Here is a 57514-nt window from a genome sequence, read left to right on the forward strand (position 1 = left end):
TGGGAGATGGGGGGATGGGGATATGGGGAGGTGGGGAGGAGGGAGGAGGGAGATGGGGAGATGGGGAGATGGGGAGTAGGGAGTAGGGAGATGGGGAGATGGGGAGATGGGGAGTAGGGAGATGGGGAGTAGGGGAGAAAGCGGTCAGCCAAAAGCTGTCAGCCGTCAGCCAAAGCTTATCTCTTTTATTGAAAAGCTGATAGCTGATAGCTGATAACTGATAGCTGATAACTGATAGCTGATAGCTGATAACTGATAACTGATAGCTGATAGCTGATAGCTGATAGCTTAAAAAAAAGCAAAAAAAAATGGGGAATAAAAAGTTAGTAAAAACCTTCCCCTCAAGGAAAAGCTAAAGACTAGAAGATGAAAAAACTAGGATATCCAAGAAAATATGATTACATCTAACGGTAGCATAAAGTAATTCAAAACGTCAATAGTTTGTTTGTGAACTTTTATGTTTAGGATTGTACTTTTATCTAGGAATGTTAAGAAATTTAAACAGAAATCGAGTTAAATCCAGTATAGGCTTCTGTGTAGGAATTGTGATAATTTTTGATACCATATTCCCGACTCCCGACTCGCTACTCCCGACTCCCTACTCCCTAATCCCGATTCCCGACTCCCGACTCCCGACTCCCGACTCCCGACTCCCGACTCCCTAAAACTCCAGAATCATAGATTAAGCTAGTAGCAAAGTTAGCTAAAAAACTAGAATCTATGTTTAAAAAGCTATTAGCTCAGGTGGGCATTGGAGCAGCAAAGGTAGATACACGTTTGTACTTTGATTCCCTAGCGCCTGGGGAAATGGTAGAAGGGGAAGTTTATATTACTGGGGGAGATGTTTCCCAGAAAATTGATGATATTTATATTTATGTGGTTACGGAATACCTGCGGGAAGAAGAAGATACCTCGGTAACAGAAGAGTGCATATTAATGCAATATCGCCTCTCGGAACGCTTCAACTTGCAGGCAAAAGAGGAGATAGTTATTCCATTTTCGTTTCCCCTGCCAGAGGAAACACCACTGACATTAACCAGCCAACCAGTGTATTTACGTACCGGCTTAGATATACCCATTGCCGTTGACCCCAAAGACACCGATTACATTGAAGTACATCCACACCCGTTAATGCAAGCGGTATTTGAGGCATTAGAAAACCTTGGCTTTCAACTTCATGAAGTGGATTGTCAGTACAATACTCACTTCGGGGGTAGATATCCATTCGTCCAAGAGTTCGAGTTTCGACCGATGGGTAAGTATCAGGGTAGCTTGGATGAATTGGAAATCATTTTTTCTCTCTACTCAGAAGACTTAGAGGTTTTCCTAGAAATAGACAAACGAGCCCGTGGATTTGGTGGTTTCCTAGAAGAAGCTTTTGATCTAGATGAACGTTATGTCCAATTTCAGGTAACACTGGATGACCTCAATCTTCCTACGGGTGAATTGGAGGCAATGATTGAGGAGATTATTGAGAGCCAAATTAATTAGAATTAATCTTTCAAAATCTGATCAATCATCCGGTTAGCTTGGGATTCATAACCACTACCAAACAGATTAAAGTGATTGAGGATGTGGTAAAGGTTATAGAGGTTTTTCCGCCGTTTGTAACCTTGCTCTAAAGGCCACACCTCGTTATAGCCTCGATAAAATGCTGCGGGGAAACCACCAAACAATTCCGTCATCGCAATATCAACTTCGCGATCGCCTACATAAGTAGCTGGGTCAAAAATTACTGGTTCTCCCGCCATGGTAATAGCCGCATTACCACCCCATAAATCACCGTGTACTAAGGAAGGTTGAGGCTGATGATCCAGTAATTTAGGAACTACTGCCAGTAATTGGTCTTGTTTCGGGAAATGACCACTGCGACGCCGTGCTAGCTGAAACTGATAACCGAGGCGATAGTCAACAAAAAACTCTACCCAATCCGACATCCATTGATTTACTTGTGGTGTCGAACCAATAGTATTATTTTGATTCCAACCAAACTTACCCATCTCCGCTGAACCTTGGGGAGTAGCAGCCTGATGCATGGCTGCTAACTGATGTCCCATTTTTACCCAAGACTCGGTACTGTTACCGCCACCAAGGTCTAGCCACTCCAAGACAATATAAGAACAATCGACGGCAGTGCCATAGCAAATTGGTTTGGGGATTCGGATTGTCTGGGTTGCCACCATCTGCTTGAGACCGAGAGCTTCGGCCTCAAACATATAGACAGCAGACGCAGAATTGAGTTTAACAAAATACTTATTAGTCTTACCTACCAGAGCATAACCCTGATTAATACAGCCACCACCAACAGATTGGCGCTGGTTAATCTCAAAGGTTTCACCGGTGAGAAGGCTTATCTGCTCAGCAATTTCTTTCCACATTTTAGAGGGAGTAGGGAGTAGGGAGTAGGGAGTAGGGAGTAGGGAGTAGGGAGTAGGGAGTAGGGAGTAGGGAGTAGGAGGAATAAAATTGACTATACCTTATAAGTAGGATAGTAGGATAAATGCTATAGATAATTTTGAATTCAGCAACAATTCAGCAAAAAAGGAATGTGTTGACCGTTGACGGTTGAGTGTAAAACCAACTCAGCACCAACTGACTACTCTTGAACTGGCTTGATGCTATAGCAATCCGTGTAGGAATTGTGGTAATTTTTGATGCCATATTCCCGATTCCCGACTCCCGATTCCCGACTCCCGATTCCCGATTCCCGATTCCCGATTCCCGATTCCCGACTCCCGACTCCCGACTCCCTGTTCCCTATTCCCTGTTCCCTTTTCCCTTTGCGATCACAATACCATACCCATGGGGAGACAGATACTGCTGTGCAGCCTTTTGGATATCAACAGCACTAACTGATTTAATATGACTAGGGTAATTGAGTGCTGGTTCTAAATCCCCGACTTGGGAGTAATAGTAACCATATAAATTGCTGCGAGCGCTTGGTTTTTCATTACTAAAGATAAACTGATTGGCGACTTTGGTCCGAATCCGAGCAATCTCTGAGTCTGATACCAATTCTGTCTGACAGCGATGGATATGGTTTGCGATCGCATTTTCCACCTCTGCCAAATTCTCAGCTGGCAGTTTAGCAGAAATATAAAACACCCCTTGCAGCCGCTGAGTGATATTACTAACCCCAATTTGAGTAACCAGTTGCCGTTCTTCTCGCAAATCCCTAAATAGCCTGGACATACGACCTCGTCCTAAAATTCCTGCCAGCACATCCAAAGCATAGGTTTCCTTCAACTCAGGTATACCAGGCACCCGCCACACCATCACCAGCCGCGCTTGTTGTAAAGACTCATCCACATACTCCCGACGGACAATCTTCTCGAAAGCTGGTTCAGGGGGAAGGTTTGTTCTATGTTCTATTGCCCTTGGCTGTGCTTGACTAAATCCATTGCTGACAATTTCAATTAATTCCGTTACTGGCAAATTCCCCACCACTGCGGCAGTCATAGACCCTGGTTGATACCACCTACCGTGAAAGTCACGCATCTGCTGAGGCTGGAGTTGTTCAATCACCGAGGCAGGTCCAAGCACAGGACGTCGATAGGGTAACTGGTCAAAGGTAGTTTCCATTGCCCATCTATGGGTGCGGCGGCGGGGATTATCCTGGGAACGGCGAATTTCTTCCAAAACTACCATTCGCTCTTTTTCAAAGCTATGGTCAGGAATACTGGGATTGAGTACCACCTCTAGCTGTAATGGTGCCAGCTCGGCAAAATCTTTAGGAGCTGTAGTGATGTAATAGTGAGTGTAATCCTGACTTGTAGCCGCATTGGTTACAGCACCCCGTTGCTCAATCAGCCGCTCAAACTCACCACTTTGCAATTTTGGTGTGCCCTTAAACACCATATGTTCCAGAAAATGAGCCATACCATTAATCTGATCCGATTCCACTGCGGAACCGACATTAATCCAAACATTCAGATTGACAGCTTCAACAGGCATCTGCTCCGCCACAATGGTTAACCCATTCGGTAGCCTTTCAACAGTCGGAGCATTGAGGGAGGGAGTATTGAGCAAACTGGAAGTCATTAAATTAATCACTAATTGACCACTATTTATTAATGGTAATCTTTCGGTTTGATATCGCGTTTTTGATATAGCAAAGGGAATCGGGAATCGGGAATCGGGAATCGGGAATCGGGAATCGGGAATCGGGAATCGGGAATCGGGAATCGGGAATCGGGATTAGCCACGATAACACCATACTCCCCATCACCCCATCTCCCCATCACCCCATCTCCCCATCTCCCGATTCCCCACTCCCAAAGACCATGACTCAAGGTAGAATTATGATAAGAAACATTAAGAAATGCAAATAAAGCAGCATGGTAAGCACTCAGGGCGGTAAAGGTAAGGTAGAATACCCCAAGGAAGAATTCCCGCAGAAAAAAGTAGCCCAGAAAGTTGTAGTTATCGGCGCAGGAATTGGTGGACTAACCGCTGGAGCACTCCTCGCTCGCCGAGGCTACCGTGTTCTAATACTAGACCAAGCCCTAGTACCAGGAGGATGCGCCTCTACCTTCAAACGCCGGGGCTTTACCTTCGATGTTGGTGCGACCCAGGTAGCTGGCTTAGAACCTGGTGGCATTCACAAACGCATCTTTGATGAACTGGAAGTAGACCTGCCAGCCTCTACCCCCTGTGACCCTGCTTGTGCGGTATTTCTTCCTGGTGAAACCGAACCAATTAACATCTGGCGGAACCCGGAGCAATGGAAAAGAGAACGACAACGCCAGTTTCCCGGTAGTGAACCCTTCTGGCAACTGATGGCAACCTTATTCAATGCCAGTTGGAAGTTCCAATCCCGTGACCCAGTGCTACCACCTCGGAATGTATGGGACTTGTGGCAACTAACCTCAGCAGTGCGTCCGGATACCTTAATTACCCTACCCTTTACCTTCATGACCGTAGCGGATGGGTTACGAGGATATGGCTTATATGACAATAAGCGTCTGAAAACCTTTCTGGATATGCAGCTCAAGCTTTATTCTCAAGTGGATGTTGATCAGACAGCACTGTTGTATGCTGCAACAGCCTTAGGAGTTTCTCAGGAACCCCAAGGGTTATTTCATCTCCAAGGTAGTATGCAAGTGTTAAGCGATCGCTTAGTAGAAGCCCTGGAAAAATGGGGGGGTAAGCTACTCATGCGCCACACCGTTGAAACCATTGAAACATCAGGTGGTAAAGCTACTGGTGTGAGGATTCGCAATCAGAAAACTGGGGAAGTTTGGACAGAACCAGCGGATGAAGTAGTTGCCAATGTTACGGTACAAAACCTAGTCAAATTATTAGGTAATAATCTACAGACATTCCCTGGAACCTCGATGGCAGGCTATAAATATCGAGTCGATAAGTTACCTTCACCATCCGGTGCGTTTGTCATCTATCTTGGGGTAGATAAACGTGCAATTCCTGATGGTTGTCCTCCCCATCTTCAGTTTCTCTATGACTACGATGGACCAATTGGCGAGAATAATTCCTTGTTTATTTCGCTTAGTAAGCCAGGAGATGGACGAGCACCAGAGGGAAAAGCAACGATTACTGCCTCATCCTTTACCGATGCTGCCATGTGGTGGCGGGGAGCCAAGCAAGACTATGACCGCTTAAAGGAAGAGTATACAGAAAATGCGATCGCACGTCTTAGTCAATACTTTGATTTAACACCAGAGACCATCATTCACCAAGAAGCAGCAACCCCTCGCACCTTTGCCCGTTTTACTGCCAGAGAACAAGGCATTGTCGGAGGGATAGGGCAACGGATACCTACCTTTGGGCCCTTTGGCTTTGCTACTCGCACACCTTGCAAAAGTTTGTGGTTAGTAGGAGATTCAACTCATCCAGGAGAAGGAACAGCTGGGGTAAGTTATTCTGCCCTTACCGCTGTAAGGCAGATTGAGACATCATTTTGCTTATAGGGGTGCAAGCCAAGGGTCCCTAGCTTGGGTTATGGGGTAAAAGTCTAAAATGTCAAGATCCATGGGATCTGTTTTTTGCCAAACCAGCTGTGGAAGGCTACTAAAACCAACCCCAAAGAGTTAGGATTAATGACCCGACAGCCTCATGATCAATTTGCCAAACAGTATCTAACGGAGTTGTTAACACCTCACGGTCAGGTAGAAGTCAGCCGAGAACTAACCACTGAAGTTCGTCAAGTGGATATTTGGTTTCTACCAACAGCTTCTGAATCCACAGCACCAAAGGAAATCGGATTGCTCGGTAAGATGGCATCAACCGCCTGTTTATTGGAACCGTTCCGCAATGCTACAGGAATCATGGCAGTGCGCAATTGCCTGTTGAAGTTGTTTGCTCTCTACAGTGACCTACAGCGGAAAGCACGACGAGAGAAAAACCCGATCAGTGAAACTGATTTACCCTGTTTATGGATTTTGTCCCCGTCCTGTTCAGCCCAGCTGTTGAAGGGCTTTGGTGCAAAACTTAGTGATTCCGGTGATTGGGTTGCAGGAGTTTACTTTTTGCCTGAGTGGTTCAACACAGCTCTGGTAGCCATTAACCAGCTACCTGTTACCGAAGAAACCCTGTGGTTAAGAATTTTGGGACGGGATAAGACTCAAAGCCAAGCCATTAATGAGTTGCTGGCACTACCGGTCGGACACCCCTTACGGGGTAACATCTTAGAGATTCTGGCCAACTGGCGCATCAAAATAGAGGAAAGCGAAGATTTAACTGAAGACGAGAGGGAGTTAATTATGAATTTATCACCAGCTTATTTGCGTTGGCGGGAAGAAACCTTAGAGCAAGGAAGGGAACAAGGCAAGGAACAAGGCAATTTAGAGGGACAGCGCCTGATGGTGGAAAATCTACTGGCAGGGCGGTTTGGCACTGTTGATAAAGAATTATCCCGAACCATTGAGCCTTTAATGCAGTTGCCGATCACAGAGCGTACTCAGGTGCTGCTTAACTTGTCTCGTCAGGAACTGTTGGAGAGGTTTGGAGACAGTCGATTGGATTGATGCTCTGACCTTTCAATGGTATTGCGGTGGTATTCCCCTTATATTCCGGTATCACTAGGTCAAGACTGACGCAAAACTCGTCAGCAAACCTGCTTATCTCATAGGGGCGCACACCGTGCGCTCCTACTTGCGATTTTGATTTACGACTGCAGCTACCAGAACACTAGCTCAAAGCTAACGGCTGTTATAGCATTTCCAAATCAGATGTAAACGTGTATGGTCTTTTTTTCTTGTTCAATAACACTCTGTATCTCTTGCCCCTCTTGCCTTTTGCCTCTTGTATGCATGGCTTTTTCAGCAATTCGTGTGTTTACAACCCAAATAAAAACACCCTGAGCTGTTGGCGTAGCGTGCGCGTAGCCCATAGGCTGTTAGCTTCACTGACCTTATCCTGACCTGATATGGCAGCAAAAGTTTTTCTGAAAAACTGTCCGGAATTTACTTGGAAGGGAGAGAACATTAAATTGAAGGCAAGGAAAAATTAAAGTAATGACAACAAAGAGTTAATTAGAGTTAATTATGCATTGATCATCAGCTGATTTCGGTGGCTCTGAACCAATGTTACAACAGGTTGCTCCAAATGTGTGGGGGATTGTCTATCGGATTAAAATGCGATCGCTCTTTAACTCCACCTCCAACCTAGGAAATTTACTTTTATCCCATAAGCGATGCAGCGCGGTCTTGAGGGTTCCCCCCACTCGCTATTGCCGTGGTTTCCCCCACTCGCTATTGAATCAAGACAAAGAGTTTTACTATTTACATCATCAAGGGTATAATTGATAGATTTTGATATCTTTTTTTATTAATTCAATAAAGAATTAAAGTTTTATTAAAATCTCCGACAATTAGTTTAACTATCCCATGAATTAGGCTACAGTTAAATTAAATCAAAAACCTAAAATTTTAACTAGTATTAGTCCCTATCAATTCTGATTTATTCATAACAGTATAAATGCTGTAATTCAATCTGATAAATACCAATATTCACAAACTATTCACACAATATTTAGACATTTAAATTGTGAATATAGGCTGATATTGAGATGCAGAAATGGGGAGATAGTAGGCCGGATTTTGCACAAGTGAATCGAGCTTAAATTTAAATGCCTATTTGCTTATAGCAACTATAAATAGGTGGCAAACTCTCACGCGGTCATTCTGACCGCAATACCAAGGAATTTGGGGTTATGAATTTTCACAACTCGTTTATAAACGGGCTTATCGACCAAAAAGAGAGCAAGCAATACTAGAGAAACTAGCTCACTACTAACTCCTCAAACTAATCAAGTTATGTATCTAATATACCATGACTTGACTAATTTCAGCAAGGGTCATGGCTAATCAACTATAGGAATCTGGGGAATTACTCTCAATCCATTAATTACAATATCAGATAATTCCCTCACTAGTTTTATATAACAGCAATAATTACTTGGAGAATAAAAAATCATGAGTTTGGATTGTACTATCTCAAAGTCTTCAATTGTAGTAGCAACTCAAGAGCAACTATCTTCTGATCTCGGAGGAGAGGCAATCATCCTCGACATGAAGTCCGGAGTGTATTATGGCTTGAATACAGTAGGTGCTAGCATCTGGAATCTGATCCAGGAACCGAAAACTTTAGACGAAATTCGGAATGCACTGCTAGCAGAATATGAGGTTGAGCCAGAAAAATGCGATCGCGATCTGTTGGCATTACTCCAAGAATTCGCAGCAGTTGGGCTAATTGAGGTAAAAGATGAAGCAGTTGCGTAAGTTCTTGCGCCTTACTACTAGAGAACGTCAACTTGTGATTAACACGTTCATCTTACTAGGATTAATCAGACTAGGGCTATGGTTACTACCATTTCACAGATTGCGGCGACTGCTAGCAAAAATCAGTCAGCCATCACCTCAAGCTCAAGGCGTAAACCAAACTAACCTAAGCAAAATTGTCGGAGCTGTTAATCTCAGCAGTCGCTACATGCCAGGTGGTGTGAAGTGTTTAGCTAGAGCATTAACCACACAAGTACTGATGAGTCGCTGTGGTTACTCCCCTCAACTCAGAATTGGAGTTGCCAAAGGGGAGGGAGGAAAATTAGAAGCTCATGCATGGGTGGAAAACCAAGGACAAGTTGTGATCGGCTATCTCAAAGACCTTTCACGGTTTACTCCACTACCATCGTTTAAAGGAGGCAAACTATGAGTGGCATTGTGGGGATTTACTACCTCGACCAAGAACCAATAGACCGGGAAAATATTGGGCAAATGTTAGATATCCTTGCCCACCGGGGACCAGACGGAGCAGATATCTGGTGCCAGGGGTCTGTTGGTCTCGGTCATCGGATGCTTTGGACTACCCCTGAATCGCTGCTGGAAAAGTTACCTCTAGTTAATCACTCCAGAAATCTAGTTATTACTGCTGATGCTCGGATTGATAATCGAGAGGAACTGATTGTTGCTCTAGAGTTGAACGACCGTCCAGCAGAAAAAATTACCGATAGCCAACTGATCTTAGCCGCTTATGAAAAATGGGGAGAGCAGTGTCCAGAGAAACTATTAGGTGACTTTGCCTTCGCTATCTGGGATAAGCACAAGCAGATCCTCTTCTGTGCTAGAGACCATGTTGGGGTTAAGCCTTTCTATTACTATCACAAATCCGGTCAAGGGTTTATTTTTGCCTCCGAAATCAAAGCACTCTTCTGTTTACCCTTCGTACCAAAGCGTCTTAACGAAGTCAGGATGGCTGACTATGTCGCCCTGATGATGGAAGACAAAGTTATCACCACCTATGACAACATTCTGCGGCTTCCTCCTGCTCACACCATGGTCGTTAGTCAGTCAGGGATAGAGCTAAACTGTTACTGGTCTCTAGACCCCAATCGTGAGCTAATCTTAGACTCTGACGAAGCCTATGCTGAAGCATTTCGTGACATCTTTACCGAAGCAGTTCGTTGTCGTCTCCGTAGTGCTTTTCCCATTGGTTCTCACTTGAGCGGTGGATTAGATTCTTCCTCAATCACTTGTGTAGCGCGGAAACTACTAGCTGAAGCAGGAGATACTCAACTCCACAGCTTCTCCAACATTTTTGACAAAGTCACTGAATGTGATGAACGTCCCTTCATCAATGCCGTTTTAGAACAGGGTGGGCTGATTCCCCACTATGTCCATGCTGATCAGTTTGGTCCGCTGTCAGACGTTGACGAGATTTGGCAGTATGAAGACGAAGCCTTACTTGGTCCAAGTCATCATTATCCTTGGCGACTGAATCAAGCTGCTAAGCAAGCAGGGATGCGAATTGTTTTAGATGGTCTCGATGGCGATAATGTCGTGTTTCATGGTGTGTCTAGATTGACAGAACTAGCCCATCAAGGACAATGGGAAGCTTTTGTCCAGGAAGCTGAGGCATTTTCCGAAAATTTTGGTAACTCACCCCAAGCCCTGATTAAACACTACAGTATCCTACACCTAAAAACCCTCGCCAAGCAGTTACGGTGGATTGCCTTTGCTAAAGCTGTACATCAGATTCACAAGCGTTTTGGCATCTCCCGTAAGCACCTGTTGCTCAATCATGGACTCAAGGCGTTAGTTCCGGAAGCAATCAAGCAACTTTGGCGAAAGTGGCGCAGACAAGACAAGTCAGCTACTCCTGTTGCACCTTTAGTTAACCGCAACTTTGCTGAACGCATTGGTATTGATCAGCGTATCCAAGCACTCGATAAGTCAGATCAACCATCACTCACAGTCAGAGAAGACCACTGGCGTAATCTAAGCCAAGGTATATTTCCCCTCATTCTAGAGCAGCTCGACCGCTACAATGCTGCATTTTCCCTCGAAGCTCGTCATCCCTTTATGGATAAGCGGCTACTTGAATTCTGTCTAGCACTGCCTTCCGAGCAGAAACTCTACCAGGGATGGAGTCGGATGGTGTTGCGCCGTGGGATGGCAGATATTTTACCAAAAGCTGTCCAGTGGCGAGGAGGCAAAGCCCATATGGGTCCAAACTTTATTCATGGTCTGCTGACCCTAAATCGTCAGGTGTTCGACGATGTGATCTTGAATAAGCTTGAACTCATTGAAGGGTACGTTGACACAGACTTTCTGAGACAAGTTCATCGACGCATGACCTCAGGAGGCAGGGTGCGAGAAAAAGACTGCATGACAGTCTGGCAGGGAATCATCTTGGCCTTGTGGCTTGACCGCACCCAAGTGACACCCTAAGTCTAACTTGGCAGGGAATCTACTTGGGATTGTGGTTTGGGCACAACCAAGAAACACCGTAAGTCCAATTCAGGCTGTAACTACCTTAAATTACTATCAGCAAAAGGAAAGTAAAACCATGCTAAAAACTTACACTACACCAGAAATAATTGTTCACGGTTCTATTGAGGAGCTCACCGAAATCAGTGGACCTGATCGCATTGCAGATGTCCTGATTTTTAATGGTGATTTGAATAATCCCGCAGCTATATCAGATGACTCAATCAGCCTAGACTGCGATAACAATGGTAATTGTTCTCCGTTCAAACAATAGTAACACAACTACTACTGGTGATAGTGAGTAATTAGCGATGCAGCGCGGTCTTGGGGGTTTCCCCCATGAGCGACTGCATCAAGACAGTGAGTAATTAATAGTTTAACTCAGGGTGTGACTACCTTAAACCACAATAACTACAACAAAAGTAACACCATGCTAAAAACCTACACTACACCAGAAATGATTGTTCACGGTTCTATTGAGGAGCTCACCGAAATCAGTGGACCTGATCGGATGGCAGATGTCCTGATTTTCAATGGTGATTTGAATAATCCCGCAGCTGAATCCGATGACTCAAGCAGCCTAGACTGCGATAACAATGGTAATTGTTCTCCGTTCCAACTACCGTAACAGGATTACTACTGATGAGTAATCAATAGTTTAACTCAGGGTGTGACTACCTTAAACCACAATAAGTACAAGGAAAGTAACACCATGCTAAAAAGCTACACTACTCCAGAGATGATTGTTCACGGTTCTATTGAGGAGCTCACCGAAATCAATGGACCTGATCGGATTTCAGATGTGCTGATTTTCAATGGTGATTTGGCTAATCCCGCAGCTGAATCAAACGACTCACAGAGCCTAGACTGCAATAATGGTAATTGTGTTGAGTTTAAACAACCGTAACACAATTACTACTATTGATGCTGACTAATCAATAGTTCAAATCAGGGTGTAACTACCTTAAGCTACCGTCAGCAAAAGCAAAGTAACACCATGGAAAAGAGCTACGCTACACCAGAGATGATTGTTCACGGCACTATTGAGCAGCTCACCCAAATAACTGGAGTTAGTACTACGTTAGATGTGCTGATTTTCAATGGTGATTTGGCTAATCCCGCAGCTGAATCAGATGGCTCAAGCAGCCTAGACTGCGATAACAATAATAATTGTGATCCGTTCAAACTACAGTAATACGATTAGCACTGGTGATGGTAAGTACTGAATATGAGTAGCGCCATTACCAAGGGCGACAAAGGTATTATCTACTACTAAATTATCTACTACTAAATTATCTACTACTAAATTATCTACTACTAGCAAGATCATCCCCCAACTCGTTAGTGCTGCAACACTGACTCAGCAGAAGGGTCTTGGCTAGAGTTAGGGGACGCCTTTTTTGCTATCAAGTTCTCCCATCAAGTTTAACCTGCTCCTAAGTATCAATCATGTACATCTATACGGCCTACAACCTTTGTATTCATTCAGAGATTCCCTTACCTGAGCTATTGGAATCTCATGGACCCCCTGATGTGATCATACGTTTAGGGAAATTGAGTCATCTTCCTCCAGAAACAGCCAATTGGAGCAACCGTGTCCTTGGGGAATTGCATGGCAAAGCAAAGGTTTTGATTGAAGATGGGCGAGAGATTACTATCGAACCTGTGACAGGAGTAGACCAGTCCAAGCTCAGCCCTAACATCCTTGGAGCTTGTATGTCTGTGGTGCTGCGACAGCGGGGATTGCTAGTACTCCATGCTAGCAGCATTGTGGTCAACAATCAAGCGATCGCATTCATGGGTGGGTCAGGCTGGGGTAAATCCACCTTAGCAGGAGCGTTTCATCGGAAGGGTTATCAAGTAATAACTGATGATGTTATGCCTGTCAACCTTGATGACGGCTATCCTTTAATTATTCCTAGCTTCCCTCAGATTAAACTTTGGCCATCAGCAGCGGATTCTCTAGGACACAATTCTAACAGCTTACCTCCTCTTTACCCAAACGCACCAAAGCTTTCCTACACATTCAGTGATGGGTTTCAACGCACTGCTGTACCCCTGAAGCGACTCTATGTATTGGCCAAGGGAGACCAACATCAGATTACCAAGCTAACGCCTCAACAAGCGTTCCCTGAACTAGTCCGTCATAGCCGTGATGTAGATGTGCTAATTGCTCGAGACTGTGTCAGTACTCATCTGCGTCAATGCGCCAATCTAATCAAGACTGTATCTATCTGTCGCTTCACCAGAAAGCCTAATCTAATGGAACTTCCTGATCTAGTGGCCTTGGTGGAGAAAGATATCGAAGAAATCACTACTTCTGATAGTAGTAAAAAAGATCGCATCAATAGTATACTTCTAACCTCTAAACCTTAACACAAAAAATGGGAGCAGGCAAAACTTTAAGAAAAAAAATCCAGCAAACATTACGCCTTTTGCCTGCACTGCGTCTAGTCTGGCAAAGCAGTCCCTTTTGGACAGTAGCTCGCGTAGGAATTTTGCTGGTTCAGGGGATATTACCTCTACTATCAATTTATCTTACAAAACTAATTATTGATACAGTAACTGACGGATTACTTAATACTGATAAACAAGCCGTATTTCGTGATGTTTTACTTTTCCTAATCTTAGCCGGTACAGTTACTATTGTCACTACTCTTTTGAACTCCTTAGCTGAAGTAGTCAATACTGCTCATTCTCAGCGGGTGACTGACTACATGCAAGGGATTATTCATGATAAATCCCTAGAAGCTGACTTAGAGTACTACGAAAATGCCCTATACTACGATACATTACAAAGAGCTCAACAAGAAGCGCCCTACCGACCGCCCCGAGTCCTAAATCGTCTCACACAGATAGCTCAAAATAGTATTTCCTTGTTGGCGATGGTGAGTTTATTACTCTCCCTCCATTGGGGAATTGCTGGGATTTTATTTATTGCTGCTATGCCCGCGATGGTAGTACGGGTAAAATACTCTCGGGTTATCTATCGTTGGCAGCGTAAAAAAACACCCATGGAACGGCAATCCATGTATTTGGGTTACATGCTAACCTCAGACCAGTTTGCTAAAGAAATTCGGTTGTTTGATTTAGGGGTTTTCTTTACTGACTGGTATCGTCGCATCCGAGAGCAACTATATAAGGAAAAAGTAGCCATTGCCACTGGACGCTCCTTTGCTAACTTTGGTGCTCAAGCCGTTGCCGGAATGTTAATTTTTTCTGTCTATGGCTTTATTGTCTATCAAACTGTCCATGGGGATTTGGGCTTAGGCGATTTAGTGCTGTATCACCAAGCGTTGCAGCGGGGACAAAATAATATTCGAGGGTTATTAACTAGTATATCTGGTCTTTATGAAGATAATTTATTCTTAGCTAACCTCTACGAATTTCTGGATCTAAAACCTAACGTTGTTGAACCAACTTATCCCAAACCAATTCCCCACTCCATGAGCCGTGGTATTGTTTTCGATCATGTTAGTTTCCAATACGGTACTACAACTCGTCAGGCACTTAAAAACATCAACCTCACGGTGCGACCAGGGGAAACTATAGCGCTAGTGGGAGAAAACGGTTCCGGTAAAACAACCTTAATTAAACTTTTGTGTCGTTTGTACGATCCAACCGCTGGCAGCATCACCATTGATGGGATTGATATCCGCAATTTTAAAATAGCTGACTTACGCCGCCAAATCAGTGTGATTTTCCAAGACTACGCTAAATATAATTTCACCGCTAAGGAAAATATCTGGTTAGCGGACATTGATTTACCACGAGATCACGAAACTATTATTGATGCTGCTCGTCGTTCTGGTGCTGATGATGTTATCACTAGTTTGCCCCAAGGGTATAATACCATGCTGGGCAAATTGTTTGACCAAGGGGAAGAACTTAGTATTGGTCAATGGCAGAAAATAGCCTTAGCACGAGCTTTTCTACGAGACTCTCAGGTTATTGTATTAGATGAGCCTACCTCTGCTATGGATCCTAAGGCAGAATACGAGGTGTTTATGAAATTCCGCGAACTGATCGAAGATCAAGCTGCTATTCTGATCACCCATCGCTTATCTACTGTAAAAATGGCTGACCGGATCTATGTGATGGACCAAGGTTCAATTGTAGAAAGCGGTACCCATGCGGAACTGATGCAGTTAGATGGTACTTATGCCCATTTGTTTGAAACTCAGGCTAAAAATTATCGCTAACTTGAAGGTAAGCATTCAGCTATCAGCTATCAGCTATCAGCTATCAGCTATCAGCTATCAGCTATCAGCTATCAGCTTTTGAATAAGCGATGCAGCAAGGGAACAGGGGAGGCAGTGCGGTCTTGGGGGTTCCCCCCATGAGCAACTGCCGTGGTTTCCACGGAGCTTTCAAGGTGCGGACGCAAGTGACCCACGCAGACCCATGCGCCATGAGCGACTGCATCAAGACAACAGGTAAGCATTGGTTTAATCTCTGTTACTTAAGCTGACGGCTGACCGCTGGCCGCTGACCGCTGACTGCTGAATGCTTTCCTTCTGACTTCCCTGCTCCCTACAACGATCTACCTCACCCAATTGAGAACTGCTATAGCATTTCCATTTGAGATGTGAACATAAAATTAAACTCTTTAGGTAACAGGAAACTCGGGATCTGCTAACAGGGGTAAGGAATACCGAGTTTTTTTGATTATAAAAAATTACCGATCTAGGTTTACAACTTATTTGTAAATAGTCTAATAATGGCTATTTTTTTTAGCTGATCTTTAGAGATATTCTTTGGGTAAATAATTTAAGTTTTGTTAATTTTTTAGGCAATTGTGGAAAAAATCGATTAATTAGGATAAAGTTTAATTGAATTGAAGCGCTAAAATTATCAATCTTAATCCGCTTAAGATTAATCCGCTTAAGACAGTCTAAATGCTACCGGGGTGAGAATCTGCAATTAGATTCATGAGCTATGGACTGTGAACCAAAATTTAGGATGGTATCTGGAATCAGTACTAGCTGTTAAGTCAATGATGGTAACCCTCACAAGTCCTCCTAATTAAAGGGGATTTCGGGAAATGAATAAAAGCTAAACTACTTGGTTTTACGTTTGTCTTGCCTAAGTCATGAATCTGATAAGTTCAGCAATTTATTAATTTTTGTTAACGATAATTTGCTAAACAAAGGCTGCTTTATTGTCACATTAAAAAGCTAATTACTAAACCATAATAGCTAAAATTTAGCTACATATAGTTAGAGCGAAAGCCTTGCGCCCCTAGAATTAGACTTGAGCAACGGATGCAAAGGTAATTTCTGAACTGAAATGGCTGATCAAGGGGAGTCAAGAAACTACTGTATCCGTTTCTTGTGATTGCATCTACGCGCAATAGTTATTTGAGAAATTAATTATGAGTTTGGATGGCACAATATCTAAAACAATATCTAACTGTTTAGTTGGCGATATCTCTGAAATTGACAGCCAATCACTGGATTGCAAACCTTTGGGTAGCAAAAAGCAAAAGCTGTTTTCCTATGTTGCTTATGGTTTGGGAATTCACTCGGCGCTACCAATCCCAGAGTTTATCCCAGCAGAAGTAGAGTGTGATGTTACGATTCACATTCAGAGTAATGATTACAGTACGGGATGCGTTCGCGTAGCGGAGGCCGTAGGCCACGCTTTCGCCGTAGGCGACGCTGCGCGAACGGGAACGGCTCAGGCCGTAGGCCACGCTACGCGAACGCCGAATCGCAAAATCACTGACTACATTCCAAAGGAAGTTATCCAGCAGCCGATGGCTTTGCAGTTGAGTCCAGAGGAGGCGGTGATTTATCTCAAAGACACAGGGCTGTTTCTGGTACAGAGGGGAAACAGGATTACGATCATTCCCGCAGCAGAAGCCTCCCTTAGCCGCATTCAAACGGCTCTAGTGGGAACTGTGATGGCGATTCTGCTCTATCAGCGGGGATTGTTGGTGCTACATGCCAGTGTAGTCAATATTAATGGTGGTGCGGTTGTTTTCTTGGGTAATTCCGGTGAAGGTAAGTCTTCAATTGCTGCTGCACTCCATACTCAGGGATACAGAATCATCACTGATGATGTTGCACCTGTGACGTTGAATCAGGGGACAGCGAAAGTTGCTCCTAGCTTTCCTCAAATTAAACTAAGTCGAGAAGTAGCTGGGGTTTTGGGATATGACCAGGATAAGCTGGCTCTGCTGGTACCGAAGTTAAATAAACCTGGCTATCGGTTAAATCAGGATTTGACCGAAGCGCTACTACCAATCCGGTGCATCTATGTACTGGTTTCAGGTTCACAGTTGAGTATTAAGTCTCTGAAACTTCAGGAGGCGGTGATGGAACTATCCCGTCATTCCCGTCTCAACAGCTTATTTGACTCTGAGAAAGCATCCCATCTTCTTCAGTGTGCTCAGCTTGCCAATCAGTGTAGTGTTTATCGTCTCCAGCGACCTCGTAACTTGGCTTTGTTGCCAGAGTTAGCGAGGTTGGTGGCAGAACATCAATTTATACAGGGCCAAAGGTAAAAGGTAACAGGTAACAGGTAATATAATAAATTACCCAAAGCCCGATTATCCATTACTCAAAACAACTTCGAGCTCCTAATCAACTGTTATCAAAAACTGTAATAAACCCCTTCAAACTAGTTGAAGGGGTTTACTTTAATCTGTCCGAGGTGATATCTATTCCTTTACCGCTAAACTAGCTTGTTTAAAACTATGGTAGTCTGGTTTTCGTGTCTGAGTGGAAGGTATCTATATCCTACTGGCCAATGCTGGCGTAGATGTAGTTGCTCTCTGTTCTAGACTAAATCTAATCACTGTAGGACTAATGAAAATCGCTACCTGGAACGTCAACTCAATTCGGAGTCGCCAAGCTCAAGTAATAGATTGGTTGCAACGGACCCAAGTAGATGTGCTTTGCCTGCAAGAAACTAAAGTAGTGGATGCCCAGTTTCCGCGATCGCTTTTTGAAGAATTGGGGTATTACCTTTATATTTCTGGGCAAAAATCCTATAATGGTGTAGCCATTTTTAGCCGGAAACCAGCCACAGACGTAAGTACGGGCTTTGCTGCGGTGTTGGATACTGCTCAGGTCGGGGACTTAGATGAACAAAAGCGAGTGATTAGCGCTATAGTAGACGGCGTCCGCATTGTTAACCTCTATGTTCCCAATGGGGCTTCCGTGAACAGTGAGAAGTACGACTACAAGCTGCGTTGGTTGAAGATACTGCGGGACTATTTACACAGTATTCTAGAACAACAGTCCCATGAACTTTGTGTATGTGGGGACTTTAATATTGCCCCAGAAGACCGGGATATCCATGATCCTAAAGGCAAAGAAAACCACATCATGGCGTCCCCAGTAGAACGTCAAGCCCTACAATCGGTCTTAGACCTAGGGTTAGCGGATGCCTTTCGCAAATTTACCAAAGAAGGGGGTAATTTTAGTTGGTGGGACTATCGCACCCGTGCCTTTCGTGGTAATCGGGGTTGGCGCATTGACCATATCTACCTAACCCCCAATCTTTACAATCAAGGGATTAGTTGTACCATTGACATAGAACCGAGAAAACTGGATAAACCTAGCGACCATGCTCCTGTAATCGTCAACTTATAGTCAAGTTTTAGTCAAGTTTTAAAGGCAAAAGCTATGCAAATGGAAAATGGAAAATGGAAATTAACAATTAAACTTAATAATTAAAATTAACAATTAAAATCAACAATTAAAAATTATAATTGACAATTATAGCAGTCGAAGTAAAGGGTAATAAATGTTTCTGTTCCCTATTCCCTATTCCCTATTCCCAGATCCGCTGTTCCCAAAAACCCAGAACTTTGTACTCACCACAATTAATGACCTTTAAGCACACCATCAATAGCCTGCAATAATTCCTTAACCGTGTAAGGCTTAGACAAAAAGGTCTTAACTCCAGCTTCAGCCGCCGCATCGACTTTATCGCTAATAGGCAACCCACTGATACCAATAATTTTGATCTGCGAGTTAATGTCTCGCAATTGAAGGGTAGTTGTTGGTCCATCCATAACCGGCATCATCATATCCATCAGCACCAAGCTAATATCATCCTGATGTTGCCTATAGAGTGCGATCGCTTCCTTACCATCCCTGCTACTCATCACCCTATAGCCATAGTTTTCTAAGGACGTCTTGGTAATCTCACCAATAGCGGCTTCGTCATCCACCACTAAAATCAACTCACCGTTTCCTCTGGGTAGTTCTAGTTCTTCCTCGGCAGGAATTGGGGAGTGTTCTACTGCTGGCAAATATACTTTAAAGTTAGTACCTACGCCCACTTCACTATACACATTCACAAAACCGCCGTGACTTTTAACAATACCTCTGACCGTAGACAAACCCAGTCCTGTACCTTGACCGATTTCTTTAGTAGTGAAAAATGGTTCGAAAATTCTTGGCTGTATTTTCAAGGGAATACCAATACCAGTATCAGCAACGGTCACCACAATGTAGGGACCTACATCCGCATCAATATGCATCCTGACATAGTTTTGATCTAAAAAAATATTTTGAGCAGACAATGTCAAAGTTCCACCATCAACCATAGCATCACGAGCATTGATGCAGAGGTTCATCAAAACTTGGTGCAGTTGTGTGGCATCCCCAGATACTGACCAAAGATTAGGGTCTATATCCGTAGACAGTTCAATGGATCTGGGAAATGTTTCTAGGATAATGTGGCGAATTTCCCGAATTAAATGCCTGACTTGTAAAACCGTTCGTTTACCTGTAACACCCCGAGCAAACGATAAAACTTGCTTGACTAAACCAGCCCCCCGCCTAGTATTATTCTCTACAGTTTTTAGGAGTTGTAAATGCCGCTGATCTGAGATTTTCAGCTGCAACAATTGAGCAGACATTAGAATAGGAGCTAATAAGTTGTTCAAATCATGGGCAATGCCCCCAGCTAAGGTACCAATGCTCTCCATGCGCTGAGCGTGGAGAAACTGGGTTTCGAGTTGTTTCTTCTCAGTGATATTAGTATTGACAATCAAGATTGATTTGGGCTGTCCCTGAGAATTTTCCACCAAAGTCCAGCGACTTTCAACAATAATTTCTTTGCCATCTTTGGTGACTTGATTCAACTCACCATACCACTCCCCTGTTTTGGCAACACTTTGGTCTGCCTCGGCTAGCTCAGCTGGTGCTTGTTCGTACAACAGTAAATGCTCTTTTTTTCCAATCACTTCTGCTGCGTGCCAACCGTATAGAGACTCTGCCCCTTTATTCCAAAATGAGATAGTATTGTCTAGATCCCGAACCAGAATGGCATCCGTTGCCACATCCAACAACGCTGCTTGTTCCCGAATTTTTTGTTGGGCTTGCTGGCGCTCAAGGGCATAGCGGATGGAACGTTCTAGTAAAGGTGCTCTGAGTTGACTCTTATCTAGGTAATCTGCTGCCCCAGCTTTCATGGCTTCCATGTCAACCTCATGGTCTCCCTGAGCAGTTAGGAGGATAATCGGTGCTGTACACCCCCTGGCAATGGCTTCACGCAGGAGTTCAAGTCCATTATGCTCACCAAGACGGTAGTCTAGTAGATAAACATCATGGTGGTTCTGACCAATCATTTCTAAGCCTTTACCATAGGTTGCCACCCACGTCAAGCTAAATCTAGCCTTCTGGTTTTCCAACAGTAAATCACGAGTTAGAATATAGTCATCTTCGTCATCATCAACGAGTAATACGTTAACCAAAGGGTTGTACATTGGTCTGGTACCATAGGAATAGAAGGAAATTAGTGGAGAATCGAGAGTTCTAAGTTCTGACTTGGGTAAGCAATTTGCCAGGTTTGTGATCAACGAACATTGATGAGGGTCGGTTTTGGAAATAGTCCTGAGTGGATCAGTCTTTAGTGGTACACTAGAAACATCATAAGAAACATCAGAACTTTCAGCTTTCGGTTGTGAGCATTTACTCATGGCAGTCTATTCCCTTCGGGGGGCAATTCGGCGATGTCCAACCAGTACTTTTTTAACGTTTGCATCACCTCAATTAGGGAACTATAGGTGACAGGCTTAACGATGAAAGAATTTGCTCCTAAGTTGTAACTGTGATAAATATCTTCTTCAGCCTTTGAGGTAGTCAGCACCACAACTGGTATAGTTCGTAGATTAGGATCAGCCCTAATTTCTATGAGGGCCTCACGACCATCTTTTTTCGGCATGTTCAAATCCAGTAGGATTAAACTTGGACGAGGGGACATGCTCGCCTGCGTGTGTTTACCACGGTGATATAGATAATCCATCAATTCTTCGCCATCACTGACAAAGTATAGTTCATTGGTCAACTGACTCTCTAAGAGAGCCTCCCTTGCCAACAGACAATCATCCGGATCATCATCTGCCATTAAAATTACCACGGGATTTCGGCTTTCATTCACTAAGCATTATCTCCTCGACCAACAATTATAAAGGAATTACAAAGGAATTATGAAGGAATTATGAAGGTTCAAGGGATAAAAAATTTGAGGTATAGCAGAAGTCAGAAGTCACAAGTCAGAAGTCAGAAGTCAGAAGTCAGAAGTCAGAAGTCAGAAGTCAGAAGTCACAAGTCAGAAGTCAGAAGTCACAAGTCAGAAGTCAGAAGTCACAAGTCAGAAGTCACAAGTCAGAAGTCAGAAGTCACAAGTCAGAAGTCAGAAGTCACAAGTCAGAAGTCAAACTCTTGCGCTTACTTAGGTTTGAGACTTTTGTCATGTCCGCCCCTGCCCTGGCGACTGCTATATTTTATTGATTAGTCACTCAACTACTAGTATGTTTTCATTATTTAAAGTTTAACCTTGGCCAATAGGCCACGCTACGCGAACAACCTTGGCCAATAGGCCACGCTACGCGAACAACCTTCAACCTTCAACCTTGGCCAATAGGCCACGCTACGCGAACAACCTTCAACCTTGGCCAATAGGCCACGCTACGCGAACAACCTTCAACTTTCAATTTTCAACTTTGTTTAATCGGCACCCTAACAATAAACTTAGCTCCCTGTCCTGGTGTGCTCTCTGCCATGATGCTACCATTATGGCGTTCCACAATTTTACGGCAGATAGCTAGACCGATGCCGGTTCCTTCATAATCGCTGCGACCATGGAGCCGTTGAAAGGTTTGGAAAATGCGATCGCCATACCTGGGGTCAAACCCAATACCATTGTCTTCGACTATGATCTGACAACGCTCATTAACGGTTGCGCCTCCATAACTTAAGGGAACACTTTCTTGAAGCAGTTGACTATAAATTTTAACGACGTTACCTCTTGGTGCTGGTCGGAATTTAAGTCCGTTACTGATCAGGTTTTGCAAAAGTTGACGCATTTGCACTGGATCAGCTTCAATAGTATGTAGTTCACCGACTTCCACTACGCCACCAGATTGCTGGATACGTAGTTCTAAATCAGAGAGTACCTCTTGCACCACTTGAGCCAGATCAGTGGCAACCCAAGGTCTTGCCTTAGTGGTCACCCGGGAAAGGCTAAGCAAGTCATTGATTAACACCTGCATCCGTCCTGCGGCATTCTGCATCCGTTTGAGGTAGTCCTGCCCCTGCTCCGTTAACTGTTCATGATACTTGGTCTGAAGGCGATCGCCAAATGCCTGAATCTTGCGCAGGGGTTCTTGCAGGTCATGGGATGCTACATAGGCAAACTGTTGCAGTTCCGCATTAGAACGGGCAAGTTCCTGACGCTGACGGGTTTCTGTTCCTAAAAGCTGGGCTTGGGCTAAGGCAATAGCAATTTGGTTCGCCAGTTGTTGCAACAATTCACTTTCAAAGTTAGTCCATTGTCGTGGATTGGCACACTGATGGGCAATCAACAAACCCCAAAGTTTGTCTTGTTGCTGAATTGGCACCACTAAGTTAGCTTTTACCCCAAACTGTTGCAGCATTTCTACATGGCAAGCTCGGATATCAGAGTTTTCTAAGTCACAGATGTTGCTAACCCTTCCCTGACGATACTGGTCTAGGTACTCTTCATGAAAGCAAGGATCTTCGATGCTTTGTCCGAGCATGATTGGCCAACCAGGTACTACTGCTTCTTGAACCACTTTCCCCCAGCCATCAAAACTCAGTTGGAAGAGTACAACTCGGTCAGCCTTGAGAAATTTTTGCACTTCTGTAACAGCCGTTTGCAAAATCTGCTCCAGTTGTAGAGACTGGCGGATTTTCAGGGTAATTTCTGAAAACAATTGCGATCGCTGATTTTGGCGCTTGAGTTCTTGCTCTGCTAACTTACGGTCAGTAATGTCATCCACCACATAGGAAAATCGGGGGTGAGCAGTGGTTGTCTCAGGAATTGGGCATACAGTGGCGCATAACCACCGGGTATCGGTTTCAGTGGTGTGATCATACTCGAAGGAAATGGGCTGATTGCTTTGTTGGCTTTCTCGGTAATGGCTAATCCAGCGACGGATATGAGTTTTGGGTGCCCCCAGCGCACTGGCTAACCGATTCTGCATGGCCTCGGGTGTAGTCCCGAAAAAATCCGCCGTACTCTTATTATCAGAAATATGCAGGATGTCATCATCCAAAAGTTCCACGACCCCCATCAATAGTGCGGAACTGTTGAAGAAACTACGCAGGGTCGATTCACTCTCCAGCAGTGCAGCTTCTGCCTGTTGGCGCTCTATTTCCGCTTGATGAGCTGCAATTAATCGACCAAGACTTTGAGCCATTAGTTCTACAATTTCCTGTTCGTGAGGCGGGAAATCCCTTGCTCTTACCTGGGTTGAGGAAAAATTCAGGGAGCCGTAGACTTCACCATAGACAAATATAGGAGTCCCGATATAGGACTCAAGTTTTAGAGTTTGGTAGACTGGATGAGCGTGCATCAGTGCTATCTCACCTACATGAGTATAGGCAATGGTCTTTTTTTCGCGAACAACTACAGCACAATAGGTATCTTTTAATTCAAACTCTGAGCCAGCCACTAAGCCTTCTAGATCAGACCTGACCGACAGGATAGTGTAGGAATTAAGGTGTATTTGACTAATAATTCCAGTGGGCATCCCTAAAATTTTACATCCCGTCTCCAGATAGTCAGCATACAGCAACTCAAAGTTTTGGTAATTGGTGGTATTCAGCCGATGTAGGTGTTTGAGGTTGTTACTGAAGGTTTCCAGGGCCTGAGACTTTTCCAAAAGTTGCTCGTCTGCGTGCTTGTGTTCAGTGATGTCCCGCCCTACTGCCTGGAGCTCAATCAATTCACCCTGTTCGTTAAAGATGGCACGATCGCTCCACTGCTGCCAGCGAATCTCTCCTGTGGGCATAATCACCCGGTGTTCAACCGTTTCTACCGGATTCTGGGGGCTTAGGGAAGTAATACACCGTTCTAGCCTTTTGAGATCCTCATCGGGAATCAATGGCAAAAACCGTTGCCCAATCAACTCTTGCTCTGATTTGCTGAAATAGCGACAGTAGGCACCATTGACAAAGGTAAGAGTTCCATCAGGACGGAAACGACAAATGAGTTCCGTTTGATCTTCGACAATAGCGCGATAGCGAGCCTCGCTTTGATACAATTTCTGCTGATTTTGCTGCCGCTCGGTAATATCATGGTTTAGACCAATGGTTGCTACTATATTGTCTTGCTGATCATAAAGAGGTACTACCACCGTTTCACACACCCCACACCTGCCATCTTTGCGAATAAAGTGAATCTCCCCAGACCAACGTCGGGACCTGGTCATCTCCTGGATAATCTGCTCGGTTAGAACAGCCGCCTCTTCCGGTCGGTGCAGAATCCCTGCAGTTTTACCCAATACCTCAGCTTTGGTGTAGCCGAATATTCGCGCTGAAGCGGGATTCCAATCAATTATCTTACCGGCTAAGTCCGTGATTATGATCCCATCGAAGATAGTCTCAAAAATCAGAGCCTGTCTACGCAGAACCTCTTCCGCCTGTTTGCGCTCAGTGATATCGATGCAAGAACCAATGTAACCGGCAAAGTCCCCATTGGGGGTAAATCGGGGAGTGCCTATATCTAATATCCAACGATACTGCCCATCCCTACGTCGCAAGCGGTACTCCATGCGAAAATTTTCTCTGGCGTCGAAGGCGGATACATAGGTATTGAAGCTGTACTCATGGTCATCAGGATGCACCCCTTCAGCCCAGCCATTGCCCAATTCAAGTTCGAGGGTCTTACCGGTGAAGTTCAGCCAAAGCTGATTGAAAAACTTATAAAGTTTATCAGTGCCTGACATCCAGATCATGACTGGGGCATGATCCGCCATCATCCGGAAGCGAGCTTCACTCTCTTCAAGGCTGGCTTGCTTTTGTTTGGCTTCGGTAATGTCCCGTGCGATCGCATAAATTAAACCATCGTTAACTAAAGGATTTGCAGCCCAGGCTAACCATTTATAAGACCCATCTTGACAGCGATAGCGATTTTCGAAGTAGACAGTAGGGATGCCACTCCCCAATTGTTCCATTTCCGTCCTAGTTGGTTCTCGGTCATCGGGATGGACAAAATTGAGAAACGTGGTGCTGGTTAGTTCCGCTTCGGTGTAACCCAAGGTGCTAGAAAAGGACGGACTCAAGCGCTTAAAATAGCCATCGAAACCCGCTATACACAGCAAATCCAGGGAGAGGTCAAAAAAGCGATCGCGTTCTTGCTGGATCCGTTTCCATTCAGTAATGTCACGAGTAAAACATCGGGTATGGACGAATTTGCCATTTTTCCAGAGGACATTGGAGTTAATCAAGACATGGCGAATCGAGCCATCTTTGCACAAGAGGCTAGCTTCATAGTTTTTTAAGGTTTCTTTAGCAGTTAGTCTGGCCAGGATATCTTCAATTACCTCTTGCTCCGGGTAAAATTCAGCAATGTGGTGACCGATATACTCCTGGGCGTTGTAACCCAGCAGATCTAACTCTGCCTGATTAGCCCACAGGATGATGCCATTGCTATCCACCCAATGGAGACCAACGGAGCCATTTTCTAAAAAATCCAGGAGTTCTTGGTCAACCTGGGTTAATTCATTCTCAAGACCTTGGTTTTCTAGCTGAGGTTGCTGTAAATCCGCTAACTGTTGTTTTAGCTCCAGAAGGCTTATCAGTTGACGACTTAAGGCTTGTAATCCTGCTAACTGTTGAGGCTGAAGTTCCTTTGGAACCTGAGCCATGACCGCAAGTGTTCCCAGAGCATATCCGTCAGAGGTAATTAGGGGAACTCCAGCATAAAACCGAATATGAGGCTCAGCAGTAACTAAGGGATGAGTGGCAAACCGTTGATCAGCCAGGGTATCCTGAACTACCAATACCTCAGCTGACTCAATCCGATGGCTGGATAAAAAGGTATTTTGACTTATTGACTTTTCATAATCGCCCAGATTAGACTGACACCATTGACTGTTACTGTCAATCAGGGTAATCAGAGCCATGGGCGTTTGGCAAATTTGTGCGGCTAATGCTGTGAGATCATCAAAGGCCTGTTGAAGCTCAGGGTCAATAGTTCTTTTATAATATTTTTGGGCTGCTAGCTTTGCTGGTTCATCAGCCCCACCTCCTCGTGCCATCAATCAAATAATCTCCAAACGGGTTATCATCAGCCCTAGTTATGATCAGCTCTAGGTTTGCTGTTGCTCAACACGGGTTTTACTGATCACTGATCAGCTAGGATGAGCTTGACTTTAAGTAGCTTGACTTTAAGGATAGGTAGCATCAATTGATTGACGGCAGATGTTTCATCGCCTAGTGAGCACTAGCCCTCGACAAGGTGATTATTGCCCTTGTCAAAGAAAAAACTTCTGATTTAATATTATTTGAATAGTATTTAGGTATATTAACTGAAATTAGAGCTGCTGCTCCTAATTTTTAAAGTATTTTAAAAAAATCGAAACATGGCGCTAGGGTTGCCTATTGATTAAATCCAACCAGTAAAGATAAATAAACTATAGCGTTTCTTATCGCTATGAGGTACACAGGATTTTTTACCTCTTGCCTCTTGCCTCTGCTCTATTCCCTGCTCCCTGCTCCCTGCTCCCTGCTCCCTGCTCCCTGCTCCCTGCTCCCTGCTCCCTGCTCCCTAACACCCAGAATTTTGTACCTCATGACTATGATAAGTGCTATATATAAATATATAAATAAAGGCTTAGGCTGTTACTAATCTTAACACTCTTTGGAATTCTCAGCGAATGACTCCCCCGCCCAAGATCTCTGAAAAGCAAACCGTAGATAGTTTTTCAATCACCATCGCTCCGTTATTCCTATCAGACATCTACGCCCTTGCTGATGATCCGGCTAATGGAGCTGTGGTGATGATGAGTGGCACAGTCCGTAATCAGACTGATGGTAAACCAGTGGTAGCATTAGAGTATCAGGCTTATGAACCCATGGCATTACGGGTATTTTCCTCAATTGCTGCCCAGATTCGTGCCTCATGGTCTGATGTCAATCGGGTGGTAATCCATCATCGCATCGGTCGCTTAACTATTGGGGAAATTAGCGTGTTAGTCGCTGTTGCCTGTCCTCATCGTTCAGAAGCCTTTGCAGCTTGTAAGTATGCTATTGACACGTTGAAGCATAATGCTCCGATTTGGAAAAAAGAGCATTGGGATGATGGTTCTAGCAGTTGGGTCAGTATTGGGGCGTGTGAAGAATGAAGAATGAAGAATTAAGAATTAAGAATGAAGAATGAAGAATTAAGAATTTAGAATGAAGAATTAAGAATGCAGAATTAAGAATTAAGAATTTAGAATGAAGAATTAAGAATTAAGAATGCAGAATTAAGAATTTAGAATGAAGAATTAAGAATGAAGAATTAATAATTTTACATGTTTAATTCAAAAATGCTGTTCGCCTTTGGCCTTCGGTGTAGGCTAGGTTAGCCGGTTAATGGGTTGTTCGCGTAGCGTGGCCTTTTGGCCAAGGTTGTCTGTCAGGATGCAGAATGGTGAATTCCCAATTCTAAATTCCCAATTCTACATTCTACATTCTACATTCAATTCTAAATTCTACATTCTACATTCTACATTCTACATTCTACATTCTACATTCTACATTCTATCTACTTATCGTTTTAGTGATTGAGCGATCGCTTTTTCTAGTTCCACCTTACTCAAGTTGGTGAGGATGAACACCTCTTGAAAGCTTTTACCAGACCTGGCAATCACCTTGAATCCCCCACGAATTGGCACTGATACTTTTAACTGTAATTTAGGACAGTGACTTCTTGCCCGCCCAAGCACAGCAGGGGTAATGGTTTGAATACCTGGGTAATCTGTGAGTCGTTGCAGAACTGGAATGAGACCCTGAATGTGGGTAGAGTGATTCCAAACCAGTCTGCCGTCTTTGGGTTGGCTCATAATACTATGTAGCCTCCAAGGGAGCCATGGTTAAGCCAGCACGAGAAAGCTGTTGGTGGTAGAGTTCCGCTTGTTCCTGGGGACCGACCCAAACAATGGATTGACCTTCGTTGTGAACCTGATGGGTTAGTTCCCAGGCGTGATCATTTGTCATCCCAGGGATATACTTGACCAGACAGTCGTGAACATGCTGAAATGTGTTAAAATCATCGTCTAACACAATTACCTTATAGTTGGGATAAGGCTTTCGGGTAACTTGACCAGAGCGTTCAGGAGCTTTGACTGGTGCAGCAAATGTAGCTTTATAAGCTGCTGATCTTACCATAGTCGCACATAGGTTACCAGAATAATTTACAAAAAATTAAGTTTAAAGTCAAACCATTCCTTCCAGTTTACAAAAATTGAAACGCCCTGCATAGTGACCGTGAGAAATAAGGAAAATCAAAAATTGGACTAAGCCTTTAATCCCTAAGGGTTTCAACGACCTTCGCTATTCGCAATTTTTTCTTTGCCTGTAAAGCCCAATTTGCCATAATGAAGCGAACTCAGGCTGCTGTTTGTGTCAGGGGGAAGTTGCTGAGGGGCTGTGTGCAATGGTTTGCCGACCCACTAATTAGCCCGCTCCCCATACATCAATGACAGGGGTTTCCACTTCTGACTTACCAACGAAATGATTCAATGAATGCTTTACCTCTAACCCGCCCTTCCAAAACAGATCGCATTTTGGCTGTGGATGATTCCCCTGACAACTTGTTTCTACTGCAGACGCTTTTAGAAGAAGAGGGGTACGAGATTACTTTGGCAGAGAATGGTCGGGTTGCCCTAGAGAAAATAGAGATATCTCCGCCGGAATTGGTGCTATTGGATGTGATGATGCCAGAAATGGATGGCTTTGAAGTAACCAAGCGCATCCGAAGCAATCCCAAGTTACCGTTTATACCAATTTTGTTGATCACCGCTTATGATCATCCGAGTGTGGTCCAAGGACTGGATATGGGGGCGGATGATTTTATTCGTAAACCAGTAGAAGTGGATGAATTGCTGGCTCGGGTGCGATCGCTTTTGCGCCTCAAGCATAGTGTGGATGAACGGGATGAAATTGCTCGGCAACGAGAAGATTTTGTCTCTCGGCTTACCCATGACTTGCGCACCCCCTTAGTAGCAGCAGATCGCATCCTAAACCTTATGCAGCAGGGGGCTTTGGGAGAAATTTCACCCCCAGTGCTCGAAGCCATAGTCACCATGACTCGCAGTAACCACAATTTGCTGACTATGGTGAATACGTTACTAGAAGTCTATCGCTATGAAGCCGGTCGGAAGTATTTGTCTTTCTCTGCCATCCCTGTGGAACAGGTTATTGAGGAAGTCATCCAAGAACTGTCTGCCCTAGCTCGTGATAAAAAACTGTCTTTGGACTATCAGACACCGAAGGAAGTTAACTCGATAGTGATGGGCGATCGCTTAGAACTGCACCGACTGTTCATGAATTTGCTGGGAAATGCGATTAAATTCACTGACAACGGTTCTGTGACCGTTCGTCTGAGGAATAGTCCCAAGACTAGTGAAAGTAATCAGTCGTTGGTGGTGATTGAGGTGGAAGATACTGGTTTTGGTATATCCCCAGAAGACCAAAAAGAGTTGTTTGAACGGTTTCGCCAGGGTAGCCACAAACGCTCAGGTAGTGGTTTAGGACTATATCTTTCCAAACGAATTCTCGAAGCTCATCAAGGAACAATCAACGTTAAGTCTGAGTTGGGTAAGGGGACTTTGTTTACTGTAACATTGCCGAATCATGTTGATGCTTAACTAGACCTGCCAGAAGTCTATGGTGATTTTGAGCTATTTTTGAGAAAAGTGGGCACTGATCAGGCAAAAGGTTATGTCTAACGAGATGGGATTGAGCGATCGCTATTTTGAGTTAATCGATGACATTGTCAAAACTACCCTGAAGGGGAAGATCCGTTCTAAATCCCAGGTCTATCAGATGTTGGTCAAGGGGGTTACGGTTGGCACTGGGGAAATTTTTGAACGTTGCCTTGATCAGCGCTTCGATATGACTCAGGCAGAAGTAGACAATCCTAAGAGTGAATTGAAGCAAGCGAAGGCAATTCGGAAACTCAGGGCCCTCAATACGATTCGTGGTGAATGGGAACAGTGGCAGGAAGAAAACCGAGTTTCTGAAACTATCACTAGCGCTATTCAATTCATTACTACTGCTGAACCGGCTGAGCGCTTTACGGCTTTATTGCGAGTGATTGACCCCAATCAACAACCACCCCTGACGTTACAACAACTGGGGAGCCTGGCTAAACCCCTAAAGCAACAGGCACAACAAGCTTCTGAATCTGATACTGCTAAAGACCTTGGACAACTGGCGGCTGGGATTACGGCGGGTTTGGCATCTTGGCAACGCTTGGAAGATTATCTGGTCAGTTGGATTTATGACCAAAGTCGAGGCTCACTGGGATTTGAGGGTACTCCGGAACAGCGTGGCCCTTGGGGGCTGTGGGGGAAAAAGGTTAATAGCCCGTTACCCCAGTCTTTATTTGAAAGTCTAGCGCTGAATCAATCCTTCCATGAATGGGCAGATACTCAGCCGAGTTTGGAACTAGAAGCTTGGGTGGAATTGGCTGTGATTCTCCAGTGCTTGCAGCGAGGACTGGTGAATTGGTTCGATAAAATGGTATATGACTCCAAGATGGGAGCAAAGTTATCGATTTCTACCTTTATCGTATTTGCTGTGATTTGGTCTAGGTTAGCTAATGTTTTGAACCAGACAGCAATTAGTAGCAACGGAAATGCCATCGCAAATGGCTGTTTTCAGGTTTGTCTGCAAATTCTGCGCACCTTTGCCCAACGGGACTACTTCCCTCTCTACGGTGGTGTGTTTGCTAACTTTAGCGGCAACTATCTCCAAGATGCCCTGAATTACCTAGATGAACCCCTGCGGCAAGTAGACCGAACCGAGGAGAAAGCCAGGATTCTAACCTTGTTGGGTTATTCCCTTTGGTCTCAAGGAGCCTATGACCGAGCCAATAACTTCCATCAGCAAGCCTTAGAGATTGCCCGTGAGGCTGGGGATAGATTGTGTGAAATTGCTAATTTCAATCACCTCAGTCGGATTTGTGTCGCGCAAGAGAATTATGCTGATGCGATTAACTATAGTCAACGAGCATTAATACTCGCTCGTCAAGCTGGAGACCGGTTAGGGGAAGCTAATGCTTTAGTGAATTTCGGCTACAGTGAAGTGTTTCAAGCTCAGGATAGCCAACAAGCAGAACTAGAAGTGTATGAAAGTGCTATTAACTATTTAGAACAAGGTCGATTATTGTTAGAACGATTGGGAGATTCTCCAGCAGGGAGTTATGGGGTTGGGCAAAGTAAAGCCTTGTGTTTCAGTAGTTTGGGAATTGCCCATGTCGTGGTTGAGCAGTATCAAAAAGCGATCGCATTTTTAGAACAAGGCTGGCAAGCCGCCCAATTTTCTGGGGATTTGTACTTACAAGGGGTGAATTTGGCCTACCTAGCCCAAGCTTGCTACAGCCAGCAAGATTGGCAGAAAGTGATTTACACCGCTAGTTTAGGAGCCTATCTATTAGAGCAAATTGGGTCTGAAGATTGGCGCAAACCAGCCGGTTTGTTAAGTATTTTGCAAGGACAAATGGGGCAAGATGGCTTCCAAACCCTTTTGGCACAGCAACGGTCAAAAATTATTGCTGTCATTGGGGTAGATGGCTATGACTATATTCCGGAATTGCTAGCAAAATACTTGGATTCAATATAAGTAGCCTGTAGGGTGGGCAAAAACCGTTGCGTTCAAATTACTCTTCTAGATAATATTACTTTGCCCACCCTACTTAAGCTTGTAGGGTGGGCAAAAACCGTTTCGTTCAAATTACTCTTCTAGATAATATTACTTTGCCCACCCTACTTGAATTTGTAGCTAGCTTGTAGGGTGGGCAAAAACCGTTGCGTTCAAATTACTCTTCTAGATAATATTACTTTGCCCACCCTACTTGAATTGGTATTTTTTTTTACTTTTGACTTCTGACTTCTAACTTCTGACTTGCGCGTAGCGCTATAACATCATGAAACCGACCCTAACTAAGATCCTTCCCAGGTTTGGGAAACAGACAACCCTAGCTTTGACAGTTGTTTCCTTAACTGCTGGCATCGTCTCTAATGTCCAGGCTCAGTCATTGCCCTCTGACTTCAAATTTCCCCAACAGTCATTTGGCTTCTTTGTTGATAGTACAAATAGCAGTCAACGGTTCTTTGAGCAAGGAAGGTTTCTGGGTGAAACAGAAATTAAAAATCTGTTCAACAACAACCTTTCCTCAGCAAATCCTATCCTTGAAATTAGTGATGATGTAGTCAATCGAGAAGACCTATTGAAACTGGAAAATCTTCAGCAATTGCTCGATGATGGTGATAGCTTATAGCTGTTGGCGTGAGTGCGTAGGGTGCGTTAGGGATGGGCTAGCCCTGATTTTTCACTTCGTAGCCAAGGTTAGGATAGCCCGTCCCGTAACGCACCGCCAGTGTATAGAAATTTTGTCCTCGATTGCTTCTTTGGGTAGTCCTCGACGACTATCAGCTAAACGATCTTCAAAAATTAAGTGAATTGCATTCTTCAAGCTTTATTTAGCTTCTTAAACCGTTTATCCTTGACCATTCGCACCAGGAATTTCAGGACAAATCGCCCAATATCCTCCTTCTGTTGCTGCCTCAATGATGGCGGTAAACTCTGCGTTCATACAAATCTCCTTAGATGTTTTATAGCCATTATATCTCCCATAAGGTACAAAGGGATCCCCCTAAATCCCCCTTAATAAGGGGGACTTTGAGTGCGATCGCACTCCCCCCACTTACCACACTCGACCCACTTTCCTGTTTTATCAAACTACCTAGACTATTTAATTTTTTATATCAATCAGGATAATTATCCTTAATAAAAATCTCCCCATCTCCCTATCTCCCCACCCTCTCCTTAATTATGGATATTCAAGCAGACTTGATATAGCGTTTCTAGGATTTATGAGGTACGCTTCTCAACCTCAAAGTCCCCCTTGATAAGGGGGATTTAGGGGGATCTCTTTGTCCCTCATGGCACATATAATTGCTATATTATTGGCTCTCTCGACGCTAATTCGTTAAAATTTAAGATAGTGATAAAACAGAGGTCGCTTCACAGATGAACCTTGCTGAACTTCTGACCAATCCCAACGTCCTTCAAAGACTACTCCAGTTACTACTAGGACTACTTACCTGTATTGTCGGACTTTTGATCAATCGCTTTGACCAGCAAAAAACTCTCTTTCACAAAATTATAGTATTTGGTCTATGCGTAATAGTTTATGTATTCTTAGCTCATGAAGCAGAAAATTTAGTTTCTCAAAAATCAGCACAAGACAATACCCAGTGGTTCCAACAAGTCTACTGGATTTTAGGTATTGGTTACGTCTTCGCCTTCCTTACAATGTGGTATTTGTTCAAAACTAGCTCAGGAAAGCAAACTCAAATCCCTAGACAGATTCCACAGGCAAAGTTACAGCGATGGCGACAACGCTTGCTAGCAGAAATAGCAGCAGACGTTAACAATTACCTTTATTACTCCCTGGACAATCACCACTTGATTAAGTTGGTGATGCCAGACCAAAGGGAGCAACTGGATCGTCCAGAAAAAAATACTGTGAATCCTAGCAATTCTCCTCCATGGTGGAAACAGTTGCCCAAGTACCTGGCAGTACCTTTCTGGGGAGTAACGACAGAATCTCAACCAGGTCAAAAGGTTATTGAGGTATTTAACCAAAAGCATATTGCCGGGAAACTGTTGATTCTCGGTGCCCCTGGTTCCGGAAAAACCACCATGCTGTTGGATTTGGCCAAGGATTTAATTACAGGTGCTCAGCACCAGCCAAACCAACCAATTCCAATTATTGCTGAACTTTCTGATTGGAAAGATAACAAGCAGCCCATTGCTGAATGGTTAGCAGCTAATTTAAAGTTTCGTTATAATCTCCCCGAAGCCATTACTCAGGAGTGGATTACCACCGGTCAGTTGTTACCTCTTCTTGATGGTTTAGATGAGTTGGGTTTAGAGCGGCAAAGGTTATGTGTTCAGGAATTAAATCAGTTTCTCAAAGATGTTCCTCAAATTGTGGTCTGCTGTCGTGAAGAAGAATACAAAGCTGGTGAGCAAATTCTGGAGATGCGGGGAGCAGTCTGTCTGCAACCTTTGACGGATCAGCAGATAGAAAATTATTTAAAGGGGTTAAATATTCTCAACCTCTGGCCAGGAATTAAGCAAGATTCAGAGGGATTGCTAGAGTTAGCCAGAATGCCCTTATTATTAAATTTAATTCCCCGTGCTTATCCAGATGGAGATGGGTTGAAGCGAGTAGGGAGACATTTTAAGGATCCTAAAGCAAAGGAAGACTATCAGAAGCAATGCCGTAGAGATTTATTTGAGAATTACATTAACCGTAAACTAAACGAAAACCATGACAGTCGTGGTTATTCAGAAGAGAAGACAAGACGCTGGTTAGGCTGGCTGGCTAAACGATTGAAAGAGCGACAACAAACCGAGTTTTTGATTGAAAAAATGCAGCATATTATGTTTAATAATTCCATAGAAAAGTGGTTATATAAACTGATTATGTGGCTGATGTTTGGGCTGATATTTGGGCTGATTATGTGGCTGATGTTTGGGCTGATGTTTGGCCTGGTTGGAGGGCTGAGTGGAGGGCTGCTTGGATGCATTTTTGATAATAATAATAATATACAGCCTTCTGAAAGTATTAGATTTTCATGGCAAATAATAATAGATAACAGAATTAGTTTGATAATTGTGGCGCTGATGTTTGGGCTGCTTATAGGGCTGCTTGAAGGGCTGAGTGGAGGGCTGTTTGAAGGACTGAGTGGAGGGCTGAGTGGAGGGCTTTTTTTTGGGTTGATTTTAGGGCTGGTTGAAGGTCTGAGTGGAGCAGAAATAAAAACCAGAAATAAACCAAATCAGGGGATTAAAGAATCCGCTAAAAATATATTTATTGTTAGTTTAATTAGTTTTCCTGTAACTTTATTGCTGTGTGTATTACTTAGTCTAGTTTGGGTAAAGAATGTCGAACTACTCAGCACGTTAATTGTTGCTTTTGGGATGGCAATTTTGATGGGCTTTTTAGTTGCTGGCACACCGGTCATTCAGCATTTCGTCCTCCGCTTCATTCTCTGGGGCAGTGGTTCAATCCCCTGGGATTACGCCCATTTCCTGAGCTATGCCACAGAACGCCGCTTGATCAAGCAAGTGGGTGGACGCTATCGATTCATCCACGATTTGCTGCGGGAGCACTTTAGCACCACCTAGTGTGGGGGTTAATAATGGAATGATTTTAAAAGTTTTGTGGAACGGGCATCTTGGTGGAATGGGCATCTTGGGTGGAACTGGCATCTTGCGTAGAACTGGCATCTTGCCAGTTTCCTCCTTATTTTCGGGCGTTGCTCGTGGAATGGAATGATTTTAAGAGTTTTCTGGAATGGGCATCTTGGGTGGAACTGGCATCTTGCCAGTTTCCTCCTTATTTTCGAGCGGGCAGGATGCCCACTCTACTCTTATTCATTCCTTAACTACCTATTATTCTTGATCCATCGGCAGACTAATATCCAAAAAAATAAGGAACTTAGCATCAGGCATGAGCCGTTTAAGAGGCTGCACATACCTCTTGGCATCACAATGGTTGTCGAACCGAGCGAAAACCACTGGTGCCATGGGTGGCAATAGCCTAACCATTACCCATGGGTATAGGTTTCTACCATAGTACATAATAAATGTATCTCCTTCGTAGAACTGGCATCTTGCCAGTTAAGTGGGACCCAGAGCCAGCCTTCGCCCAAGGAAGATCGTTAGGCTGGCTCTTGCCGTCAATTTTAACGGGGACAATTTTATTGTAGCACAAAAAATATTATATTATAGCATATTTTGAAAAGTTTTGTAAAAAAATATTTTTGAGGGAGCAGGGAGCAGGGAGTAGGGAGTAGGGAGTAGGGAGTAGGGAGTAGTGAGTCGGGAATCGGGAATCGGGAATCGGGAGTCGGGAATCGGGAGTCGGGAGTCGTCAGAAAAGAAGGAAATTCCACGCAAAAGTCCCCCTTACTAAGGGGGATTTAGGGGGATCTGAATCAGGAACTAACGTTATAATCCTGTTTGGATCAATTCCTCTGCTTTCGAGAGCAGAAGTTTCCGACAACTAGGGCTAAGTCTAGTCAGCCTTTTGGGTGGTGCGTTACGGGACGGATTGTGCTAATACTGGCTACCAAGAAAATCAGGGCGAGCCCGTCCCTAACGCACCCTACGCAACTTACGACTTAGCTATCAGACTTAGGAATGGCCATCCCATCATGGGGGTTAAATAAATGAATCTTCTCTGGGTCTATAGACAGCCAAATTTCCTCACCTATTCTGACAATTTTATCTGGTGGTACTCTGACCTGAAGAACGGTAGAGTCTTCGGGGATACTCACGGATAGATAAGTATCGTTACCTAGGGCTTCCACTATCTCAACCGTAACCATCAAGTTTTTGGGAGCAGGAGCACTGATACTCATATGTTCCGGACGAACTCCTAAGGTTAAGGATTGACCATCATACTGGTGCAGTATGGGTTCCCAGACCTCTGGAAGCGTCAGGCGGAACTGAGAATTGCATACTACCCGAGGGGCTTTCACCTGAACCGGGATAAAATTCATCGGTGGTGAACCAATGAATTCCGCCACAAACCGGTTAGCCGGTTGATTATATATTTCTAGAGGAGGAGCAATCTGTTGGATGCGACCGTCTTTCATCACCGCGATCCGATCCCCCATAGTCATCGCTTCCGTTTGGTCGTGGGTGACGTAGATCGTAGTTGTACCTAACTGCCGCTGTAGTTTCACAATTTGGCTGCGAGTCTCTGCCCGGAGTTTAGCATCCAAATTAGAAAGGGGTTCATCCATTAAAAAGACCTGGGGATTACGGGAAATTGCCCGTCCCAGAGCAATCCGTTGTTTTTGTCCCCCAGACAGCTGCTTTGGCAATCGATTCAGCAAGTGTTCTACTTGTAGCAACTTAGCTACTTTGCGAACCTGCTGATCAATCTTTTTCTCTCGTTCGGACAGGTATCGCAGTTCCCGAGGAAGCGATCGCGTCATTGTGGTTAACACATTTTCCAGATTCGAGCGAACTTCCCCATTCAACATACCTGTAGCCACAAGCCCTTGCTTGATTTGGGGTGGCAGATTCTTGCCCCAATGCACACTATTAGAGTTCCCATTAGAGTCTTCTGCCATGTTCACTTGCCCATAGCCAGTTCGTCTGAGTCCAAAGGCAATGTTTTCATAGACACTCAGATGGGGATAGAGGGCATAATTTTGAAACACCATAGCGATGTCTCGTTCTTTGGGTGGTAAGTCATTGACTTGTCTGTTCCCCACCCAGATTTTGCCCGCAGTCAATTCCTCTAGTCCAGCAATGATCCGCAATAGAGTACTTTTGCCACAGCCTGAAGGACCAACCAGCACCATAAACTCGCCATCGTTGACTTCCAGATTTATGCGCCGCAAGATATTAACGGTTTTAGGTGTCTGTCCAGACTTTTCTGCTTCAAGGCTTGGTGACTCTTCGTTGTTTGTCACCTTAGGTTCCGTTGTTACTGGTGCAACAACAGTATCCCCTTTGCGGGCGGGAACACTTTTAAAAACGTTTTCCAGAATAACCTGTGCCACGTTGGTCAATATCCAATTACGCTTAATTTTTTCTTTACTGTGATCGTTTCCAACTCTGATGCCGTAATTTTTCCATACTTAGGGTTACCACCCCTAACGTTACCAGAAACAATCCGATAATTTCCTGTAACCCTAAACCTTGTTGAATAATCGCCACGGCTAAGACGGTAGTTAACACTGGTGCTGTTGACCCGATAATCGAAGCTGGACGCCCACCAATGAGCCTGATGGCAAAGTTTTGCACCAGATAGCTCACTAAGGTGATTACCCCCAACCCCAGACAGCTGAAGTATAAAGCAAGTCTGTGGCTGGGTTCAACAAAAAAGCGCCAGGATTGATCTAGGGGAAATGATAAGCTCAGGCTAGAAAATACCAAAATTAATGTAAAATTAATAAAGCTATAAGGAATCGGGTTGAGCTTTCTAGCACTGACTTGGGTGAGAATAATGTAAACAGCGAAGCTCAAACCCGCACCAGCAGCAGCTATAACTCCCAATTCAGAAGAGGGCTGCTTAGCTGCGAGACTAGGCAGGGAAATCAGCAACGCTCCGCCCACCACACCAACCATGACTAGACCACGAACTAGATGTGGGCGATATAGATCGGAGGGAAATAGATGTGTGCGATTACCAAACAGCAATCCTGTCAAGATCACCGTCACAATGGGATATATAAAAAAAATCGTGATTGCTACCCCTGGTTTAATAAGACCTAATGATAGGTATAATAGCACTTGGGATAAAAATAGAAATAAGCTACTCGCCACCATCTGGCTAAATAAAGGCAAGTCCCCCGAGTGAGCACAACGCCTAATATCTCGCCACACCGATGGGTAGAGTAACCTAGCCACAAATGCCATCAGCGGTACTACCACCAACATCTTTAGCCACAGAATCAGCAGGGAGTTGCCTAAACCAGGAGCCATCAAGCCTCCCACTTCAACATTCTGTAGACCAAAGAGCCAAGATTGATTAAAGATTACATATATAATTATATTCTGAAACGACAACATTAGGCAAGAGAGTAAGGCCAAAAGCACCCCAATGGAGATTTTCTTTGGGATTTTCTTTGACATTTTTTGCGATCGCGTCAGCTGTTGTGGGATAGCTTGATCAGCAGCACTCCTCTGTTTTGGGGATACCATAAGTTTCTTGGTGTTGGCAGGGATACTTTAGAAGCATTACAGTCAAGGGATGCTGTATGCTAGAGAGTCCCTGAAAATGAATTGATCATAAACCCATGAATACCACAATCAAGTCTGCCACTGATTCCAACCAAGGTCTAGAATCGGTAAACACCGCTGATTCCTCTGGCACTGGCCTAACGCGATCGCAATATCAGCAAAAAATGCAGCGACGCAAGGAAATACAGGAACAACGCCTAGCTAAAGCCTCCAAACAAAAAGGTCTGATTGTGGTTCATACCGGCAACGGCAAAGGGAAGACCACAGCTGGCTTAGGCATGGTCTTGCGATCGCTTGGTCATGGCTACCGAGTTGTGATTGTACAATTTATCAAGGGTGCTTGGGAACCCGCAGAAAAAGCTGCCTTAGAGCACTGGACAGTAGCCACTGATAACAATCCCCCTCAATTAGAGTTCCATGCCATGGGCGAAGGCTTTACCTGGGAGACTCAAGATCGAGAGCGAGACATCGAAAAAGCCCAATCCGCCTGGGATGCCGCCTTAGGGTTTATCCGTAACCCTGACATTAAGCTAGTGCTATTGGATGAGATTAACATAGCCTTGAAACTCAACTATCTAACCATTGAGCAAGTTTTGGCTGGACTAGACCAAAAACCCACTGATTCCCATGTCATCTTAACCGGTAGGGGAGCACCAGCCGCCCTAATTGAACGAGCTGACCTAGTCACAGAGATGACATTAGTGAAGCATCCTTTAAAAGAGCAGGGGATTAAAGCACAACCTGGTATTGAGTTTTAATGCTGTTATCGAGGGGAGTAGGGGAGAAATTTTTGAACTATTTCTCAACGGTCTACAATCCCCAAGTTTTATGCTTTTAGGCATAGGAATAGTTTGTACACCAATAGCGTGCGTGATCCCGAAAAATTATGGTGTTTTCTGCAAATCCGGTCGCTCTTCTGGTATAATAGCGCCCTCAACTGGACAGACTTCCACGCAAATGCCACAGTCAATGCAGCTAGAAAAGTCAATCCAGTACCAGTCACTCCCCAGGGCATTTTTCCCTGGTCCTGGATGAATGCACGCCACTGGGCAACATTCAACGCAATCAGCAATTCCTTGGCAAGTATCGGTAACAATCGTGTGTGGCACAGTGTTTTCTCTAAGTGCTAGTTGGTCGGATGTGGATCTTCCTTAATTCTATAGTTAGCTGTCTAGCAAAAGAAGCCCCACAACGAACATGCGTAGCATGAGTGCTTAAAGTTACCGTAAGATAGTGGAGCTTTTATGGTTAGTCGGTTATGCGCAAAAGGGTTAAATCTTTTGTAATAAAGCTCCACTATCTAAGGTTTCGTCTCCGGGATGAAAGCCAGGTAGCGACTTTAGTCGCCGTGAAAAAGATTCTGTCTTGAGTTGACGATTTTCGCTAAACGTGTTAGCGTAAGGATATACAGAAAAGGTCGAGTTCTGATGATCATCTTAGAGTTTAAAGCACAAGGCAAAAATACCCAGTATCAAGCTATAGACGAAGCTATTCGGACAGTGAAATTTATCCGTAATAGTTGCATTAGTTTATGGATGGACAATAAAGGGACAGGGAAGTACGACCTTAGTAAATATTGCAAAATACTAGCTAAAGAGTTCCCGTTTGCCAATGAGTTAAACTCTACGGCTCGACAAGCTGCGGCTGAAAGAGCTTGGTCATCAATTTCTCGCTTCTTTGAGAACTGTAAAAAGAAAGTACCTGGGAAGAAAGGCTATCCCCGTTTTCAAAAGCACTGTAGATTCGGCAAAGCCGACGCTGCGCGAACAGTTGAATATAAGCAGTCAGGATGGAAATTATCCCCTGATAAAAAATCAATAACTTTCAGTGATAAAAAGGGGATTGGGAGGCTGAAGCTCAAGGGTACCTGGGACTTGTGGCGCTTCGACAAGAAGCTGATTAAGCGAGTCCGCATTGTCAAAAGAGCAGATGGGTACTATGTTCAGTTTTGCATTTCTGTTGAGGTAAACGAACAGCTAACCCCAAGTCACTCGACAATCGGATTAGACGTAGGACTAAAAGAGTTCTACACCGACTCATTCGGCAACAGTGAACCTAACCCTCGGTTTTATAGAGCTGGGGAGAAGATATTAAAGTTTTATCAACGCCGGGTTTCCCGGAAAAAGAAAGGCTCATCCAACCGCAAGAAAGCCATCAATAGATTAGGCAGACAGCACCTTAAAATAAGTAGGCAGCGTGAAGAACATGCCAAAAGACTGGTTAGAAGTTACCGCAAGAAGAGTGCAGCCTTTATAGTTGGTAGGCTATGCATCAAAGGTGACAGGTTTTGTTGTAAGGCTGCACTCTTCTAAGGTTTCGTCTCCGGCACGTTGCGTAATCCGGTCTAACGACCTGGTCGCCTATGAAGATTTAAGGGTTAAAAACTTAGTAAAAAATCACTGTCTCGCTAAGTCTATAAATGATGCAGGTTGGTATCAATTTAGAAAATGGTTAGAACATTTTGGCCAAAAGTTTGGAAGAGTCACTGTTGCAGTGAATCCTGCCTATACAAGCCAAAACTGCTCTGAATGCGGCGAGGTGGTCAAGAAGTCACTATCGACAAGGACTCACGTCTGTAAGTGTGGCTGCAAGCTAGATCGAGACCACAACGCTGCAATCAATATACTAAATCGAGCCTTGGGTACGGTGGGGCACACCGGAACTTGGGTCATTGACCCGAACGCTTCAGGAGAATCGGCCTCTATTGTTCTTGGTTCCGACCAGGTTCAGTAAGCTGGCTCGCTGAATGAAGAATCCCCGCGTCTTTAGACCGGGGAGTGTCAATTGCCATTATTCAATTAGCAGTAGCCGTTCATGGCGCGTGTCTAGACATCACGACCCCAATGAGTTCGGTTATCTCACTTCAGAATATCTATCTATTTCCTGATTATTGGGTGATTATTTTAATGGAGGGTGTGTGTGAGGCTTAATCTCGGAAGCCCCACTAAAATCCCAAGTCCAACCAATGTAATCTACTGACTCTGTCCCTATGATATTGCTATTTTTTCGTCAAAGCAAACAATTGTTGAACCTTTTCACCTTTACCGGGGTCTAAATATGTAATACAATGGAGCTATATTGAAATCATAATGACTTCGACTTAATTCCAAAGTGTCTAACCATTACTAAAGGGGATTAACCTAAACACCTTAAACCACCTACGGAAGTAGGGTTGCTGCCAGGGTAGTAGCAAACTACTACAGGAGTAAGTGCTCTGCGGAGCCAAACCTCTGGAGGCTGTGTAAGACCAATCTGTAAAGACGTTATATATAAGTATATATCAAGTATAGATACTTATATTATAGCTACAGGGGGGCAGCAGCAGATGAAACATCGAAGCCCTCAAGCCCACATCTTCGATTTGGTTGCGGGTCCAACACCAACGCCCCAAGAGTATGAGCTAAGCGTGCCTGGTCAACTTGTAGGATTACCTAAGCTGGGGAAACCCCCAGAAAAAACCTAGAAAAACTTGACTTAGTATACAGCGTCAATGTTACCGTTAAATCTCTTTCTAACGAAGGAGGTAGGTGGTTAATACCTCTTGTAATAAATGTAATGCAATCCATGGCGCAATGATCTCAAGGGAAAGAGATTGTAGTTACTTGATGGAGTAAACATCCGCAACAGAATCTACTATACTGCTTGTTTTTGGAGTTACCACTCACCCATGCCCACTTCTAAGACCAAAACCAAAACTACTAAGCCGACTAAGCCGACCAAGCCGACCAAGCCTAGCTTCTCAGCAGATATGGTTCGTACCTATCTTCATGAGATCGGTCGCGTACCTCTGCTGACCCATGAGCAAGAAATTGTTTATGGTAAGCAAGTGCAGCAAATGATGGCACTCTTAGGGGAAAAAGCCACCTTGGAACAGGAGCTAGAGCGCGAACCGACAACTGAAGAGTGGGCTTCGTACATTAATAAGAGCGAAGCAGAACTGAAAAAAGCCATAGACCAAGGTACTCGAGCCAAGCGCAAGATGATTGAAGCGAATCTGCGCCTAGTAGTAGCGATCGCTAAGAAGTATCAGAAGCGCAACATGGAATTCTTGGACTTGATCCAGGAAGGTACCTTGGGCTTAGAGCGAGGGGTTGAGAAATTTGACCCAACCAGGGGCTACAAGTTTTCCACCTACGCCTATTGGTGGATTCGGCAAGCGATCACCCGTGCGATCGCTCAGCAAGCTCGTGCAATTCGGCTGCCTATCCACATTACTGAAAAGCTCAATAAAATTAAGAAAGTACAACGGGAACTATCCCAGACCCTAGGTCGCAATGCTACTCCCACCGAGATTGCTAAGGAGTTGGATTTAGAACCAGCTCAGATTCGGGAATATTTGAGCATTGCTCGTCAACCCATCTCTCTCGACGTTCGGGTGGGAGATAACCAAGACACAGAGCTGTCTGAGCTGCTAGAAGATGATGGTCTAACACCGGTTAACTACACCACTCAGGAGTCCTTGCGGCAAGACCTAAATCTGCTGTTAGCAGAACTCACCCCTCAACAGCGGGAAGTGCTAGCGCTACGCTTTGGGTTAGAGGATGGCAAAGAGCTGTCTCTGGCTAAAGTTGGTAAGCGACTTAACCTCAGTCGTGAACGGGTGCGCCAGTTAGAACATCAAGCTTTAGCACAGCTACGGCGTCGCCATGCTAATTTCCGGGAGTACATCGCTAGCTAGCTAATGGTTGACTGTCTTCCAAGCATGAGTGGTAGCCAGAAACGGTTACCACTTCTTTTTTTGTAAAGAAATGTAAAAAACCCCGAAATCTCTGTTCTTACCTTTGGAGTATTTCTATAGTCAGAGCAAAATTCACATCACTGTATAAGTTCACCTATAATTTCACAAAATTTTCACATCAAAACCGGAGAGTGAGGAGGTAAAAAACCTGGGGGAGCCATTTAAGAAGCAATTTCTACCTCAACCTGGACGAAAAATTATTCCAAGGGTTGAATAAAAGATGAGTCTGGACTCACCTATTTCAGCAAAAGGTCACTCATAGTTGCTTAAAGCTTGGGTCAACCAATAGCTGGGAGAAAGCTGATAGTCAAGCTTCAGCAAAATTTCAGGCTATGACCAGCGCCAAGTGTGACAGTTGATAAACCGATCAACAAAGGAACAAACCAAAGCATAGTTTAGGCTTAAATAGGTTTATAACCTCAAGAGTCAACATAACTCTGGTTTAAGAAAAATTAACTTTTTCTGATTGATTATGGCTTCATCAATTGACGGTCTAAACTCTCAGAATTTTTGCTTAGGGTGTCTTACAGTTTTTTTTCAAAGGGGGTAAGTATGATGCTTAACCAATTAACTGGATCGTTCTTGTCAGCACGTCAACTGCTAAATCTTAGAAAACTACCCCTAACAACGCTATTGCTAACGATAGGATTGGTAACTACCTCATCAACTATAGCAACACCAGCACCTCAACCGCCAGATCAAGCCATTGATACTACAGCTAGAGCCTACACTCAAGCAACGAGTCGAAATGCATCAATGCCTGATGATGGCATTTACCTCTATGGTGAATCCTCACAACCAGGACAGATTGGTAAAGAATATCTAGTATTTGAAGCGAATCAGGGCAACGTACTTGGTGCGGTATATATGCCTCACTCAGAATATAGCTGTTTTTACGGCACCCTAGATTCAAAACAAATGGATTTGACGGTTATTGATCCCTACAACCAAACCGCTTTGTCCCATACCATTTCCCGTCAACAGCACTCACCTATTGCTGTAGTTGGTGAACGGCTAAGTCTTGACCATCGCTATAGCGCTATTACTTATCCTTACAAAGTTGGACTAGAAGAATATCAACCCATTAGTTCTATTAGTGATAGTGACCAGGAAATTTTGAGGGTTTGCCGGGATAACTACCAAGGAAGAGTCACCGAGTGATTAATGCTCCCTAGGACTAATACTAGTTGCTAGGTAATTCAAGTTTGACTTGACCATTAACAACGTTGGATTAGGTATAAGGCTTGCTGTAGGGAGCATTAAATCAAAAATTCAATCTCTAAAATTTAAATGCTATGCTAATTAAACCATAAAATTGGAACAGTTACTCATAACCCAGCAACCAAACGATTTAGCTCCGATTGCATTTGAGTAGAAACTTGCTCGTAACAAGCATCAACATAATCTTGATCGCGAGCAGCAACACGACCATAGCGCTCAAAAACAATCGGAGGGCAAACACGAGTTGTGATGGGTATGGGCAAGGGTATATTGGGTAGAGGACCAATCGCCAATCCCCAAGGCAAACCGAGATAAATTGGGAAAACTTGTGGGTCAAGACCAAATAACCAGGGTATCCCCAACTCGTGTAGTTGTCGTGCCTGTTCATAGCAGTCACCTAAGACAATCAAGGTATCATGGGCACCATTGGATATAATCGGTACAATCGGAACCTTTTCTCGTAGTGCCAGTTTAATAAAGCCCTTACGTCCAGCTAATTGAATTTGATGACGCTGGCTATGGGGACGGAATACATCTTGGGCACCCCCTGGATAGACTAAGACACTAGCTCCCTTACGAAAAGCAGCGATCGCCATTTGGGGATGAGCCATGATTGCCCCGATCTTTGCCGCTAGCTGCGCCAGGGCTGGATAAATTTGCCAGGCATTGGAATGCATCAGACCATAAACTGGACGCTGGGTGCCAAAGCGGCGAAACCAGTCATACATCATCATCACCATATCAGGGGAAGCTAATCCACCATTGTGGGAACCAACCAACAGCACCTTACTCTCAGGAATGTGCTGCCAGCCATCAGTTTTCACCCGAAAGTAGTAGCGATAAAACCATTCCCACTGGGGCAGATAGGATTCAATTACTTCTGGATCTCGCTCTTCTAAAGACCAACCAAACCGATGCGTCAAGGCTATACTATTGAGTGAACTACAGTTCAATCCTATTCCAAAAAAACCTGAGCTAGAGGTTAAGTTGATGACTAAAAGCTCTTACCAGGGATGCGACTGTATTGGTAAGCATTCAGCCGTCAGCCGTCAGCCTTGGCCAAAGACCACGCTACGCGAATGGCTGATACGCGACACGCTGATAGCTGATAGCTGAATGCTTACCTGTATTGTTTGTTATATTGTTACTCTAGCGCTTACTGTATTAATTTCCTCTTGCTCCGGGTCTCGGTCAAAAATAAGTATATATTCCATCTCAGGCATCAGTCTGCGCAGAACTTGTAGATGAGCCTCAGCGTCAGTTCGGCGACGAAAGCGAGCGACAATAATTCGCTGCATTTTAGGAAGTGGCTTGATAATACACCATGGGCTTAGTCGATCACGGTAGGTCATAGCACCCTGCTCCATCATGTTTGATTGATTATTTTGATAAAATCGATAAATAGATTAAATCTCTTTGACTAAACCTACAGTTATAAAACTACAGTTATAGCCGTTAGAACCTTAAGCAGTTGAACACTTCAAGACAGTGCTTTTAGCGCCTCTATTTTCTACGGTGATCTGAGCACGGTTAGATCACCTTAAAAGTCTACTTGCAGTTGATCTGCTTGTAGGGATGTCCAACCCTCCGACCCTATCTATAAAAGCAGCTACGAGAGAACACTGTGTTGCCAAATTGCCGATTTAAATAAAAAAGCTTCCGTTATCTGTTAGCCATTAATATCATGTCAGGATAATTACCCTTAATAAAAATCCCCCCATCTCCCCATCTCCCCATCTCCCCATCTCCCCATCTCCCCTTAATTATGGGTATTCAACCAGACTTGATATAACCATTACCCATCCCCGATTTGCTGTTGATCATAAGCACATAGCAAATTCCTAACTACCTGGGGAATCTCCTCAAAATGCTCCAAGAGAAAATCCATCAGGGCAAGATGGCGCAAATCAATGGGCTGGGGACGGCGATAGTTGTGACCGCTGGAAAACCAGCGCTGAACGGTGGCAGTTGAGCGAGAGCAAATACTAGCGATTTGTTCGTAATTCACATCCCATTTATGATAGAATTGTCTAGGAGTCATACCCAGTTGACAGTTGCTGTAGAGTTCAATTAGATCTTGCTCTCGTTGAGTTAGAGTCCGGGGAGGGGTTCTATATTGATCATCGAAACGGTATCTCCCAGAAGGAGTTCGTAGCACATTGGGGGATTTCAAATAATTTCTAGGGCCAAGAGCCTCAGTGCAAGTCCAAGAATAGGAATCTTTATAGTTGGTTGTTACCCTACCCTTAGGATGCCGAGGTTCAATGTCTTCTTCCCAAGCTGTGTCAGCAACGATCCAAGCTGCACTAGGAGAGTCTTTGTCAAGCCAGATCAGGTAGCAAATTGCCCATTGGCTTTGATGCCTGGCGTAGGCGTAGAAGAATCCGATCACAACACCCCAGTCCATTTGACCGTTTAGAGGTCGCCACCTAATCGGTGATCCTGTTTGATAACGCGGTGTTGCTGTAGGGTTCCAAGTACCTGGGGGGTCTATTGATGGGGGCGCGATTTCTGTTTTAATGGGGTCAAACAGTATATCTGAGTCTCCCTGGCGGATCGTATTTAAATAACTGGCTATCAGTTTTCCGGTCAGATTCTGAGTTAGGTGCTGGATAAGGACGGTAGCTAGAGTTTTTAGTTCTGGTTCTTCTATATCCATTGACTCTGCATTGAAGTCAGCATCCCCGTAGCTTTTCAAATGGGACAACAGTTGTGTGATGCCGAATTCATCTAAGGCTTGCTGATAGCTAGGAGGCTGATCGCTTTTTTCTCTAACTGTTTCTACCATAGGAAACTTGCTGGTAATTACATCAATATTATACTATTATGTATATAAAAGATACGTTTTAAGTACAAATAAGGTAAAATTTTACATCAAATAACAGGTGAACTTAGAATAGAGATTATGAGCAAACGTATACAAGTAACCTTACCCGACCGGATTGCAGACGATTTACAGCGATGGGCTGATTACGATGGACGCCCTCTATCGAACCTTGCTGCTTACCTTCTAGAACGTGCTGTTACCGAGGCCAAGAAAGAAGGTGTTGAATGGGACAAAGAGTCTTGATCTCCACCAACGGTTGATTACCCCATGAGCCAGAGCGCGCTAATCGCGCTTTATTTTAATAACTAGTATGGCTCAAGTAATCGAAGCTAGAAATCTCAGCTTGTAGGGTGGCCAAAAACAGTTTTTTTTGTGAGTATTCTAGATTATATTACTTTGCCCACCCTACTTGAATTGGTATTTTTTGTAAACGCAAGTCTCTAATCGAAGCTAGAAATCTCAGTCTGTATAAATTCGATGATAAGTTTAGGTTGCAACACCTTAATAATCCTCATTAAGGCATTGCTGAATAGAGTAATCAGCAACGCCTTAAAACCAAATACTTTAGCCGCAACGTTAATCCTCTGGTAGATTTTCTCTCACCCATTTACGCCAAGCTAAAATCATGGTAGTGTCATCCTGGGTTTCTGCCTGCTGCAAAAACTGATTGATAATTTCTACAGAGAGAATCTCAAAGGTGAAATTGTCCTGACAACGAACATAGTCTCCATTTTGCAGCCGGTAAATTTCTACAGTTTGTCCTATATAACGCCAAACTTCAGGTACTCCTATCTGCTTGTAAATCCCAAATCTCCGACTGGATGAACTGGTAATATCGACTTCAATCACCAAGTCTGGTGGAGGATCATTGGCTAAATCTACTGTCCTGCCTTGAATATAGTCAACATTGCCGATGTAGTAGCAAGAGTCAGGTTCTGCACCATGCTCTAAATCCTCCCGATTCAGGGTTGTAGAAGCAAACCCTTTGACCCGAAGATTCAGTTCTTCGGTTAAGGTATTCACCATCCGTTCTAGCAGCTGCTTGTATGTCTCATGGCGATCTGAGGGCATCGTGATTTCTAGCATTCCTTGAGCATAGGCAAGACGCGAGGCTCGATGATCTCCTAAGTCTGCCAATAGCGCCTTGTACGTCTGCCAACTGACGTTTTGTAAGACAATTCTCTGGGTAGTTTTAACAGGTGAATCCTCATCTGAACTAAAAGTACTGGCCATTGATGCAGTGATTGTGGTGAAAACGCGAACGCACAAATCCTTAACAGCGACTTAATCCAATTGGTCTGGATTAATACCTAACTCACGCAGTCGCGCCGCCAAACGTTCTGCTCGTTGCTTAGCTTTTATAGCTTCGAGCTGAGCTTGTGCTAACTCCTCGCTTGCTAGAGGAATCAAATTCCCCTCAAGGGTCATCCAGCGTAACCATAATCGGGGGATATCGCGAAAACTGCCACGCCACAACCCTAAACTTAATCCCAACTCCGGCATCAGTAACCTGTCCTGATTTAGCACTGCGGGTTTGTAGTGATCACCAACTAGATGAAACCCTTGTAACTCGTTGGTGTAGCGACTAAAAATTACATAGTAAGGTACTCGCAGAATCTGTTCATAAACCTGCCACTTAGTCGGAGGTTTTCCCGGTGCGCTCACGGTTTGACCATGATCTTCATCTTCGGTGCCAGGAGACAATAACTCCACCACTACAAATGGACTGACTTGTTCTTGCCAGATGACATAACTTAAACGTAGGTCTTTGCTTTCATAAAGCCGAGGCACACCTACTACACCAAACCAATCCGGTCGCTTATACCAACCGGGATGGTTGAGATCATAGTAAAGATTGAGGTCACAAGCACTAAAGACTAACTCTGGGTTGGAGTTGGCAGGGGCAAAGGTTAACAATAATAGTAGGGGTTGAAAAAAATGAAATTCGTCAGGCAAACCAGGTTCTTTGGGATTTTCGCTGGGTAAGTCATACATTGTCGGCAAGGTTTGCCGAGGTGAAATTAGTGGCTGTGATGGATAAGGAAGAGAAGTCATAGGTATTGTCGATTGTGAATAACTCGATGTGTCTGGTGTTCGCGCAGTGTCTCCTTTGGAGAAAGGAGAAAGGAGACATCGCGGTGTTCCTCACACAGAACCGAAACCATTCGCGACTGCATTAAGACAACAACTTAATCCAATTGGTCTGGATTAATACCTAACTCACGCAGTCGCGCCGCCAAACGTTCTGCTCGTTGCTGAGCTTGTGCCAACTCCTCGCTTGCTAGAGGAATCAAATTCCCCTCAAGGGTCATCCAGCGTAACCATAATCGGGGGATATCGCGAAAACTGCCATGCCACAACCCTAAACTTAATCCCAAGTCTGGCATCAGTAACCTGTCCTGATTTAGCACTGCGGGTTTGTAGTGATCACCAACCAGATGAAACCCTTGTAACTCATTGGTATAGCGACTAAAAATTACATAGTAAGGTACTCGCAGAATCTGTTCATAAACCTGCCACTTAGTCGGAGGTTTTCCCGGTGCGCTCACGGTTTGACCATGATCTTCATCTTCGGTGCCAGGAGACAATAACTCCACCACTACAAATGGACTGACTTGTTCTTGCCAGATGACATAACTTAAACGTAGGTCTTTGCTTTCATAAAGCCGAGGCACACCTACTACACCAAACCAATCCGGTCGCTTATACCAACCGGGATGGTTGAGATCATAGTAAAGATTGAGGTCACAAGCACTAAAGACTAACTCTGGGTTGGAGTTGGCAGGGGCAAAGGTTAACAATAATAGTAGGGGTTGAAAAAAATGAAATTCGTCAGGCAAACCAGGTTCTTTGGGATTTTCGCTGGGTAAGTCATACATTGTCGGCAAGGTTTGCCGAGGTGAAATTAGTGGCTGTGATGGATAAGGAAGAGAAGTCATAGGTATTGTCGATTGTGAATAACTCGATTTATGGTTGTGTATCTTGGTTCCAATAGGAACCTCCTGGTAATTGAGTTAAATACTGATTAATAAATAAAGGTAAATCCTTTTTTGAATAGAGGTATGTCAAGGCCAGCAAATCTTGAGTTGTTTGCCTGAGCTGAGCTCTATCTAATAGTTTGGAAAGTTGGGCTGGAGTATAGGCACCATTGAGAACCTCCACACTCGCCGTGGAAATTGCTGCCTCCAGTTCATTGTCAATCAATGACTGCCATTGATCAGCATTGATAGTATAAGATTTTTGGTTATCTTTGAGATTCAGTTTTTGGATTTCCCGAATGAAATCACGAATTGAAGCTGCCCAAGAATTTGTCAAACGCTCCTCTACTTGGTTTTTAATCAAGTTAATCAATGCCTTGTTTAAATAGGATTCAATCTGATGCACAGTTGCGCGTTTAGTCATCTGTTCCAACTCATCTACAATTGCTAAGGCATCTGCGTAGCGTCCCTCTAGGATACTTATTCTGAGATCGATTAATTCCTGACTCATACCCCAGTCCTCACAGATTTATGGTTCTCTTTAGCCTATCGAAGAAACTGCACAAGTCATCTGGCATGCATATTAACTGAATAAAGTCAATAGCACGGTGCTAGGAAAATAGCTTTCAGGGCAAAAAATGGGTAACGGATGTAACCGATGGCACTATCGGGAAGATAGGGAAAGTGTGGGATTTGTGGGAGGTGTGGGGAGATGGGGAGATGGGGGGAGATGGGGACCCACCCCATTCCCCTCCCAGGAGGGGAATGGGGAGATGGGGAGAATTTTCGACGAATAGTCGGGATTTTCGGCAAATTTATCGAACCATCAGTTTTGTCACTTAGCGATGCATCGCTTCTTCGTTGTTTTCCTTTTCCTGTGCTGAGGTTAAGTCCCATGTTTTACCCAAATGTAAAAAACCTACCCCTGTGAGTCTCCCCACCCTCTCCTTAATTATGGGTATTCAACCAGACTTGATATTAGGATTGCTATAGGAGACATGATAAATAAAGATCATGGCATATAGTGACTTTACAACTATCTACAAAGTCCAAACGGCGTTTAACCTCCTTCTTGATGAGGGGAATACTGTATTTAAGGATATTGCCCCGATCGAGCCGAGTGATCACTTGAAAACAACCCTTAAGGAAAATCTGCCGCTCGCGAATGCTATCAATACCGAAAAAGCTCGTTCTGAGTTAGTTATTGCTCCGGTTTTACTGGAAGTGCGCCGTCTGCTTGATTTCCAAATCGGTTTTTTTTCTGGAACTGAGTTTAATGTCGATAGAGGAACTGGATTAAATGGATACTGTGATTATATTCTTACTGCTTCTAAGGAAATCTATGAAATTCGGACACCAGTTGTCACTCTAGTGGAGGCAAAAAATGAAAATATTAAGGGGGGATTAGGACAGTGCATTGCGGAAATGGTAGCAGCTCAGAGATTTAATCAACAACAGGATCACGATATTGATGCTATCTATGGAGCTGTGACTACTGGGACGAATTGGAAGTTTCTCAAGTTGGTGAATCAATTGGTGTTTATTGATTTGGATGACTATTATATTAAGGAAATTGATCGGATACTGGGAATATTGGCACATCCGTTTAAGCAGTATCTATGAGGCAAGAGGCAAAAGGCTAGAGGCAAGAGGCAAGAGGCAAGAGGCAAGAAAGTGCCACTGCATCAAGACAATAGTTCTGGATAAAGTTGGTTATGGGTCGGTCGGATTAAGTTAGTATGTTTGTACTAACTCGACTAACTATAAGCGATCGCACATCAGCTTCATGTCCGAATCCATGTCCGAATCCATTTCTCAATCCCAATGGCAAGTCCTACCCCCACCTGACTTTCCTCAGTGGTTCCTCAAAGCTGTCAAATCCCATACTAAGGGCTATTCGGGACATTATGCTGCTCAACTGCTGTGGCAACGGGGAATACGAGAGGAGAAACAACTGGCTGGTTTCCTAAACCCAGATTTGTATCAACCTACCAGCCCTTTTGATTTTGGAGAACAAATTGAATGGGCAGTAAAACGCCTACTGCAAGCCCGTGAGGCTGAGGAAAAGGTTGCCATATGGGGGGACTTTGATGCCGATGGAATCACGGCTACTAGTGTCCTCTGGGAAGGACTGGGACAGTTTTTTTGCCAGCACCAACACCTAAGTTACTACATTCCCAATCGCCTGACGGAATCCCATGGTTTGAATTGTCCAGGAATTGACCAACTGAATGCTGCTGGGGTGAAACTTATCGTTACCTGCGATACTGGCAGCACGAATCTGAGTGAAATTGATTATGCTCACCAGTTGGGAATGGATGTGATTATCACTGACCACCATACTCTACCAGATGACCGTCCGCCAGTGGTTTCTATCATCAATTCCCGCTATCTTGCTGAAAGTCATCCTTTATTTCATTTGTCTGGAGTGGCGGTGGCGTATAAGTTAGTGGAAGCAATGTATCAGCGTTCACCTAATATTCCCCAACAACGATTAGAGAACTTGCTGGATTTGGTGGCAATTGGTCTAATTGCGGATTTAGTGGAATTATCTGGAGATTGTCGTTATCTGGCACAACGGGGAATTGAACAACTGAAGCAGCAACTGAAAACTCGCTCTCGTCCTGGTATAGCGCGATTGTTAGAGTTGTGTAAACGCAGTGGCGATCGCCCGACGGATATTTCTTTCGGACTTGGCCCGAGAATTAATGCTGTAAGTCGGATTCAAGGGGATGCTTCATTTTGTGTTGAGTTACTGACTAGTAAAGATGAGAAACGTTGTGAGCAACTGGCTTTAGAGACGGAATTAGCTAATACCCGCCGCATGTCTTTACAAAAAGATATTACTAAGCAAGTTAAGGATAAACTTGCCCAACTTGATCTGTCTACTACTAATGTGATTGTCTTAGAGGATCCCCAATGGCCGGTTGGTGTTTTAGGCTTAGTGGCTGGTCAAATTGCTCAGGAATACGGACGCCCGACGATTTTGTTAAGTACAGTTTTGTTAAGTACTGAAAGTAGCGATAGAGAAAGCCAGCTGGGAGAAGCAGGTTTAGAAGATAAACACTCCTATAGTATAGCACGGGGTTCGGCTCGTTCTGTTAATAATATTGATCTTTATGAATTAGTCAATTCCCAAGCTCATCTGTTGCATCGCTTCGGAGGTCATCCTTTTGCGGCTGGGTTGAGTTTGCCAGTGGATAATATTCGTTTATTTAGGGAAGCGATTAACCAGCAGTTGGCACAAAAACTAGGGACTACGGGTGCTTTGATGATGCCAGCTATAGAAGCGGATTTGGTGGTTAAGGTTGCTGAGTTGGGCAAAGCACTATTTGATGAGTTGAAACACCTGGAACCTTGTGGGATGGGTAATCCGGTGCCAAAATTGCTGATTAAAAACTGTTGGTTTGAGCAGGTTTGGAATCGTAACTCTAAGGATTTTAGAGGACGGAAAGTACAGTATATTAAAACTAAATTTGAAATTTGGGATGACTCTACGAGTATGGGTTTTCCTGGAATTTGGTGGGGACATTATCAGGATGAAGTCCCTAAAGTTAGATGTAATGCTGTTGTGGAATTAGACTATAATAATTACGAAAAACGTCCAGAAGTGCGCCTCGTTGCGGTGCAACCTTGCCAGGAAAATTATTTGCAGTCTTGTTTACAGGTCTCTAATCAGCTCGATTGGATTTTAGATTGTCGGGGACAAGAGTTACAGGGTGAAGGTTTAACTCCTCTAATGGTTTATGAGTGTCCGACGAGTTGGGATGAGTTACAAGTATGGTGTAGGAGAGCGATACAGGCAGAACGACAATTAGCGATCGCATATCCACGGCCTAAACAACTATCTGCCCAAGACACCTGGAAAAAGTTGCTAGGAATTGCTAAGTTCCTCAGTCGCACGGGTCAATGGGCTACTTTGGTGCAATTGCAGGAGAAGTTAGATTTAAGCGATCGCACTGTTGAGTTAGGACTGAATGCCCTATCAGCGATTGGTTTTGAAGTTTCCCACCAGGACTGCGGGGTACAAATAAGCTGGCATCCAAAAGAGTGGTCTTCCCATGGGACGAATGTTGCTGAAAATGATGCGATTGCGCTACGCGCACGCTGCGCGAACGCAATATTTTTTGCTGCCATTGAGGAGGAACAGTTCCGACGTCAGTATTTTTACCAGGTGCCTCTGTCTACCATTGCTGCATATAACATTGCTGGATATGGCATGGTTGGTATCAAACAAGATTAGACTTCGCCGCAGTTGTCTAATCTGTGACACCTAGTAAACAGTCCACTAACAAAACACAGACATTAAATTAATTGATAAAACCGACTCTCTTTTAAAGAGTATCAACTAATTAGGGCGTCTAAAACTAAGCAAATTTTTTTCTAGTTATATCCGGATTCGCCAGATTCAAGTCATCTCAAGCTTTTCAAGTATTTAGATTTTTTTTTATAACCTGAGGAACCTTTTGTTTATTCCCAACGACTTGTAGAGAAAGGAACAAAAAATTAACTAGTTTGAGGAAATAAACAATGCAAGGTTTACTGAAATCTATTTTCACCATTTCTACTTTGGCTGCTACAACAATTGCTCCCGTTTTACTAGGAAATAGTATGGCTTCCGCTAATCCCGGAGCAGATGATCTCAGCGTCAAAGGTACAGATGCTAGCTACATTGGGGTTGGTCTGGCCGCCGGTGTAACTAGTGATGGACAAGGGAATGACCAAAATGTTGGTGGTAATATTACCACTCGTCTAACAACTTCAAAGCTTCCAGTTTCTCTAAGAGGTGATATTCTTTTCAATGATGACAATACGGCGATTATTCCTAGTGTTTCCTTTGACCTAGGCGTAGCTAAAAATACTAATGTTTTTGCTAGTGTTGGTTACTCTTTTGTGGAAGATGACGGAGACAATACACCCATCGGTAATCAAGATGCTTGGGTGCTTGGCGTGGGTGCTGAAAGCCAAATTGCTAAGGATGTTTTGGTTTACGGCAATACTAAGGTAGGTCTTAACGCTTACGAAAATAGTTCAGGTGAGTCTGTCAGTGTTCAATTGGGTGCAGGCTACCGTTTCTAAACTTAGTATGTCCATTGTCAAAGGGAAAGGATGAAGGATGAAGCATGAAGGATGAAGCATGAAGGATGAAGTATAAAGGATGAAGTATTAACTGTCAAATACTTCAACTGAGGTGACAACAATCCTCTTGTGCATCTACTCGCTTTGGCCAATCTACTCGCTTCAACCTTCCTTCAACTCTTTCCTTTCCTCTTTGCCGGTATCTCATTGAACGACAATGAATGAATTTGGATAAATTTTAGGATTTCTAAAGTTATGGATCCAATGGGCAACGGTAACGGTAGTATTAGGATCTAATCATTAACCGTAATCCCGACCGATTTATCGGGAATTATACTTATTCATCTTTTTTGCTCCGTTGAACCCATGGTTGTATCTCAGACTCCTAAAGCCCGCAAACCCTCTAAGATTGAAGGAATTAAAGAACGCAGTAACTTCTTGCGTGAGCCGGTGGCAACTGAATTGCTACAGGATACCACTCATTTTACAGAAGACGCTATTCAAATTCTTAAGTTTCACGGGTCTTACCAGCAAGACAACCGAGATAACCGGGTCAAGGGTCAGGAAAAAGACTATCAGATGATGCTGCGCACTCGCAATCCTGGAGGATTTATTCCACCAGAGCTTTATCTGACTCTAGAGCAGTTGTCAGAAGAGTATGGTAACCATACCCTACGAGTAACGACCCGTCAGGGTTTTCAGATTCATGGCATTCTCAAGAAGAATTTGAAAGCGACAATTGCAGCAATTATCCGCAATATGGGGTCAACGTTGGGTGCTTGTGGAGACCTCAACCGCAATGTTATGGCTGCACCAGCACCATATAAAAATCGACCAGAGTATCAGTATGCTTGGGAGTATGCTGATCGGATTGCTGACTTACTTACCCCTCAAACTGGTGCCTATTACGAGATTTGGCTGGATGGGGAAAAGGTAATTAGTGCTGAGGAAGCTCCGGAGGTGAAAGCAGCACGGCAGCGCAATGGTAATGGTACTATTTTCCAGGACAAAGAGGAACCAATTTACGGGGAACACTATATGCCCCGGAAGTTTAAGTGTTCCGTAACGGTTCCCGGGGATAACTCGATTGATATCTATACCCAAGATGTGGGGTTGGTGGTAATTACCAACGACCAGGGAGAACTGGAGGGATTTAATGTTCTGGCTGGTGGGGGTATGGGTCGCACCCACAA

At 44.1% G+C, this 57514-nt stretch carries 60 protein-coding genes (1 of these 60 cut by a window edge); 37 read left to right on the forward strand and 23 right to left on the reverse strand.

The features are described 5' to 3' along the window. Positions 1–485 precede the first annotated feature (485 nt). Together F6K51_RS14140 and F6K51_RS14145 are read left to right on the forward strand one after the other, a co-directional pair. The gene (locus F6K51_RS14140) at positions 486–665 is read left to right on the forward strand and encodes a hypothetical protein (RefSeq protein ID WP_293021175.1); all 180 of its coding nucleotides are present in this window, start codon (positions 486–488) and stop codon (positions 663–665) included. Between the two features lie 55 nt (positions 666–720). Further along, positions 721–1491 (forward strand): sporulation protein, encoded by a 771-nt coding sequence (locus tag F6K51_RS14145; protein ID WP_293021177.1) that lies wholly within the window; start codon positions 721–723, stop codon positions 1489–1491. Positions 1492–1493: 2 nt separating this feature from the next. On the opposite strand, the gene F6K51_RS14150 is transcribed toward F6K51_RS14145, so the two are convergent. Continuing rightward, positions 1494–2378, reverse strand: a complete 885-nt coding sequence (locus tag F6K51_RS14150; RefSeq protein WP_293021178.1) for a fructosamine kinase family protein — start codon at positions 2376–2378, stop codon at positions 1494–1496. 224 nt (positions 2379–2602) lie between these two features. Between F6K51_RS14150 and F6K51_RS14155 the strand changes: the two genes are divergently transcribed. Next, positions 2603–2866, forward strand: a complete 264-nt coding sequence (locus tag F6K51_RS14155) for a hypothetical protein (RefSeq protein WP_293021179.1) — start codon at positions 2603–2605, stop codon at positions 2864–2866. On the opposite strand, the gene F6K51_RS14160 is transcribed toward F6K51_RS14155, so the two are convergent. After that, positions 2758–4041, reverse strand: a complete 1284-nt coding sequence (locus F6K51_RS14160; RefSeq protein WP_293021180.1) for a pitrilysin family protein — start codon at positions 4039–4041, stop codon at positions 2758–2760. The genes F6K51_RS14155 and F6K51_RS14160 overlap by 109 nt on opposite strands. Before the next feature lie 29 nt (positions 4042–4070). Further along, positions 4071–4292 carry a hypothetical protein gene (locus tag F6K51_RS14165; RefSeq protein ID WP_293021182.1) on the reverse strand — a complete coding sequence of 74 codons (222 nt, stop codon included), beginning with the start codon at positions 4290–4292 and terminating at the stop codon, positions 4071–4073. Positions 4293–4337: 45 nt separating this feature from the next. Here F6K51_RS14165 and crtD point away from each other — a divergent pair, with 45 nt between their 5' ends. Together crtD and F6K51_RS14175 are read left to right on the forward strand one after the other, a co-directional pair. After that, complete coding sequence (crtD, locus tag F6K51_RS14170; RefSeq protein WP_293021183.1) at positions 4338–5927, forward strand: C-3',4' desaturase CrtD; 1590 nt, start codon at positions 4338–4340, stop codon at positions 5925–5927. A gap of 129 nt (positions 5928–6056) precedes the next feature. Next, positions 6057–6983 carry a hypothetical protein gene (locus F6K51_RS14175; protein ID WP_293021185.1) on the forward strand — a complete coding sequence of 309 codons (927 nt, stop codon included), beginning with the start codon at positions 6057–6059 and terminating at the stop codon, positions 6981–6983. Between the two features lie 200 nt (positions 6984–7183). On the opposite strand, the gene F6K51_RS14180 is transcribed toward F6K51_RS14175, so the two are convergent. Beyond that, the gene (locus F6K51_RS14180; RefSeq protein ID WP_293021187.1) at positions 7184–7348 is read right to left on the reverse strand and encodes a hypothetical protein; all 165 of its coding nucleotides are present in this window, start codon (positions 7346–7348) and stop codon (positions 7184–7186) included. Positions 7349–8432: 1084 nt separating this feature from the next. Here F6K51_RS14180 and F6K51_RS14185 point away from each other — a divergent pair. From F6K51_RS14185 to F6K51_RS14215, 7 genes are all read left to right on the forward strand, one after another. Continuing rightward, on the forward strand, positions 8433–8738 hold the full coding sequence (locus F6K51_RS14185; protein WP_293021189.1) for a PqqD family peptide modification chaperone: 306 nt from the start codon (positions 8433–8435) through the stop codon (positions 8736–8738). After that, on the forward strand, positions 8722–9168 hold the full coding sequence (locus F6K51_RS14190) for a lasso peptide biosynthesis B2 protein (RefSeq protein ID WP_293021191.1): 447 nt from the start codon (positions 8722–8724) through the stop codon (positions 9166–9168). Before F6K51_RS14185 ends, F6K51_RS14190 begins: the two co-directional genes overlap by 17 nt. Next, positions 9165–11183, forward strand: a complete 2019-nt coding sequence (locus F6K51_RS14195; RefSeq protein ID WP_293021192.1) for a lasso peptide isopeptide bond-forming cyclase — start codon at positions 9165–9167, stop codon at positions 11181–11183. The genes F6K51_RS14190 and F6K51_RS14195 overlap by 4 nt, the downstream gene beginning before the upstream one ends. A 7-nt stretch (positions 11184–11190) precedes the next feature. After that, positions 11191–11496, forward strand: coding sequence for a lasso peptide (locus F6K51_RS14200; RefSeq protein WP_293021193.1), 306 nt, complete (start codon positions 11191–11193; stop codon positions 11494–11496). A 156-nt stretch (positions 11497–11652) separates the two neighbouring features. Next, the gene (locus F6K51_RS14205; RefSeq protein WP_293021195.1) at positions 11653–11850 is read left to right on the forward strand and encodes a lasso peptide; all 198 of its coding nucleotides are present in this window, start codon (positions 11653–11655) and stop codon (positions 11848–11850) included. Positions 11851–11934: 84 nt separating this feature from the next. Then, complete coding sequence (locus F6K51_RS14210; RefSeq protein WP_293021197.1) at positions 11935–12129, forward strand: lasso peptide; 195 nt, start codon at positions 11935–11937, stop codon at positions 12127–12129. Positions 12130–12219: 90 nt separating this feature from the next. Next, positions 12220–12417, forward strand: a complete 198-nt coding sequence (locus F6K51_RS14215) for a lasso peptide (protein WP_293021199.1) — start codon at positions 12220–12222, stop codon at positions 12415–12417. Here F6K51_RS14215 and F6K51_RS14220 read toward each other — a convergent pair. Continuing rightward, complete coding sequence (locus F6K51_RS14220; RefSeq protein ID WP_293021200.1) at positions 12409–12552, reverse strand: hypothetical protein; 144 nt, start codon at positions 12550–12552, stop codon at positions 12409–12411. The genes F6K51_RS14215 and F6K51_RS14220 overlap by 9 nt on opposite strands. A 119-nt stretch (positions 12553–12671) precedes the next feature. Between F6K51_RS14220 and F6K51_RS14225 the strand changes: the two genes are divergently transcribed. The 4 genes from F6K51_RS14225 (at position 12672) to xth (ending at position 18823) form a co-directional block, all read left to right on the forward strand. Then, on the forward strand, positions 12672–13598 hold the full coding sequence (locus F6K51_RS14225; protein WP_293021202.1) for a hypothetical protein: 927 nt from the start codon (positions 12672–12674) through the stop codon (positions 13596–13598). Positions 13599–13606: 8 nt separating this feature from the next. Next, complete coding sequence (locus tag F6K51_RS14230) at positions 13607–15424, forward strand: ABC transporter ATP-binding protein (RefSeq protein ID WP_293021203.1); 1818 nt, start codon at positions 13607–13609, stop codon at positions 15422–15424. Positions 15425–16596: 1172 nt separating this feature from the next. Further along, a complete protein-coding gene (locus tag F6K51_RS14235) occupies positions 16597–17730 on the forward strand; it encodes a hypothetical protein (RefSeq protein ID WP_293021204.1) in 1134 nt (377 codons plus the stop codon). Positions 17731–18034: 304 nt separating this feature from the next. After that, a complete protein-coding gene (gene xth, locus F6K51_RS14240; protein ID WP_293021273.1) occupies positions 18035–18823 on the forward strand; it encodes an exodeoxyribonuclease III in 789 nt (262 codons plus the stop codon). A gap of 233 nt (positions 18824–19056) precedes the next feature. On the opposite strand, the gene F6K51_RS14245 is transcribed toward xth, so the two are convergent. Beyond that, positions 19057–21162: a response regulator gene (locus F6K51_RS14245; RefSeq protein ID WP_293021205.1), complete on the reverse strand. Its 2106-nt coding sequence runs from the start codon at positions 21160–21162 to the stop codon at positions 19057–19059. After that, positions 21159–21623: a response regulator gene (locus F6K51_RS14250; protein ID WP_364305338.1), complete on the reverse strand. Its 465-nt coding sequence runs from the start codon at positions 21621–21623 to the stop codon at positions 21159–21161. Before F6K51_RS14250 ends, F6K51_RS14245 begins: the two co-directional genes overlap by 4 nt. A gap of 84 nt (positions 21624–21707) precedes the next feature. Between F6K51_RS14250 and F6K51_RS14255 the strand changes: the two genes are divergently transcribed. After that, entirely contained in the window at positions 21708–21980 is a 273-nt protein-coding gene (locus F6K51_RS14255) for a hypothetical protein (RefSeq protein ID WP_293021206.1), read from the forward strand. A 202-nt stretch (positions 21981–22182) separates the two neighbouring features. Here F6K51_RS14255 and F6K51_RS14260 read toward each other — a convergent pair whose 3' ends face one another. Then, positions 22183–26751, reverse strand: a complete 4569-nt coding sequence (locus F6K51_RS14260) for a PAS domain S-box protein (protein WP_293021208.1) — start codon at positions 26749–26751, stop codon at positions 22183–22185. A 395-nt stretch (positions 26752–27146) separates the two neighbouring features. Between F6K51_RS14260 and F6K51_RS14265 the strand changes: the two genes are divergently transcribed. Both F6K51_RS14265 and F6K51_RS14270 read left to right on the forward strand, forming a co-directional pair. Further along, the gene (locus F6K51_RS14265; RefSeq protein ID WP_293021210.1) at positions 27147–27341 is read left to right on the forward strand and encodes a hypothetical protein; all 195 of its coding nucleotides are present in this window, start codon (positions 27147–27149) and stop codon (positions 27339–27341) included. A gap of 28 nt (positions 27342–27369) precedes the next feature. Then, positions 27370–27837: a molybdenum cofactor biosynthesis protein MoaE gene (locus F6K51_RS14270; protein ID WP_293021211.1), complete on the forward strand. Its 468-nt coding sequence runs from the start codon at positions 27370–27372 to the stop codon at positions 27835–27837. 408 nt (positions 27838–28245) lie between these two features. On the opposite strand, the gene F6K51_RS14275 is transcribed toward F6K51_RS14270, so the two are convergent. Together F6K51_RS14275 and clpS are read right to left on the reverse strand one after the other, a co-directional pair. Next, positions 28246–28539: a DUF2103 domain-containing protein gene (locus tag F6K51_RS14275; protein ID WP_008186027.1), complete on the reverse strand. Its 294-nt coding sequence runs from the start codon at positions 28537–28539 to the stop codon at positions 28246–28248. A 4-nt stretch (positions 28540–28543) separates the two neighbouring features. Then, positions 28544–28864, reverse strand: coding sequence for an ATP-dependent Clp protease adapter ClpS (clpS, locus tag F6K51_RS14280; protein ID WP_293021214.1), 321 nt, complete (start codon positions 28862–28864; stop codon positions 28544–28546). 353 nt (positions 28865–29217) lie between these two features. Here clpS and F6K51_RS14285 point away from each other — a divergent pair, with 353 nt between their 5' ends. The 3 genes from F6K51_RS14285 to F6K51_RS14295 all read left to right on the forward strand — a co-directional run bounded on the left by F6K51_RS14285 (position 29218) and on the right by F6K51_RS14295 (position 32981). Next, positions 29218–30345 (forward strand): hybrid sensor histidine kinase/response regulator, encoded by a 1128-nt coding sequence (locus tag F6K51_RS14285; protein ID WP_293021215.1) that lies wholly within the window; start codon positions 29218–29220, stop codon positions 30343–30345. A 73-nt stretch (positions 30346–30418) separates the two neighbouring features. Continuing rightward, on the forward strand, positions 30419–32323 hold the full coding sequence (locus F6K51_RS14290; protein WP_293021216.1) for a tetratricopeptide repeat protein: 1905 nt from the start codon (positions 30419–30421) through the stop codon (positions 32321–32323). A 304-nt stretch (positions 32324–32627) separates the two neighbouring features. Then, the gene (locus tag F6K51_RS14295) at positions 32628–32981 is read left to right on the forward strand and encodes a hypothetical protein (protein WP_293021217.1); all 354 of its coding nucleotides are present in this window, start codon (positions 32628–32630) and stop codon (positions 32979–32981) included. A gap of 219 nt (positions 32982–33200) precedes the next feature. Here F6K51_RS14295 and F6K51_RS14300 read toward each other — a convergent pair whose 3' ends face one another. After that, the gene (locus F6K51_RS14300) at positions 33201–33296 is read right to left on the reverse strand and encodes a type II toxin-antitoxin system HicB family antitoxin (RefSeq protein WP_293021218.1); all 96 of its coding nucleotides are present in this window, start codon (positions 33294–33296) and stop codon (positions 33201–33203) included. 437 nt (positions 33297–33733) lie between these two features. Between F6K51_RS14300 and F6K51_RS14305 the strand changes: the two genes are divergently transcribed. Together F6K51_RS14305 and F6K51_RS14310 are read left to right on the forward strand one after the other, a co-directional pair. Continuing rightward, positions 33734–35902, forward strand: coding sequence for an NACHT domain-containing protein (locus F6K51_RS14305; protein WP_293021220.1), 2169 nt, complete (start codon positions 33734–33736; stop codon positions 35900–35902). A gap of 50 nt (positions 35903–35952) precedes the next feature. Next, positions 35953–36162, forward strand: a complete 210-nt coding sequence (locus F6K51_RS14310; protein ID WP_293021222.1) for a hypothetical protein — start codon at positions 35953–35955, stop codon at positions 36160–36162. 7 nt (positions 36163–36169) lie between these two features. Here F6K51_RS14310 and F6K51_RS14315 read toward each other — a convergent pair whose 3' ends face one another. The 4 genes from F6K51_RS14315 to F6K51_RS14330 form a co-directional block, all read right to left on the reverse strand. Further along, the gene (locus F6K51_RS14315; RefSeq protein ID WP_365939963.1) at positions 36170–36325 is read right to left on the reverse strand and encodes a hypothetical protein; all 156 of its coding nucleotides are present in this window, start codon (positions 36323–36325) and stop codon (positions 36170–36172) included. A gap of 177 nt (positions 36326–36502) precedes the next feature. Continuing rightward, positions 36503–36676 carry a hypothetical protein gene (locus F6K51_RS14320; protein ID WP_293021225.1) on the reverse strand — a complete coding sequence of 58 codons (174 nt, stop codon included), beginning with the start codon at positions 36674–36676 and terminating at the stop codon, positions 36503–36505. 224 nt (positions 36677–36900) lie between these two features. Continuing rightward, positions 36901–38295, reverse strand: coding sequence for an ABC transporter ATP-binding protein (locus F6K51_RS14325; RefSeq protein ID WP_293021226.1), 1395 nt, complete (start codon positions 38293–38295; stop codon positions 36901–36903). Between the two features lie 34 nt (positions 38296–38329). Then, the gene (locus tag F6K51_RS14330) at positions 38330–39439 is read right to left on the reverse strand and encodes a DMT family transporter (protein ID WP_293021228.1); all 1110 of its coding nucleotides are present in this window, start codon (positions 39437–39439) and stop codon (positions 38330–38332) included. A 95-nt stretch (positions 39440–39534) separates the two neighbouring features. Between F6K51_RS14330 and cobO the strand changes: the two genes are divergently transcribed. After that, the gene (cobO, locus tag F6K51_RS14335; protein WP_293021230.1) at positions 39535–40236 is read left to right on the forward strand and encodes a cob(I)yrinic acid a,c-diamide adenosyltransferase; all 702 of its coding nucleotides are present in this window, start codon (positions 39535–39537) and stop codon (positions 40234–40236) included. Positions 40237–40362: 126 nt separating this feature from the next. Here cobO and F6K51_RS14340 read toward each other — a convergent pair whose 3' ends face one another. Beyond that, positions 40363–40587, reverse strand: a complete 225-nt coding sequence (locus F6K51_RS14340; protein ID WP_083305266.1) for a ferredoxin family protein — start codon at positions 40585–40587, stop codon at positions 40363–40365. Between the two features lie 318 nt (positions 40588–40905). Here F6K51_RS14340 and F6K51_RS14345 point away from each other — a divergent pair, with 318 nt between their 5' ends. The 5 genes from F6K51_RS14345 to F6K51_RS14365 all read left to right on the forward strand — a co-directional run bounded on the left by F6K51_RS14345 (position 40906) and on the right by F6K51_RS14365 (position 45377). Continuing rightward, positions 40906–41790 (forward strand): transposase, encoded by an 885-nt coding sequence (locus F6K51_RS14345; RefSeq protein ID WP_293021232.1) that lies wholly within the window; start codon positions 40906–40908, stop codon positions 41788–41790. Further along, on the forward strand, positions 41756–42211 hold the full coding sequence (locus F6K51_RS14350; protein WP_293021234.1) for a transposase: 456 nt from the start codon (positions 41756–41758) through the stop codon (positions 42209–42211). Before F6K51_RS14345 ends, F6K51_RS14350 begins: the two co-directional genes overlap by 35 nt. A gap of 592 nt (positions 42212–42803) precedes the next feature. After that, positions 42804–42941, forward strand: a complete 138-nt coding sequence (locus F6K51_RS14355) for a hypothetical protein (RefSeq protein WP_293021235.1) — start codon at positions 42804–42806, stop codon at positions 42939–42941. 204 nt (positions 42942–43145) lie between these two features. After that, entirely contained in the window at positions 43146–44156 is a 1011-nt protein-coding gene (locus F6K51_RS14360; RefSeq protein WP_293021237.1) for an RNA polymerase sigma factor, RpoD/SigA family, read from the forward strand. A 693-nt stretch (positions 44157–44849) separates the two neighbouring features. Beyond that, complete coding sequence (locus F6K51_RS14365) at positions 44850–45377, forward strand: hypothetical protein (protein WP_293021239.1); 528 nt, start codon at positions 44850–44852, stop codon at positions 45375–45377. 167 nt (positions 45378–45544) lie between these two features. Here F6K51_RS14365 and F6K51_RS14370 read toward each other — a convergent pair whose 3' ends face one another. Continuing rightward, positions 45545–46390: a lysophospholipid acyltransferase family protein gene (locus F6K51_RS14370; protein WP_293021240.1), complete on the reverse strand. Its 846-nt coding sequence runs from the start codon at positions 46388–46390 to the stop codon at positions 45545–45547. Between the two features lie 37 nt (positions 46391–46427). Between F6K51_RS14370 and F6K51_RS14375 the strand changes: the two genes are divergently transcribed. Further along, positions 46428–46553 carry a hypothetical protein gene (locus F6K51_RS14375; protein WP_293021241.1) on the forward strand — a complete coding sequence of 42 codons (126 nt, stop codon included), beginning with the start codon at positions 46428–46430 and terminating at the stop codon, positions 46551–46553. A 20-nt stretch (positions 46554–46573) separates the two neighbouring features. Here F6K51_RS14375 and F6K51_RS14380 read toward each other — a convergent pair whose 3' ends face one another. Further along, the gene (locus tag F6K51_RS14380) at positions 46574–46789 is read right to left on the reverse strand and encodes a hypothetical protein (protein WP_293021242.1); all 216 of its coding nucleotides are present in this window, start codon (positions 46787–46789) and stop codon (positions 46574–46576) included. 443 nt (positions 46790–47232) lie between these two features. After that, positions 47233–48225, reverse strand: coding sequence for a hypothetical protein (locus F6K51_RS14385; protein ID WP_293021243.1), 993 nt, complete (start codon positions 48223–48225; stop codon positions 47233–47235). Positions 48226–48342: 117 nt separating this feature from the next. On the opposite strand from F6K51_RS14385, the gene F6K51_RS14390 reads away from it, so the two are divergent. Then, positions 48343–48507, forward strand: coding sequence for a hypothetical protein (locus F6K51_RS14390; RefSeq protein ID WP_083305265.1), 165 nt, complete (start codon positions 48343–48345; stop codon positions 48505–48507). 333 nt (positions 48508–48840) lie between these two features. Here F6K51_RS14390 and F6K51_RS14395 read toward each other — a convergent pair whose 3' ends face one another. From F6K51_RS14395 to F6K51_RS14410, 4 genes are all read right to left on the reverse strand, one after another. Beyond that, a complete protein-coding gene (locus tag F6K51_RS14395) occupies positions 48841–49497 on the reverse strand; it encodes a Uma2 family endonuclease (RefSeq protein WP_293021244.1) in 657 nt (218 codons plus the stop codon). Positions 49498–49548: 51 nt separating this feature from the next. Next, positions 49549–50319, reverse strand: a complete 771-nt coding sequence (locus tag F6K51_RS14400) for a Uma2 family endonuclease (RefSeq protein WP_293021245.1) — start codon at positions 50317–50319, stop codon at positions 49549–49551. A gap of 134 nt (positions 50320–50453) precedes the next feature. Continuing rightward, entirely contained in the window at positions 50454–51203 is a 750-nt protein-coding gene (locus F6K51_RS14405; RefSeq protein ID WP_293021246.1) for a Uma2 family endonuclease, read from the reverse strand. Between the two features lie 28 nt (positions 51204–51231). Then, a complete protein-coding gene (locus F6K51_RS14410) occupies positions 51232–51753 on the reverse strand; it encodes a DUF29 family protein (protein ID WP_293021247.1) in 522 nt (173 codons plus the stop codon). Between the two features lie 127 nt (positions 51754–51880). On the opposite strand from F6K51_RS14410, the gene F6K51_RS14415 reads away from it, so the two are divergent. From F6K51_RS14415 to sir, 5 genes are all read left to right on the forward strand, one after another. Further along, positions 51881–52039: a hypothetical protein gene (locus F6K51_RS14415; RefSeq protein WP_293021248.1), complete on the forward strand. Its 159-nt coding sequence runs from the start codon at positions 51881–51883 to the stop codon at positions 52037–52039. Between the two features lie 217 nt (positions 52040–52256). Beyond that, a complete protein-coding gene (locus tag F6K51_RS14420) occupies positions 52257–52865 on the forward strand; it encodes a hypothetical protein (RefSeq protein ID WP_293021249.1) in 609 nt (202 codons plus the stop codon). A 175-nt stretch (positions 52866–53040) separates the two neighbouring features. Then, positions 53041–55485, forward strand: a complete 2445-nt coding sequence (locus F6K51_RS14425; RefSeq protein ID WP_293021251.1) for a DHH family phosphoesterase — start codon at positions 53041–53043, stop codon at positions 55483–55485. Between the two features lie 287 nt (positions 55486–55772). After that, positions 55773–56321, forward strand: coding sequence for an outer membrane beta-barrel protein (locus F6K51_RS14430; protein WP_293021252.1), 549 nt, complete (start codon positions 55773–55775; stop codon positions 56319–56321). A gap of 366 nt (positions 56322–56687) precedes the next feature. Next, positions 56688–57514 carry the beginning of a sulfite reductase, ferredoxin dependent gene (sir, locus tag F6K51_RS14435; RefSeq protein ID WP_293021254.1) on the forward strand. Its footprint extends 1126 nt past the window's final position, so the window shows 827 of its 1953 coding nt (coding positions 1–827); it begins with the start codon at positions 56688–56690; its stop codon lies off the right edge, out of view.

Source organism: Moorena sp. SIO3I8 (assembly GCF_010692325.1).
Classification (GTDB): domain Bacteria; phylum Cyanobacteriota; class Cyanobacteriia; order Cyanobacteriales; family Coleofasciculaceae; genus Moorena.

Coding starts and splice junctions, on each gene's coding strand:
- F6K51_RS14140 (WP_293021175.1), top strand. CDS start 486: ATGTTAAGAAATTTAAACAGAAATCGAGTTAAATCCAGTATAGGCTTC.
- F6K51_RS14145 (WP_293021177.1), top strand. CDS start 721: ATGTTTAAAAAGCTATTAGCTCAGGTGGGCATTGGAGCAGCAAAGGTA.
- F6K51_RS14150 (WP_293021178.1), bottom strand. CDS start 2,378: ATGTGGAAAGAAATTGCTGAGCAGATAAGCCTTCTCACCGGTGAAACC.
- F6K51_RS14160 (WP_293021180.1), bottom strand. CDS start 4,041: ATGACTTCCAGTTTGCTCAATACTCCCTCCCTCAATGCTCCGACTGTT.
- crtD (WP_293021183.1), top strand. CDS start 4,338: ATGGTAAGCACTCAGGGCGGTAAAGGTAAGGTAGAATACCCCAAGGAA.
- F6K51_RS14175 (WP_293021185.1), top strand. CDS start 6,057: ATGACCCGACAGCCTCATGATCAATTTGCCAAACAGTATCTAACGGAG.
- F6K51_RS14180 (WP_293021187.1), bottom strand. CDS start 7,348: ATGGGCTACGCGCACGCTACGCCAACAGCTCAGGGTGTTTTTATTTGG.
- F6K51_RS14185 (WP_293021189.1), top strand. CDS start 8,433: ATGAGTTTGGATTGTACTATCTCAAAGTCTTCAATTGTAGTAGCAACT.
- F6K51_RS14190 (WP_293021191.1), top strand. CDS start 8,722: ATGAAGCAGTTGCGTAAGTTCTTGCGCCTTACTACTAGAGAACGTCAA.
- F6K51_RS14195 (WP_293021192.1), top strand. CDS start 9,165: ATGAGTGGCATTGTGGGGATTTACTACCTCGACCAAGAACCAATAGAC.
- F6K51_RS14205 (WP_293021195.1), top strand. CDS start 11,653: ATGCTAAAAACCTACACTACACCAGAAATGATTGTTCACGGTTCTATT.
- F6K51_RS14210 (WP_293021197.1), top strand. CDS start 11,935: ATGCTAAAAAGCTACACTACTCCAGAGATGATTGTTCACGGTTCTATT.
- F6K51_RS14215 (WP_293021199.1), top strand. CDS start 12,220: ATGGAAAAGAGCTACGCTACACCAGAGATGATTGTTCACGGCACTATT.
- F6K51_RS14220 (WP_293021200.1), bottom strand. CDS start 12,552: ATGATCTTGCTAGTAGTAGATAATTTAGTAGTAGATAATTTAGTAGTA.
- F6K51_RS14225 (WP_293021202.1), top strand. CDS start 12,672: ATGTACATCTATACGGCCTACAACCTTTGTATTCATTCAGAGATTCCC.
- F6K51_RS14230 (WP_293021203.1), top strand. CDS start 13,607: ATGGGAGCAGGCAAAACTTTAAGAAAAAAAATCCAGCAAACATTACGC.
- F6K51_RS14235 (WP_293021204.1), top strand. CDS start 16,597: ATGAGTTTGGATGGCACAATATCTAAAACAATATCTAACTGTTTAGTT.
- xth (WP_293021273.1), top strand. CDS start 18,035: ATGAAAATCGCTACCTGGAACGTCAACTCAATTCGGAGTCGCCAAGCT.
- F6K51_RS14245 (WP_293021205.1), bottom strand. CDS start 21,162: ATGAGTAAATGCTCACAACCGAAAGCTGAAAGTTCTGATGTTTCTTAT.
- F6K51_RS14260 (WP_293021208.1), bottom strand. CDS start 26,751: ATGGCACGAGGAGGTGGGGCTGATGAACCAGCAAAGCTAGCAGCCCAA.
- F6K51_RS14265 (WP_293021210.1), top strand. CDS start 27,147: ATGAGGTACACAGGATTTTTTACCTCTTGCCTCTTGCCTCTGCTCTAT.
- F6K51_RS14270 (WP_293021211.1), top strand. CDS start 27,370: ATGACTCCCCCGCCCAAGATCTCTGAAAAGCAAACCGTAGATAGTTTT.
- F6K51_RS14275 (WP_008186027.1), bottom strand. CDS start 28,539: ATGAGCCAACCCAAAGACGGCAGACTGGTTTGGAATCACTCTACCCAC.
- clpS (WP_293021214.1), bottom strand. CDS start 28,864: ATGGTAAGATCAGCAGCTTATAAAGCTACATTTGCTGCACCAGTCAAA.
- F6K51_RS14285 (WP_293021215.1), top strand. CDS start 29,218: ATGAATGCTTTACCTCTAACCCGCCCTTCCAAAACAGATCGCATTTTG.
- F6K51_RS14290 (WP_293021216.1), top strand. CDS start 30,419: ATGTCTAACGAGATGGGATTGAGCGATCGCTATTTTGAGTTAATCGAT.
- F6K51_RS14295 (WP_293021217.1), top strand. CDS start 32,628: ATGAAACCGACCCTAACTAAGATCCTTCCCAGGTTTGGGAAACAGACA.
- F6K51_RS14300 (WP_293021218.1), bottom strand. CDS start 33,296: ATGAACGCAGAGTTTACCGCCATCATTGAGGCAGCAACAGAAGGAGGA.
- F6K51_RS14305 (WP_293021220.1), top strand. CDS start 33,734: ATGAACCTTGCTGAACTTCTGACCAATCCCAACGTCCTTCAAAGACTA.
- F6K51_RS14315 (WP_365939963.1), bottom strand. CDS start 36,325: ATGGTTAGGCTATTGCCACCCATGGCACCAGTGGTTTTCGCTCGGTTC.
- F6K51_RS14330 (WP_293021228.1), bottom strand. CDS start 39,439: ATGGTATCCCCAAAACAGAGGAGTGCTGCTGATCAAGCTATCCCACAA.
- cobO (WP_293021230.1), top strand. CDS start 39,535: ATGAATACCACAATCAAGTCTGCCACTGATTCCAACCAAGGTCTAGAA.
- F6K51_RS14345 (WP_293021232.1), top strand. CDS start 40,906: ATGATCATCTTAGAGTTTAAAGCACAAGGCAAAAATACCCAGTATCAA.
- F6K51_RS14355 (WP_293021235.1), top strand. CDS start 42,804: ATGAAACATCGAAGCCCTCAAGCCCACATCTTCGATTTGGTTGCGGGT.
- F6K51_RS14360 (WP_293021237.1), top strand. CDS start 43,146: ATGCCCACTTCTAAGACCAAAACCAAAACTACTAAGCCGACTAAGCCG.
- F6K51_RS14375 (WP_293021241.1), top strand. CDS start 46,428: ATGACTAAAAGCTCTTACCAGGGATGCGACTGTATTGGTAAGCATTCA.
- F6K51_RS14380 (WP_293021242.1), bottom strand. CDS start 46,789: ATGACCTACCGTGATCGACTAAGCCCATGGTGTATTATCAAGCCACTT.
- F6K51_RS14385 (WP_293021243.1), bottom strand. CDS start 48,225: ATGGTAGAAACAGTTAGAGAAAAAAGCGATCAGCCTCCTAGCTATCAG.
- F6K51_RS14390 (WP_083305265.1), top strand. CDS start 48,343: ATGAGCAAACGTATACAAGTAACCTTACCCGACCGGATTGCAGACGAT.
- F6K51_RS14395 (WP_293021244.1), bottom strand. CDS start 49,497: ATGGCCAGTACTTTTAGTTCAGATGAGGATTCACCTGTTAAAACTACC.
- F6K51_RS14400 (WP_293021245.1), bottom strand. CDS start 50,319: ATGACTTCTCTTCCTTATCCATCACAGCCACTAATTTCACCTCGGCAA.
- F6K51_RS14405 (WP_293021246.1), bottom strand. CDS start 51,203: ATGACTTCTCTTCCTTATCCATCACAGCCACTAATTTCACCTCGGCAA.
- F6K51_RS14410 (WP_293021247.1), bottom strand. CDS start 51,753: ATGAGTCAGGAATTAATCGATCTCAGAATAAGTATCCTAGAGGGACGC.
- F6K51_RS14415 (WP_293021248.1), top strand. CDS start 51,881: ATGGGTAACGGATGTAACCGATGGCACTATCGGGAAGATAGGGAAAGT.
- F6K51_RS14420 (WP_293021249.1), top strand. CDS start 52,257: ATGGCATATAGTGACTTTACAACTATCTACAAAGTCCAAACGGCGTTT.
- F6K51_RS14425 (WP_293021251.1), top strand. CDS start 53,041: ATGTCCGAATCCATTTCTCAATCCCAATGGCAAGTCCTACCCCCACCT.
- F6K51_RS14430 (WP_293021252.1), top strand. CDS start 55,773: ATGCAAGGTTTACTGAAATCTATTTTCACCATTTCTACTTTGGCTGCT.